Raw genomic sequence first — 57671 nt, 5'->3', positions numbered from 1 at the left:
GAAAATGCGCTTTATCATGGTATTCGGCCTAAAGGAACGAAAGGAACGATTACAATCAGCGCGCGAAGTATGAAGGATGAAGTGAGAATATCCATATCTGATGATGGTGTTGGGATGTTGGAAGAAGAGATTATGCAAATTCTTGAAAGAAAAGATCAATTAAAGAGCTTTGGATTGTGGGGAACTATGGAGCGCTTGCGTATTTTTTATGGAAATAAAAACTGTATTAAAATCGAAAGCGAATTAGGAAAAGGGATGACGATAACGATAATTATACCGAAGGGATAGATACGCAATGGAAAAATTAAAGGTTTTGATTGTCGATGATGAATATTTGATAAGGAACCTGCTTAGGATGCGCATTGACTGGGAAAAGCAAGGCCTAACTATTATAGGTGAAGCTTCCAATGCACACGAAGCTTTGGATATGGTGGATGAACAGAGACCGGACATTATTTTTACGGATATTTATATGCCCTCTATCAACGGAATTGAGTTTAGCAGGGAAGTTTTAGCAAAGTATCCGGATATAAAAATTGTTATCGTTACAGGTCATGACGAATTTGAATATGCACATCAGAGCATCAAAATGGGAATTTCTGATTTCATTCTAAAACCGATTCGTGCTTCAGATTTGCTCAATGTGATTGATAAGCTGAAAAATAAAATATACGAGGAGCGTACGCGAGATAAGGAATTAGAGAGATTGAAAGAAGATTTAGAGCGGAATTTTCCATATCTCAGAGAAAAATATTTATATCAGTGGTTAAAGGGCGATCTTTCCAAAGAAGAGATTCATGAAAAAGCGGAATATTTTAAACTGCCGATGTTCCTAAGCAAAGAGGCCTTTCAAATCGCTATTCTAGAAATTACCTCAGCATCCGTAAAGCAATCAGAGGAACAGTTGATTCTCTTGGGAATGGAATGCAGATACAAAGTGGAATCGTTCTTCCAGAACGACAATCAAGTGATTATTTTAACAGATACCCGAAACCAAATTGTAGTCATTTCATTTAACCAAGCTACGAATCTTGTCAGCGATTGTGAATCACTTATAACCAATCTGTGCGAATCCTACAAATGCTATGTTAACATCGGGATCGGGCGCAAACGTATACATATAGAAGAAGCGCACCTTGGATATCAGGAAGCATGTCGTGCGGTGCAATACAAGGTCTTTGTTGGAAATAATCAGGTTGTTTGCTTCGAGGATATTGTAGGAAACAGGGAGGCGCATTACCAGTCGAATCCAGATCGCCTTCAGCAGCTGCAGTTCTACATCAGCGTTGGTTCGGGCGAGCAGGCAATTCAAAGTCTAACGCAGATCTTTGATGTTGCTTTCTCCAGTATAGCTCAGTTTCGTCTAGCAGCGATGGATGTGATCAATGAATGCCAACGTGCTGCGATAGAGCAACAGGTCGAGGATGAAGAAGTGTCCAATAAAGAAACATGGGTCTCTATTCTCACTGCAGACAATTTACCGGAATTAATGAACCTATTGGAGAGTTATGTCCTTCACGTATCAAGAATTATTTATTCAAAAAACCAAACAAAAGAAGGGGACCTCATCAGTCAGGTGAAAGAGTATCTCGAGAAAAATTTGGATGATCCCAAATTAGGATTAGCTAGTACAGCTGGGACTTTCTTCGTCAGTCCAGGTCATTTGGGACGGCTTATGAAGAAAGAAACGGGGCAGACCTTTGTGGAGTATCTTACGAACATACGTATGAAAAAGGCGGAAAGCCTGCTGAAGAATACGGATTTAAAAGGATACGAGGTTGGTGAACAGGTTGGAATCAAGGATGCGCACTATTTTAGCATCTTGTTTAAGAGGTTTACGGGGATGTCGATGAATCAGTACAGAAACGGTAAATGATTAAGAGGATATGTTCGAATAATGAAAGGTATATGTTGGTATTTTGAATGGAGTTATCATGGTAGCTTCCCTAAACTAATACTAGAAAGAACAAATTTCATTTGGGGGGTTTATTGATGAAAGCGTTATTAAGAAAGACGATGAGCATAACATTGGCTATAGGAATCGTAGGTAGTGTAACTGCATGTTCATCCGAATCATCTGGAGGAACTCAGTCGAAAAGTGGAAGTGTTAAGTTGACATTATGGGACCAATCCGTAGGTAATACTGATCCATCTGCAAAATTATTGCCGGAAATCGTTGAGAAGTGGAACAAGGAGCACCCAGAAATTCAAGTTGTACGATCAGGAACGACTGGCGAGCAGTATAAAACCAAAATTAAGACTTCACTTGCCGCAGGTGAAGCACCTGACATTTTTTATGGAATGGGTGGAGGCAGCTTCATGCAGCCTTATATCGAATCCGGCAATGTGCTTGAAATTAGCAGCTATTTAACGGACGAAATTAAATCGAAGATGGCTCCAGGTATGTCTGAAGCTATCGAGGTTGATGGGAAAATCTATACACTGCCTGTCTATACCCATATCGCTAATCTTTTTGTAAATACTGAGTTGTTCGATAAAGCAGGAGCCAAAATTCCGACAACCTATTCAGAGCTGCTCGATGCGGGAGAGAAACTAAAGGCAGCGGGGATCACCCCAGCTCTTATTGGAGAGAAGGACCGCTGGCCCGGTATGTATTGGTACGATATGATTGCGATGCGCCAGGCAGGAAATGATGCGGTTATTGAGGCATTTAAGGATCCTTCCAAATGGAATTCACCAGATTTCGTTGCTGCAGCTACTAAAATGCAGGAACTTGGAAAAACAGGCTTCTTCAATAGCAGTATGTTCAGCATGAGCTATGATGAAATGCTTGGAGCGTTTAATGCAGGACAAGGGGCTATGATGTTTCAAGCCAACTGGGTAAATGCAGGTATCGAAGATCCTTCCTCGGCCGTCAAAGGCAAGGTCAAGGTGATTCCTTTCCCGGTATTTGAAGACGGTAAGGGAAAGAGTACTGAAATTTTCGGAGGAGCGGTGGATGGCTTTTATGTCAGCAATACCACAAAGCAACCCAAAGAAGCCGTTGAGTTTCTTATGTATCTAAGCGAGCAGCTCGGTACACAGGGCTTCCTTGCCGGAGCAGGGCTTCCTAGCTGGAACATTGACGCTCTTGATACTTCTGGTCTGTCCACACTTGATAAATCAGCAGCAGATATTATGAAAACAGCAACTTCTTTTATTGCATGGTGGGACAATATTCTCCCGGCTGATTCTGCGGAAGCTCACAAGAACTTAATCGCGCAACTCTTGGCAGGAGACATCACTCCTGATGAATTCTGTAAACAGATGGCACAGCTTAAACCAACGGAATTAAGCCTCTGATCTGTGAAAAAAATGAAGCGAGATGTGGTCAGAGACTGTCTCTGGCCACATTTTTGAGAGGAGAACCCTGATGAACTCTGTATTTTCGAACAAGAGGGCCATTGCTATATTTGTCCTGCCTACCCTCCTCATATTTTGTTCCATTGTATTAGTTCCGATCTTTATCTCCAGTTACTATAGTTTATTAGATTGGAATGGCATCGGTAAAGGTACGTTTATCGGACTAGACAATTATGTGGAAATGTTCACAGACTCACGAGCATTAAATTCCATAAAAAATTCTATGCTGTTCGCGGCAGCATCAATTTTCATTCAGTTGCCTATATCGCTTTTACTTGCCCTTATATTGGCCTCTTCGGTCAAGGGTGAAGGATTCTATCGTGCAATATACTTCATTCCAGTGCTTATCTCAACCGTTGTAATCGCGCAACTGTGGTCCAAAATTTATAATGCGGATTACGGACTTTTGAATTGGTTACTGGAAAGCGTGGGTCTTTCAAATCTGGCACAAGATTGGCTTGGTAAAAAAGATACCGCTCTTGTGGCGTCCTTTATTCCAACGCTTTGGCAGTATGTCGGCTATCATATGTTACTGATGTATGCTGGGGCAAAGTCCGTTTCACAAGATATTCTCGAAGCAGCGAAAATTGACGGAGCTTCCCGTATAAGAACTGCATTCTCCATTACCATTCCACTAATGAGGCCTATTCTGAAAGTATGTCTTGTCTTTTCAGTCATTGGTGCCTTTAAAGTATTCGATCTAATTTATGTATTGACGGGCGGAGGTCCTTTATTCTCCACTGAAGTACCGAGCACGTTGATGTATACAACTATTTTTGACACTTACAGATATGGATATGGTAGTGCGGTATCTGTTTTCATAATTCTGGAATGTTTAGTGTTTACAGTAGTTATTAATAAATTTTTTAAGACTGAATAGAGGTGAGAAAAGTGAGTACTGCAAAAGTGGTGTTGCGAAAAAGGTCGAATTATTTTGGGAAAATACTACTGCAAGTGTTTCTAATCCTTGTGGCAATCGTACAAATTTACCCCCTTATCTGGCTGGCATTTTTCTCGCTGAAAGATAATAGTGAAATATTCAGTGGTGATGTCGTAGGCCTTCCTAAGGAATTTCTCTGGAGCAACTATGTTAAAGCCTTATCAGACGGTAATGTATTAACTTATTTTTTTAACAGCGTGTTGGTAACGTCTGTATCCATTATTCTGGTACTGATTCTTGCTTCTATGACTGGTTATGCCGTCGCGAGGATGAACTGGAAATTCAGTGAATTAACGATGACCCTGATCCTCCTAGGGATGATGGTGCCGATTCATGCGGCCCTGCTGCCGCTGTTTATGGTCCTGAAGAACTTACATTTGCTGAATACTTATTGGTCCTTGATTATTCCTTATGTTGCTTTTGGTATCCCTTTGGCCGTGTTCATCGTCAGTAGCTTCTTTAAGGGACTTCCCCGTGAATTGGAAGAATCAGCGGTCATTGATGGATGCGGCATTTACAGAACGTTCTTTTCCATTATGTTGCCGCTTATAAGTCCTGCTATTGCAACGGTTGCGATATTTACATTCCTATCTTGTTGGAACGAGCTCATGTTTGCGACTACGTTCATCAATGACTCACTCTATCAGACTTTAACAGTGGGTATGATGTCCATGGTGGGTACCTATATCACACAGTGGGGGATTATTGGAGCGGGGCTCATGATTGCTACGATTCCAACGATTGTAATCTACTTGTTGCTCAACAAACAGGTACAGAAGAGTATGATCGCAGGCGCAATCAAGGGATAAGGGTTAAAAAAATAGAAGGGGGATCTTTTAATGAATGCTACTATTACTGTCAACACTGATCAGTCGTGCGGTACGATCAGTCGTCATATTTATGGGCATTTCGCCGAGCATCTTGGACGTTGTATCTACGAAGGGATCTGGGTAGGCGAGGATTCGCCGATTCCTAATACCCGTGGTATTCGGAATGATGTTCTAGAGGCGCTGCGAGGTCTTAGCATACCGGTGCTCAGATGGCCGGGCGGGTGCTATGCTGATGAGTATCACTGGAAGGATGGCGTTGGTCCACGTGAGGCGCGCAAGCATATGGTTAATACGAACTGGGGAGGTGTTGTGGAGAACAATCACTTCGGTACCCATGAATTCTTCGACCTTTGTGAACTGCTGGACACGGAGCCTTATATCTGCGGAAATGTTGGCAGTGGCACCGTTCAGGAGATGCAGGAGTGGGTGGAGTATATGACCTTTGACGGCGAATCACCTATGGCCAAATGGCGGAAGGCTAATGGCCGGGAGAAGCCTTGGAAGCTCAAATATTTTGGCGTCGGAAATGAGAATTGGGGTTGTGGCGGCAACATGCGGGCGGAGTACTACGCCGACGAATACCGCCGTTTCCAAACGTATGTCCGTAATTACGGACATAATCAAGTCTATAAGATCGCTGGCGGTGCTAACGTTGATGATTACCACTGGACGGAGACGTTAATACGTGAAGCCGGTGGACTTATGGATGGTCTCAGTCTGCACAACTACACGGTGCCTGGAGGATTTGAGATCAAGCGGCCGGCGACTGGCTTTGATGAAGCGGAATGGTTCGAGACCATGCAGCTCGCGCTCCAAATGGACGAGCTCATTACCCGACACACGGCGATCATGGATCAACACGATCCGAAGAAACGTGTGGGCTTAATTGTCGACGAGTGGGGTACCTGGTTCCAAGTAGAACCGGGTACAAATCCTGGCTTCTTGTACCAGCAGAACACGCTGCGTGATGCGCTTGTTGCGGGACTGCATTTCCACGTCTTCCACCGTCATTGCGACCGTGTCCACATGGCGAACATTGCCCAGACAGTCAACGTACTACAGGCGATGATTCTAACGGAAGGTGATAAGATGTTGCTGACGCCGACCTATCACGTGTTCGAAATGTTCAAGGTGCACCAGGATGCAGAGGCGCTCGCGATTCACTTAGAGATTGGCGAATACCGTGTGGGCGATGAATCTCTTCCGCAAGTCAGTGCATCGGCTTCGAAGCGGCCTAATGGAACGATCGACATCAGCCTTTGTAACATCGACCCCCATCACCAAGTAGATATATCTCTAGGGTTACGTGGGTTGGGAGGAATGTTGAATGTTAGCGGCCGGGTACTGACGCATACAGATATGAATGCTCACAACACATTTGGGCAACCGGAGAGGGTGAAGCCACAGTCATTTAACGGCGTTACGAGTGTAAGTGACGACGGTTTACTGGCAACGCTGCCGCCGATGTCCGTGGTCGTGTTAACACTCAATTAAGAATTGTGCGCTTAGATGCGGCGTTGACATGGCATTATACCGCAGCAATAATGGATGTACATGAGCATTTATAGGATGTGAATCGGAAGGAGTAATATAATGGCTAAATTATCATTAGTTCATAAGGTCCCAACTCAGGAAAAGGTAGTCGCTTTTACGTTCGACGATGGGCCGCATCCATTATATACGAAAGAGTTGTTGGATATCTTCCATAAACATAATGGTAAAGCGACTTTTTTTATGATCGGTCAAGAGCTCAATATGTACGAGGCTATCGCAGCACAGGTTCATATGGCCGGACATGAGATTGCCAATCATACCTACTCCCATCCTGATTTGACAACACTGACTTTAGACGAAGCAAGAGCTGAATTGCAGCGGGCGGATGATACGATTCGTAAAGTGACGGGAACGCATGTATCGAACTTTAGACCACCTTTTTTTGGTGTTAACGATGATATTCTTAGGCTTGCTGCAGAATTCGGATACCATTCGATTGGCGCTGTAAACGGTGAGGCGAAGGATTGGGAACAGCCCGGTGTCGATTTTATTCTGGATCATACGAGACCAACCATCGAAAATGGAAGCATTTTTTTGTTTCATGATGGGTATGGCGAACGAGCTCAAACCATTGAAGCTGTCCGGATATTGGTGGAAGAGCTTGATGCCGAGGGTTATCGATTCGTGACTTTAAGTGAGTTGTTTGGAATCGCTGATCTCCAGCTATAAAGATTAGTCGAAGGTAAGCATAATTTCCAGACGCTGTTGTCTCCGGATTTTCTGGATGGTCTCGTTTTTAGTGATCAATGATTCCTTCATAACCTATTAACAGGGCCCCTTCCCCGATTTTATCCAGGAAGGGGCCCTGCTTTGTTGTGTAATGGCTGTACTCTCTGCTTGCTTGGGAGTGGATTTTCACCAAATCTGAATCTTGTGTATGAGCCGGGTCTCACGCTTCCAAAGCATCTAAAAAAACCTCACCCATTCGAATTGGGTGAAGTTTTTTAAATTATACGTGGATTTACTAGATTGATGTATTATCTCTTTGTATTTGGATGTTGTGTGGATTCCCGAACGATCAGATTAGACGGAAGGAGAATTTCAACAAAAGGCTCATCAGGATGGTCAATACGCCAGAAGAGCTGTTCAACAGCTTTACGTCCAAAGTAAGACAAATCTACATTCATCGTTGTAGTCAACGGTGTTGTTATTCGTGACAATTGTCCATTATCGAAGCTGACAATGGATACATCTTGGGGAATTCGATACCCAAGCTTGTACACAACGGAATTGATCAAGAATCCAAATCCGTCATTGACACAGAACCATGCCGTAGGCTGCTTATCGAGCGCTTGTACAGCGTTGAATACATCATCCATTTCTTCTATTACACGATCGATTACCCATATCGGGTTGTATTCAATTCCAGCCTGGTATAGAGCCAGGCGATAACCTTCTAAGCGCTCGTAATAGCTTGGTGAGAATTGTATATTGCCGATGAAGCCAATACGGGTATGTCCCAATTCAATTAAATGCTGTACTGCAGTAAAAGCGGCATAGCGATTATTGGTTAGAATACTATCGGCCTTAAGATCAGGGTGATGGTGATCAATTAACACGGTGGGAATACCTGTATTGGTCACTGCCTGAATATAAGGGTTCGTAATATGGGATAGGATCAAGACCCCTTCTACAGATTGATCCAATAATATAGGAGGCAGGATTAAATTCTCAGAAGAATGCTTATCAATAGATTGAATAACCATACGCTTATTCCGCTTCGCTGCTTCCTTCTCAATGCTCAAATAAATTTCTCCAAAAAAGTTTCGTTTGGAAAATGCAAATTCCGATGCCAAAATGGCAAAGGTTCCTACTTCTTCTTCAGTGCTTTTACGCCCTCTCGAATAGATGTAACCCATCTCATTCGCTGCATCGATAATTAATTGCCTCGTTTCTTCACTGACACCGTCTTTACCGGACAGAGCCTGAGAAACAGAGTTCTTCGATATATTTAATCGATCGGCGATATCTTGCATAGTTACCTTCACCTTCATGCGAAGATACGTCCTTTCTAATAAAAAGTGTAATGAATATTCTTCCATACTGTCTCTCATAATACTAAAGATTATGCTGCAAAACTACATTACAATTCTAAATTATTATAACATTACAAAATTATTTTGTAAAGTTAATGCATATAGAATGTAATTGTGTCTGTTATATAAAAATTCGAAGAACAGGTTGACAATTTCGCTTAAAACTATAATAATAGCAATTGTAACGCTTACAAAACTTGAAATTAAGTAATTTTGTAACGTTACAAAAATTGATTTATAGATTACTAAATGCTGTACGAAAGTGCATCTATACTTTAGGGAGGTTTTATTTTATGAAGAAAAAGCTTGCAGTATTAATTTCACTTACGCTTGTGTTCACGATTCTTGCTGGTTGTGGATCGAAGAGCAGTAATTCAGGCACATCAGCAGATGGAGTAACAACCATTGAGTTCTGGGCTGCGCCTAACCCGACTCAACAAGCATATTGGCAGAAAATCGCCAAGGAGTATGAGATTGTTAACCCTAAGGTGAAAATTAACGTAAGTGCGATCAAGGAGTCCCCTACTTCTGAGGCAAGTATCCAAGCCGCAATCGCGGGTGGAAGCGCTCCGACGATGACTGAGAATATTAGCCGTGGTTTTGCAGCACAACTTGCGAACAGCAAAGCATTAGTTCCATTGGATACAATTGCTGGTTTCAATGATATTGTGACAAAACGTAATATGACCAAAACGATTGAGCCTTGGGAATTTGCCGATGGCCATCAATATGTTCTTCCAATCTACTCCAATGCAATGTTGTTCGGATGGAGAACGGATATTTTGAAAGAAGCTGGTGTGAACGAAGTTCCAAGAACATACAGTGAAGTGATTGAGGCAACGAAAAAATTAAAAGCAAAATACCCGGATAAATATCTTTGGGCGAAACCTGACTTAGCAGACCCTACCTCTTGGAAAAGATGGTTCGACTTCTTTATGCTGTACAATGCCGCTTCAGATGGCAACAAATTCATTGAAGGCAGCCAGTTTGTTGGCGATGAAAAAGCTGGTGTAGACGTTCTTACTTTCGTGGACAATCTTCGTAAGGAGAAAGGGCTGCTGTCTCAGAATGTAACAGAACCTTTTGAAAATGGAGTGGGCGTATTTACGGATGTAGGACCTTGGACATTCAGCACATGGGCTGAGAAATATCCAGAGCTTCAGTACAAGGAGAACTTTGAAGTAACATTGCCTCCTGTACCTGACGGTATGGATCCAGCGAATGCAAAAACATTTGCGGATGCTAAAGGAATTGTTATCTATGCATCGGCAAGTCCAGAGCAACAAGCTGCTGCAATAGAATTCATCAAGTGGGTATATTCGGATGACCAAAACGATGTTGCCTTTTTCCAAGAAACAAACTTGCCTCCAGCACGTGATGATGTAGGTACAAATGAAGTGTTTAAACCAGTATTTGAAAAAACGCCTGTATTGCAAGAGTATGCAAAAGCAATCCCGAATGCTGTTCCATCCATGGACAATCCGAAATTCAACGAATTGCAAACCTTTATTGGTCAAGAGGCCTTTAACAAAATCGTTCGTGGTGAGATTGATCCGAAAACGGGTTGGGACAATATGAAGAAGGCGATTGAAGGGGAACTTCAATAATGATTGAAAAAAATAATAATCGGTTAGGCTGGCTTTTTGCCAGCCCTTACCTTATTTTTTCGACTGTGTTTTTCTTGGGCCCGCTTATCTGGTCTCTATATTTGTCTTTTACTAACTGGGACTTGATTTCACCAACTTATGATTTTGTAGGATTCAAGAACTTTACCAAAGCATTAGGCACACCAGGGGTAAGATCGGCATTTTGGGTAACGTACAAATTTATGATCGTATTTGTACCGATTGTCACAGCCATGTCGCTTTTTGTAGCGGTAATTGTAAAAGGCTTACCTAAATTAAAAACCGTATTTCTTATTGGATTTTTCTTGCCTTACCTATCCTCAGGGGTTGTTGCATCCCTTATTGTTAAAGGTTTTTTGTCACATACAAGTCCTGTTCAGACGTTTCTAAGGGATCGGTTAGGTCTTGATATTGACTGGCTCGGCGGATCTTTCTCGGCATTGTTCGTCGTTGCGATGATTATGGCTTGGAAATTTACAGGTTACTATGCGTTAATTCTTACTTCAGGTTTAGAAAGCATTGATCAGGAAGTATATGAAGCAGCGGCAATTGATGGCGTGAAGGATAGCCAAAGGTTCTGGAAAATTACGTTGCCTTTGCTTTACCCTGCGATTTATACAACCTTAATTTTATCCTTTGGTGCAACATTCGGTATCTTTACTGAGGTCTACCAATTAACAGGCGGCGGACCGAACTATGCAACGAATACATGGCAAATGGAAATATACAGTCAAGCATTTAAGAACCTGCAGGCAGGTTACGCATCAGCTATCGCGATTATGGCTGCGGTTGCGACATTTATATCTATCTTCGTAATCCGAAAAATTCTGGAAATGTGGGGTAAGCGCAATGGTTGGGTCTAATTCAAACATCAAGCTCCGGCTGTCGATCCGCTATCTGATTGCGATCGTACTGCTCGTGATTATGGTATTCCCCTATTTATATATGGTATTGAACTCACTTGCAGATTGGTCACAGGTAGACCGGAAGCTGATACCGACGAAATTTACGCTGCGCTCGTATCAATGGCTCTTTACAGGTGGTGAGACCGGGATTACAAGACCATGGATTCACGCCTTCTTTAACAGTGTGTTCGTTTCCCTGGTATCTACAGCCTTAATGATGATGTTCGCGATTATGGTCGCTTATGCGTTGGCGAAGCTGAAATTCCGCGGGAGAGACTCTATTAACAACTTTGTGTTGTTTCATATGTTCTTTCCGGCAATCATTCTGATCATCCCTAACTTTTTGATTATTCAAAAAGTAGGACTGTTCGATACGTATTGGGCGCTCATTATTCCCAAGGCGATGAGTTTATGGGGGATCTTCATGTACACCAACTTCTTTAAGGCGGTACCCGACGCTTTCATTGAAGCTGCCAAGCTGGATGGGGCATCCGATTTCAAAATCCTGTATAAGATTATGATGCCGATGTCGAAGTCCATTACGACCGTTGTATTCCTATTCCTGCTAATGGAACGCTGGACAGAGCTCCTATGGGATATGATCGTCGTCCGAAGTGACGGGATGTTAACATTGAACGTTTTATTATCTCAGATGTTCGGTCCGTATCAATCGTATCCGGGTCCGATGTATGCCGGTGCAGTGATGCTCACCTTGCCAATCATTATTTTGTTCATTATTTTCGGCAAGAAGTTCCAGGAAGGCATGCAATTTAACTTGAAATAGGTCTGCACAGGAGGGGTTATCGGTTGGAACAGCCGTGGTGGAAAGGGACGGTATTCTATGAAGTGTATATGCCAAGCTTCTGTGATAGTAACGGGGATGGGATTGGTGATTTCGGCGGTCTTACTTCCAAGCTGGATTATTTGCGGGAACTTGGCATCGGAGGGATTTGGCTAACGCCGTTCTATAAGTCTCCAAAAGTAGATAACGGGTATGACATTGCAGATTATTGTCAGATTGATCCAGACTTTGGAACGATGGAAGATTTCGAACGGTTTATTCAGGAAGCGAAGGCTCGCGGGATCAGAGTGATTGCCGATCTTGTCCTGAATCATACGTCTTCAGAGCATGCATGGTTCAAGGAATCCCGATCTTCAAGGACGAACCCGAAGCGGGATTGGTACATTTGGAAGGACGCTGTGAACGGCGGCGTACCTAATAACTGGGAATCGTTTTTTGGTGGAACCGCGTGGGAATGGGATGCTGCAACAGAACAGTATTACTATCATGGGTTTGCGAAAGAACAGGTCGATTTGAACTGGGCGAATCCCGAAGTTAAAGAAGCGATGAAGGATGTTATGGCTTATTGGCTGGGCAAAGGCGTAAGTGGCTTCCGGTTAGATGTTATCAACTTCTTATCGGTGTCCGATCAATTCCCAGATAACCCGATGGATGAAGTAACGGGTGAGCAGAAGCATGTACATGACCAGAATCAAGATGGAATTATGGATGCCATCGAGGAGATTAGCAGGTTTGTTCATGCGCATAGCGGAATGTTCATGGTAGGTGAAGTCGGCTCTGAAGATATGGACATGCTGAAGCGTTACAGCGGAACGGGTAAGTTTGATGTGGTCTTTAATTTCAATCTGGGAAGCCAGAAGGAATTTAGTCCAGAGAATTTGTTCGCCGAGCTTAAGACGATGGAGAAGGTGCACCGTACAGATCAGATTCCAACGTTATTCTTCGGTAGTCATGATATGGACCGCGTAATTTCGCGTTTTGGTGAAGGGGACGCGGAGATTGAGCAAGAACGGGCCCGCCTTATGGCAACGTTGGCCTTGACCGCAAAAGGGGTACCTTTCTTATATTTCGGTGAAGAGATTGGGATGCGGAATTTCGTAGCCCATAAGCTGGAAGATATGCGGGACATCCAAGGATTGAAGGCATATGAAATCGCACTACAGCGGGGGATAACCCGGGCGGAAGCCCTAAAAATTGCGAATGCAAAGGGAAGAGATGCGTCCCGCTCTCCAATGCAATGGAACGCAAGTCCACATGGCGGGTTTACGTCAGGAACACCATGGATTGGCATGGGCCCGAATTATCAGCAATTAAACGTGGAGTCCGAATGCAATCAACCGAATTCATTATTACATTATTATAAAAAGCTTCTCCACTTGCGCAATACACAGGATGTATTTCAATTCGGGGATTATGACGTGCTGGAACGCAGAGGCAATCTTATTTTATATGTAAGAACATTGAAAGAACCCAATACCAGAGCGCTCGTAGCCTTGAATTACGATAATCAGAGCATACAGATTGATCCTAGTGAGCTGCTGGATGGGCAAGCAACTAATATATTGTCAAGCCGCCGAGACATAGTGAGCGGTACAGACTTGGTAACTCTGTTGCCGAATGAAGCCGCAATATGGATGCGTGCGCCGCTATTATTTGACTAGAGAGGAATTTTATTATTATGAAACTGCTCAAGAATGCTGTGAAGACATGTGAACAACTGCTCATGGAATACGCGATGAAAGAAGTATCCGTAACCAATACACAGAAATTAACATTCACAGGTGTAGATCATAAAGATGTCTACAATATTACAGCTCCATTCCAAGATGAGGGTGAGTGGGTGATTGCGGGTCGGGTTGAATCCCGTGACAGCGAGCATTCCGATGTCGTTTTTTTTGTCGAACGTGATGGACAATGGGTACCCCGTGAAGGAGCGCCTACCCTTGAACTTCAAGATCCTTTTTTCACGAAAATTAATGGCGAATTGATAGTTGGAGGCGTTCAAATTTATCCGCATCCTGTAAAGGCTGATGCCTTAATGTGGCGTACAGTATTCTACCGCGGAAAGAACATCGCGAGCTTAGAACCATTCTTTAAAGGACCGGATGGCATGAAAGATCTGCGCCTAGTGGATCTGAAAGATAGCATCGGAGTACTGACCCGCCCTCAAGGAGATAAAGGAGGACGCGGTAAAATCGGCTTTACCCGCATTGCATCGTTAGAAGCGTTATCCATTCCATTGATCGAAGAAATACCGTTATTGGATGGACAGTTTGTTGATGAAGAGTGGGGCGGTGCGAATGAAGCACACTTGCTAAAGAACGGACTGCTCGGTGTTCTTGGGCATATCGCATCTTTTGATGATTCGGGCGATCGTCACTATTACCCGATGGTATTCGCTATCGATCCGGCAACAGGTGAGTACTCGGATATTCAATTAATCGCTGTACGCAATCAGTTCTTGCCAGGCGTTGCCAAACGTCCTGATTTGGAGGATGTCGTGTTCAGCGGAGGGCTCGTACGTCATGAGGACGGTACAGCTAATATATATGCAGGAATCAGCGATGCGGAAGCACAACGAGCAACAATCCCTGATCCTTTTGCTCAATTTGAAAAATTATAAGTATGAAATCCATTTGGTTAAGGGAGTTTTTACAACATGAAAATCTATCGTTATGAACAAAATCCACTTATTACACCGGCGGACGTTAAGCCGTATCACGATGACTTTGAAGTGATTGGTGCATTTAATGCCGGTATTGCTAGCTATAATGGTGAAATATTAATGTTTCTCCGTGTAGCAGAACGCCCAATTAGCAAGGATCCAAAAATTGTGAAAGCTCCGATTTATAATCCGGAGACCAATGAATTGGATATTTTGGATCTGAATACAGATGATGAGCGCTTCGACTTCTCTGATCCGCGTGTGATTAAGAATAAATCCGCTAGTGCTACATTTCAGTACTTGACTTCATTATCTTATATCCGAATCGCTCGAAGTAAGGATGGACATCATTTTACGGTGGATGAGAAGCCATTTGTGTACCCTTCCAATTCACTGGAGACCTTCGGGGTAGAAGATCCTCGGGTAACCCAAATTGGGGATACCTACTATATTTATTTCTCGGCAGTCTCCCCTGTGGGCGTTGGAGAATCGCTGGTATCAACTAAAGATTTCGTGAATGTAACTCATCACGGCATGATCTTTGGGCCGGATAATAAAGACGTATTGATTTTCCCAGAGAAAATTAACGGCAAATATTATGCATTGCACCGTCCAACGACGAAAAGCACGGGAAATCCTGAAATATGGATTGCAGAATCAGACAATTTATTATATTGGGGCAATCATAAGCATCTAATCGGTTTGCGTGACGGTATGTGGGATAGTGGCCGGATTGGCGGCGGTGCGGTTCCATTCAAGACCGATAAAGGTTGGCTGGAGTTGTATCACGGGGCAACACTGGAACATCGTTATTGCATGGGAGCAGTTTTGTTAGATCTAAATGACCCCTCGAAGGTGATTGCGCGCTCCAATGCTCCTATCATGGAGCCGGAAGCGGATTATGAGAAGAACGGATTCTTCGGCGATGTTGTATTCTCTTGCGGTGCACTTGTGGAAGGCGATGTTGTTAAAATGTATTACGGAGTCGCTGATACATCAATGGCTTGCGCAGAACTTAGTGTACAAGAAATTTTAGATAGCTTGATATACGTATAACAATAAAACGTCAAAACCGAAGTGGTTTTGGCGTTTTAATTTGGGAGAGAGGATGAAGAGAATGAACATTAAATTAACTGAAAACTGGAAACTTCGTGATTTTCATGTGGGGGAAGCCCGGGATCTTGAAGTTGCATCGCCAGAGTTTATTGATTATTTCTGGATGACCACCTCAGTGCCCGGTGACATCCATACGACGCTTCGTGAGAAAGGCATTATTGATGATCCTTTCTTTGGCCACCAAGATCAGAAATGCCGTTGGATTGAAGAAAAGGTATGGTGGTATCGTACGGTCTTTTCATACGATTCTGATCTTAAACCTGGTGAGAAGATGGAGCTATTATTCGAAGGGTTAGATACCTATGCAACGGTATATCTCAACGGTGTGGAGCTTGGATCAACAGATAATATGTTCATTAGCCATTCATTTGATGTAACCCGTGAATTAAATAAAGGGAAAAATACGCTTGCCGTAAAATTTGATCCTATTCATGTACACGCAGGCGATAAAGTCCAATATTATTGGTCGGGCTATAGTAAGAAGCGGATTTGGACACGTAAAGCGCAGAGTCATTTTGGCTGGGACTGGGGTCCGCGTCTGGTCTGTGCAGGCATATGGAAAGAGGTAAAGTTGATCAAACGGCGTCATGCACATTTAGATCATGTGTTTGCCCGTACAACTTCGATAGAGGGTCAAGTAGGTGTTATTGATGTGGATTTATGTGCACATGCCTTTGATCGCGGATGTTCGTATACGGCGCGTGTGGAACTATTAGACGGGACGGAGCATGTTGCGGAAGCGAATGTCGCTTTGGACAGAGCTTCAGGGATTACAGTTGACGGGGCGATTACAGCGCGTACGCTTCATCATTCAGTTACCTTGCAGGTGATGGATCCAAAGTTATGGTGGACCCATGATCTAGGAACGCCTTTCTTATATCATCTACGCGTTACGTTATTTGCTGATGGGGAGCTAATAGATACCTATGAGCAGCCATTTGGGATTCGAAAGATCGAATTGATGCAGCTGGATGAAGAAGGGCGCCATGCTTTCACTTTTGTATTGAACGGCGTAAAAGTTTTTGCTAAAGGTGCAAATTGGATCCCTATTGATAGCTTTATTGCGAACGTGCCAGATAGCCGCTATATACATCTGCTTCAGATGGCCAAGGATGCCAATATGAATATGATTCGCGCTTGGGGTGGAGGCATTTATGATCGGGATATTTTCTTTGATGAATGTGATCGGTTAGGAATTTTAATCTGGCAGGACTTCATGTTCGCTTGTGCGTTGTATCCAGATTACAATCGTAATTTCATGAATAATGTTCACCGCGAAATTGAGCAGGTCGTAAAACGTCTTCGCAGTCGTACGAGCCTTGCTCTATGGTGTGGGAATAACGAGAATGATTGGTTGTATGAGGCACTGTCCTCTAACGGCGAGATCACACATCCCTTTTATGGAGAAAAAATTTATCATGAGCTCATGCCCGCAGTACTAGAGCAACTCGATCCCACACGAACGTTTTGGCCTAGCTCGCCTTTTGGCGGCAATGATCACAATTCACGTGATGTGGGCGATACCCATAACTGGCAAGTCTGGCATGGGAATAATGAGCCGCGTCAGTTTGGTGAACCGCAGACACAGGATTATAGTGTTGAAGGGATATCGTTCAAACGATTCAAGTCAGACTTCACGAAATTCGCCAGTGAATTCGGTTTACATGCGGCTTCCAATCGTTATACTTTAGCGAAAAACATGCCGGACGATCAGTTCTTCTGGGATAGCGATGAAATGAAGTACCGTAATAAAGATGTCCATTATCCAAAGGGCATTATGCTCATGGAAGGTTATACTGGAATTCCGAAGGATATCTATGAATATATTCAATTCTCGATGCTAACCCAGGCAGAGGGTTTAAGGTATGGCATTGAGCATTACCGCCGTAATAAGCCGGATACGAGCGGGGCTTTATTCTGGCAGTTCAATGATTGCTGGCCGGGAACGAGCTGGTCTGTCATCGACTACTATGGTTTACCAAAGGCGAGCTACCACTATGCGCGTAAATTCTTTGCACCGGTACTCTTATGTGTGGATCATGATCCGAATGGACCGCTGCAGCTATGGGCTCTCAATGATCGCCGCGAAGCTTATCAGGATGAGGCTGAATTAACGATTTATCGGATGGATGGTACAATTGTATATCAGCGTGCATTCGATGTTACCGTTGAGGCGAATAGTAAAGTTAATTTTGCCAAGTTAACTGAAGCTGAGGTACTGCAACAGCATAGCCCGCGCGAGGTTGTGGCTGTACTTCGTTCGAAGAAGATGGCGACAGAAGATTATGTACTCTATTTAAGAGACTATAAGGACATGAATTTTCAACCTGCACATATTCAGATCTCTGTGGATGAAGCGAAAGGACATATCCGCTTGATCACAGATCTTGTGGCACGGATGGTGATGATCGAACTAGATGCACCCTGGGTGATTATGGACGATAATTTCTTTGATCTGATTCCGGGTGAGGAGAAGACGGTTCGTGTGCATCATGTGGATGCCGGGGCACTGCCTTGGGAAACCTTACGTGTAACGGCAATGAATGATGTGGGTTTACAAAAACTAGGAATTAAGGAGATGAGCTAAGATGAAGGCGGCTGTATTTCAAGGAACTAAGCGCATTGAATTTAAGGACTGGGAAGCTCCGGCTGTTGGCTCCAAAGAAGTTAAACTTCGTGTGAAATGCTGCGGGATCTGTGGTACAGATCAGCATATTTATCATGGATACCCAGGGTCTGCGGAGGTGACAGCTCCGATTGTGTTAGGACATGAGCTTGCGGGCGAAATAGTGGCTGTGGGTGATGAGGTTACGACCTTACAAGTGGGGGACCGTGTATCGGTTGATCCGAACATCTATTGTGGAAACTGTTATTTTTGCCGGAATGGAAAAGTGCATTTATGCGATAACTTGCAGGCTGTTGGGGTGACTCGAGACGGCGGCATGGGCGAATATTGTGTTGTTCCTGTAGCGAACTGTTACTTGCTACCTGATGAAATGAGCTGGATCGAAGGGGCAATGATTGAACCTTTAGGTTGTGTGCTTCATGGCTATAAGAAGCTGGATATCCGTAAGGCACACCAAGTCCTGATTATCGGCGGTGGTTTTATTGGTCAATTGTTCTTGCAGCTCGTCAAAGCTGCGGGTGTTAAAGGGATCATTGTCAGTGAGCCGGAAGTGTTCAAACATGACCGATTAGTCGAATTAGGTGCGGATGAAGCCGTATCTCCTACAGCAGAAGGCGTGATGGAAGCTCTCCATCATCAATTTGATATTGTGATCGAATGTGTAGGCCGGGCGGATTCCATGGAGCTGGCGGTTAAGGCATCACGTAAGGGTGGACAAGTCTTAATGTTTGGAGTTGCTTCCCCGGACACGTTGATTCAAGTCTCACCATTCGAAATTTTTACAAAAGAGTTGAACATCATGGGCTCTTTCATTAATCCATATACACATGAGGAATCGATTGCGTTAATTGAGAAGGGGATCGTTCAGATTGAGTCGTTGATTAGCCATCAGTTTTCGCTGAAAGATATACCGGAAATCATGGGCGAATATCCGAAACTGCGTGTTTCTAAAGGGATTATTGTGCACGAGAGGTAGTATTTAATCATAGTAAGCGTACAACAACGATGACTGTTGGCTATTTGCCATAGGTCATCGTTTTTTTGTGGGCAAAAACTGGCTGCGACGAGGTCTCTCTTTATAAAATATTGAAATTAATATTCAGTTGAGAATCCCTTCACTATCAGTTTACGATTCAGAGTTAGAGTTAAAGGAGGCCATGAGAAAAAGGAGCTTTTTCATGAACACAGATCCTAAAGTACTTATTGTTACGTCGGCATTTGGGGACGGGCATATGAAAGTGGCTGAGGCCATCGAACATTCATTTAGACGTCGGGGGATTAATCGGATTACAACTCTGGATCTATTCGCTGCAGTCCACCCTACCTTGAATGAGCTATCCCGAAGGTTCTATTTAAACAACACGGGGTATACGCAAGAATTTTATGGATTCTTGTACACAATGACGAGCAAGATGAGGCCAGAGCAGTTCATGGGTAGACTCATCCATTCTATGGGCAAACGAAAAGTACAAAGGATCATCGACGAGATACAGCCGGATATTATTATTCATACCTTTCCTTATTTGGCTGCTGCTGAACTAGCTTCAACAACAGGAAGTCGAACACCTCTGTTCACGGTTATGACGGATTATGTAGTTCATGGCAGGTGGCTTCACCCACGAACGACGAAATATTTTATCGCTTCAGAAAGCATGAAGGCGACTCTGATGTCAGCAGGGATCGCTGAAGAGAAGCTTGTGGTCAGTGGGATTCCCATTCGCGAGGCTTTTGAACAGTCTCAGGATCGTGAAGCGCTTTTGCGCAAACATGGGTTAAAAGGAAATCGTCAATATCTATTACTAGCGGCAGGAGCTTACGGCGTATTAAGTGACATTGGCGGTTTAATAAAACGAGTACTGCTTCAATCAAGCTTCGATGTCATCGTATTGTGCGGGAATAATCATAAGCTTCGAGAAGCTACGGGGGAGCTTTTTCAAGAGAACCCTCGAGTTCACATTTTGGGATATACCGAAGAAATGCAGGAGCTGATGTGCATAGCTTCCTGTCTATTGACCAAAGCTGGCGGGATTACCTTGACTGAGGCGATGGCTCAAACACTTCCAGTTATCGTCTATCGACCTCTCCCCGGTCAGGAGGCAGGCAATGCAGAATGGTTATCTGGGCAGCATTTGATAGAGATTGCACGAAATGAGGAGCAGTTAGTAGAGCAGCTCCAGCGATTGGAGCATATGGCGTACAGAGATGAAAGGGAACAGCATATGAAGGTCTTTTCGCGGAAATCAGCCTCGGATGCTATCGTTACCGAAGCTTTAGAGGCTATTAAATTGCGTCAGCCCTCTGTTCCCGCAGCAAAATCCATGCTTGTTGAAGGGCAGGCGAAGACGATTCATGGATATTATTAGGAAGAAAGAAAGACAACAGCAGACGTTTACCCGCCTCGCAATGATTCTCTTTTTTATAGAGTGGATAAGAGGGGCTGTCCTAATCACGTTCTTACCCACTTATATATTGACGAGCTGGGGGCTTACAACGTCAGTAGTTGGCATTGCGGTCTCCGTACACTATTTAACGGACAGCTTGATCAAAAGCTTCATCGGCTATCTCTTGGATAGATATCCTGGGCGTACCGTGCTTCATGGAGGGTTCTTTCTTGGGTTCGTTGGACTGTTATTGATGGTGACAACGCATAGTCCGTGGATGCTTATTGTAGCCTCTGCTTGCTTGGGTGCTGGATTCTCACCGATCTGGATCCTATGTATGAGCCAGGTATCAGAGGAAAAACGAGCACAACAGATGGGAACCTTGTACGTATACTGGATGGCTGGTCTAGGTCTGGGTCCCGTAATGATGAATTTGTTAATTGGTGGTGGGCTGTCACTGTCCCTTGCTGTCATTGGATTATTTTTTGTAGCGGGCTGGATCATGGTAGGTCTTGTAAAGATGAACAAGGTCTCGGTGCAGAGTGTGAATATATCCGTAGGTGAGCAGTTTGTATCTCTATGGAACAAAGTAAAAAAGGGAGGATTTCTGGTCCCTGGCATGCTGCTGCAGACTACAGCGGGCGGGATACTAGTCCCTTTTCTAACAAGCTTTGCTATTTCGCATCTGGGTCTTTCCCATTCTCAGCTGTCTATCGTGTTATTTATGGGAGGAGCAGGCGTAGTTCTATTTCTTGTGCCCATGGGAAAATGGTTTGATCAAGTCGGAGGGAAGTGGTTCCTTGTCATTGGGTTCGGCGTATTTGCGGTTGCCTTGTTCGGCTTAACTTCTATTAATTCCTTCTCCGCCGCCATTGGGCTCTCGCTTCTGCTAGGGTGTGCTTATGCTGCTTTACTTCCCTCTTGGAATGCTTTAATGGCCAGTTACATTCCCGAAGATTCTGTAGGGATCAGCTGGGGACTATTGTTTTCCATAGAGGGTTTAGGGGTGGTTATTGGTCCGCTAATTGGAGGCTGGCTGGGAAGCTCAGGAAATCAATTGCTGCCTTTTCAAGTCAGTGCCTGTTTGTTTGGATTGATTAGTGTTGTCTACTTGCTATCCCCCGCCCGGTTATTTATTCATAGAAACAGAGGGATGGAGAAGCTTCCAAATGTATCGTAGTTAAGATTGATTTAATAGACTCTTCACAATTCCTGCAACTCCCCTGACTTCCGGCGCCGCCGACTCATGAATACCAAAGACAATGCAATGATCGTGAGAATAATCCCAAGTACTTGAAATCCCTCAAAGCTGAACTTGCCTCTCATTACGATGCCTATCAACAAGGAAGAGAGAATGGTTCCCAAATATCTTGAAGTATTAAATAAACCGGATGCTACGCCGATCATTTCCTTGGGTGAACTTTGGAACAAAACTGCTTGCATACCTATATTATTCAACCCATTGCTAATCCCGAATGCAGCCAGTGCCAGGCACACGCTAATAACCGGTGAAGATTGATTCAATGTCACGAGCCATACCGATCCCGCAGTCATCAATACAGCAGACACTAGTAGTGCCGGTCCTGGTCCGGATTTATCGATCCATCGTCCTGCTATTGGAGAAGTAACTAGAGAGCATAGGCCTAAGGTTAGCATAAGTATCCCTGTTTGATACTCGCTGACATGGCGAACCATTTGCAAGTAGGACGGAACTCCGAAAAAGAGTGAGTAAAAGAGTACATTAACGAGCATGAATTCCACATTAACCCATGTCATTGCAGGATATTTAGCAAATGTGCGTAAAGGGATAAAAGGCGAAGTCGCTTTTAACTCATGTCGTACGAACACCCCTAGCAGAGCGAGTCCTATCAGTGAAACAATGACATTTCCTAAAGCAATGTGCCCGGATGATTTTGCTGAGAGCAATCCAATGAGCAGGGCAACCAGACCCATTGTGAAGAGCAGAATCCCTGATCCATCTATCCAATCGAACCATTTGCGAAGAGACATGCCCGGTGCAACGGTTAATGACGAGTTTTCCTTAGGGATATTTCTCCAAGATAATAGAAAGCTCACTACCACAAATGGAATATTGACGAAAAAGATAGCGGGCCAGCCCCACCAGTGTATGATAACCCCGCCAATAAAGGGTCCAATGGCTGCCGCACCAGATAGGAAGATGGACAAAACAGACAGCGCTGTCGCTTGTTTTTCCGTTACATGAATTCGCACTATAGCCATCCCAACGGCAACCATCATGCTTGTTCCAATGGCTTGCACAATGCGGAACACGAGGAGCCACGCGAAGCTTGGTGCGAATGGAGCTAATAATGAGGCAATGAAGGCTACTACAAGCCCGGTAAGAAATATTTTCCTCCTACCAAATAAATCGCTGGCCTTTCCCATGACGGGTTGAGCGATGCTACTAGCAATGTAGAAAGAAAAAATAATCCAGGAAACACCTGTATAGTCAAGTTGGAATACATTTTGCAATCTTGGAATAGCAACAGAAACCATTGAAGAGTTTAATGGGTTCAATAGTATCCCTAGACCCACTGAAATCATTAACCACCAATTCCGAGCACTCATTTTGTGTCCCCCTAAAGCGTATTAATGTCATCCTACTTGATTTTAATTATTCATTCCAACGCATTTTATGTTATATTCTCATTGACTTAAAGGAATGAATGGGGTGCGAAATGGAACTTCTACAGCTGCAATATTTTCTCGCGGTAGCTCGGTTGGAACATGTGACTGAAGCTGCGCGAAATCTGCACGTTACTCAATCATCACTTAGCAAAACAATACAGCGCTTGGAGGAGGATCTAGGAGTCCCTTTATTCGATCGAGTAGGAAGGAACCTGCGTCTGAATGAGTTCGGAAGCAGATTTCTTCGCCGTGCAGAAAGAGCTTTGTTTGAATTGGAGCAGGGGAAGCAGGAGCTTAGCGATTTATCTCACCCGGAACATAACACGCTTGAATTAGCAGTGACCACCGCCAGTACATTACCCAATATCCTTCGCGAGTTTCGAAAAAAGCGACCTGATATTCAATTTCATGTGCAGATGCTGACTACGAAGGAAATGGTTACACTTTTGGATAGAGGAGAGGTGGATTTCTGCTTGTCCTCACCCCCTTTAGAAGGGGACGACATCGAATGCCAAGTCGTATTTATCGACCCAATCCTTGTAGCGGTTCCTAAGGGGCATCGGTTGGCAGATCGAAGCAGCGTATCTTTGATAGAGCTGAGAGATGAATGGTTCGTCGGGGTTAAGAGTGGTTATGGAACTCGGGATTTAATAGACTCTGTGTGCCAATCGGTTGGATTTACGCCTAAATATGTATATGAGGGGGATGAACCTGCAAGGTTGATCACTCTTGTGGAAGCTGAGATTGGACTTGCCTTCATACCAAGTACAGCAAGAAATTCACGGGAAGACATCAAATATCTCCAAATAGAGAATCACGAATTGGTACGGGAAATTGCTCTAATATGGCACAAGAGTCGGTACATTTCTCGGGCTGCTTTGGAATTTCGTGAGGTAGTTGTAGAATATTTCGGATCGTTATCCAAAGAGGTTTAAGACAATTGGGGATGGTTATCTAGAGGTATTTAACTGGATGCAAAAGAACAATTGCATCCAACTCAAGGACGCATAGTCTATAGAAATATTTTATAATGAAGATGTAGAAAAATCAGGTAGTGTTTAGTTATCTGATGTTGGTTCTTCCATAAACCATGAGATATGGGTGCATCTCTTACAAATAAGTATAGCAGCGTTTTTATTCGCCCAGTCAAATCCTAGAAAGGATGCTCCGCTTGTGTTAAGCAGTTTATAATCCAGATGAAAGGTATCGTTTTGACAACAAGGACAGGTTATTCGCGCGCCTGCAGCACTGTATCTCATTTTAAAAACCTCCTGTGAATTTGTATAGTTCTTTAACGCACCTGAGGTTATTAAGGTTTCATATACTCGAACTTACTAGTCAATTTGGGGTGGAATTATGAATAGCTGGGAAACAGCTTTATCAAAAGTATGTGAGCTTTATTTTTCATCGGAAGTGAATTCGAAATTAGAATGGATCTTGGTGGGCTCGGTGGGTTCGGTTTTACAGGGCTGTGAAATGACTCCGGGAGACGTTGATATTTATACAAAAAATAAAGAAGGGATTGCACAATTTGCAGAACTTCTGAAGAAATATTCCTTGCTGGATAAATGTGAATGCCCTCATGGGGAGAACTGGTTATCCTCTTTAGAAGAACCTGCATACACTCAGACCTTTTCTTCGGGCTTCTCATGGACAAAGGGGAGTTGGATCATCGATGGGTTTAAAGTGGAAGTCGTTCATATCTCCAATTCAGCGGGAATTCCTGATTCTATGGATGGCGATGGGATATGGGAAGGTGGACAATTCATTTGGAATCATTTTAGGAATGTGACAATCGGACGGTACACTATTCCTACGGTTCCTCTAGAAATACAGCTAGAATCAAATTTAAGAAGACAACGATCAGACAGGACACAAGCGATTATTACTGCATTGCAAAAGTATGGATACGATCAAGAACTAATGGAAAAAGCTCTATCAAAGAAACACCTACCATATTTTTATTCCCAAATGAATTGAGCAAAGGAGATTATTTTTAAAAAGGGAATTAACTGGTATAATATGGTTTATAATCGAGAAAGGTGTTGATTTCTATGTCTGACTTTTTTGATCCAGGACCTAATCCGAATGTGACGGACCCTGGCGGTCATAAAGCAAACCATGATGTCAATGCGCAAAAATATCATACACAAGGTGTTCCCGGATTTTGGAGCGAGGTAATCAATCTGTTCATCGTGGTGGCAATAATTGCAGTTATTTTCTTACTCATATGGATCTTCTAATGGTCTTGTAATGAAAAAATGACAGCCCTCATTTAACTCGAGGGCTGTCATTATCGTTATTGAGCTGAGTATCCTCCATCGATGACTATTTCCGAACCTGTAATGTATGAAGATTCATCTGTTGCCAGAAATAACGCCGCTTGGGCAATATCGATGGCTTGACCCAAACGCTGCAAAGGTGTTGCCTGAATCAATTGGTCTAGCAAATCCTTTGAAGTACTTAAAGCTTGAGTCATTGGCGTTTCAATAATTCCAGGGAATAGAGTGTTTACCCGTACGCCTTGACGGCCGAAGGTTGTAGCAGCCGCTTTAGATAATGCACGAACTGCACCTTTGGATGCCGAGTAGTGATTAAAGCCTTGACCGATCAGAGCTGTATAAGAAGAAATATTGATGATCGAACCTTTCTTTTGAGCTGCCATATAAGGCGTGACATGTTTAATCCCAGCGAACGGGCCATAACCATTGATGGAATTGATTTTCTGCCAATCCTCAATATCGATTTGATCAAATGGCTTTTCAGTAGAGATGCCTGCGTTATTGACAAGAATATCAATCTTACCAAAACGATCATGTACTTCCTTTGCCAGCACTTTCCAATCCTCATCTGAGGCAACATTCAATTTCATTCCATAAACATTCTGTTTCTGGTTTACTTTCTCTAGCGCTGCCTCATTGATATCTGCGGCAATAACGATAGCGCCTTCTTGAGCAAACAGATCTGCCATGCTTTCACCAATACCGGAAGCCCCACCTGTAATAATAGCCACTTTATTATCTAATCTTTTCATTTTATATTCTCCTAACGAATTAAAAGATAACTGTTGGAATAACAACTGCCATTACTACTATGCCCAAAAAGATGTGGGTATATCTCCAGCCTTTGCTAGCGATTAAGTTGCCTGCCATAGGTTGAAGGATAGCTCCGAATATAACACCTGAAGCTACCGTAATTCACACGTTCCCCAATTCATTTCCTTGAGATCTTTATTCAAATGAACAGGAAATCAATTTAGTGGGAAGGTAAAGGGAGGGGGCAGTCTTGCTGCCCCCTCCCTTTAATTTGGTGCACACCTGTCTTATGCAGACAGGTGTGCACCAGTTCTACTTCTTAATGTGAAAGTGCCTTGCCCTTTTCCAAATAGCTGGTGTCGCCGACTTTTCCTACCGTAAACTTGCCGTTCTCCCATTCCACGATCGTTACGCTGGAATTCGGCAAACCGCCTTTGCTCATATCCCAGGCTTTAGGGTCAAGCCCCATGACCAAATCCAAAATGGTGATGCCGTGGGAAACGACTATGATATTCTTTTTCGACCCTTGGTTATCGGCAATGATCTGGTCTACTGCCGCTTTCGTCCGGGCAAAAACCTGAGCCATGTTTTCTCCGTTCACTGAGATGTAATCGAGTTTCTGGAATGAAGCAACGTTTGAATTCTTCATAATATCTGCTTGATAAGCGCCTTCCAAGTCACCGAAGTTCATTTCTCTCAACCGCTTATCCGTTTTCAGAATCATGTTTCGGCCTTCCAAAATGGTATCGGCCGTATCTACCGCACGTCCGCTCGAGCTGCTGTATGCTGCGCTGAATGAAATGTCATGCAAGCCTCGTGCCAGATCCTCGGCTACCTTGATGCCTTCTTCCGTGAGCGGAGCATCCGAGAAGCCTTGCATCCGTTTTTGCACGTTAAACAGCGTTTCGCCGTGACGAACGAAGTAGAATGTGAGCTTGTTTTGGCCATTTTCCGCATAGCTCTGATCGCCGACTTTTTGCACCGTGTATTTACCGTCTTTCCACTGAATCTTCGTTACGCTCGAATTCGGCAAGCCGCCCTTGCTCATATCCCAGGCTTTCGGGTCGAGACCCATGACCAAATCGAGAATGGTGATGCCATGCGAAACGACAAGCACATTCCCGCCTTTTGTTTTGTTTGCTTCAACAATTTGATCCAGCGATGCTTTAGCCCGCTCGAACACGCCTTGCATATTCTCGCCGTTCACCGAGTTGTAATCGAGTTTCTGGAACGAAGCAACATTTGTATGCTTCATAACATCTGCTTGATAAGCGCCTTCCAAGTCACCGAAATTGATTTCTCTCAACCGCTTGTCTTTGATCAGCTTGAGATTGCGGCCTTCAAGAACGATATCGGCCGTGTCGCTTGCCCGTTCGCTCGTACTGCTGTACGCGGCTACGAACGGAATGTTCTTCAAGCCTCTGCCTAGATTCTCGGCTACTTCAATTCCTTTCTCTGTTAGAGGAGAGTCGGAGAACCCTTGCATACGTTCTTGTACATTAAATATCGTTTCTCCATGCCGTACCAGATAGAAAGTAATCCCTTGATCTTGATCTTCCTTTTTAGCGGTATTATCTGCATTTGCACCAACATTGCCTACACTAAATGAACTTAAAACAAAGAAAGCCATCATGACAGTAAATAACTTAGATAAACTCTTGTTCATATACATATCCCCTTTACTATCTATTTTGAAAGCGTTAACATTGTAATTATATCGAGGGTCTTAAATTCAAAATATCCATTTTTTAAGCAAAATTAAGGCTTATTTTTTCGTGTTTCGTTTGAATGGGAGATGTACTTATATATCCAAATTAAAAAAAGCTATTATATAAAAATTTATTTGCGGAGTATAATGCTAGGATGAAGAGAGGTGAACGGTGGCTTTGGATTACATTTATGAAAGCATTCAAATGAACAATGATTTGCCAATTAATATATTTCTTCATAATGCACAATTTGTGGAGGACCACTGGCATGACAGCATTGAGTTACTGTTCGTTCTCAAAGGGAAAGTCGATGTCTATATTGAAAAGAAAAGATTTACCCTACAAGAAGAGGATGTCTTGATCATCAACAGCAATGAAATTCATTCCATTCAATCCCATGAGAATAATTTGGTGCTTGCCTTGCAGATTCCCATTTCATTCATTAAAACTGAATTTGCAGATATCGATCAAGTTAGGTTCCTATGCAAATCCTTTCTATATGGAGAGGAAGAGCAAGAAAAATTTAATGAAATTCGCTCTTTATTAGCCGAAATGATGTGGGTATATAACAAAGAAAATTATAGCTATGAGCTCAAAATAAAGTCGTTACTATTCCAGCTAATTTACGTACTGCTTTGGAAATTCAGAGAGAGTCGCGAAGATAATAGTAGTCGAATTGGTTCGAAGTACACAGAGCGTATGTTAAGTATCGTGAACTACATCCAAGGCAACTATATGAAATCACTTAGCTTGTTCGATATTGCAGAGCAGGAACACTTATCGGTTCCATATTTGTCTAGTTTTTTTCAGAAAAGTATGGGGAAGTCCTTTAGTCAGTATGTCAATCAGCTTCGATTGAAACATGCTGTCAGAGATATCACATACACGGATCATTCCATTACTCAAATTGCTATGGACCATGGATTTCCGAGTTTAAAATCATTTCACAAGGTGTTTAAGGAAGTTTATAAAATAACACCGATTCAATACCGTAAGGATTTGCAAAGGTATGAGGAGCTTGAGAACCTGCCTTCAAATGATTATGCAACTTACTTGGATTTTGATCGTGAGAATGCGTATGAGGCTTTGTTCAAGTATTTGCCTTCACCTGATCAGCAAACAGCCGATAAGACGCTTGATAAAGGTGTAGTCACAAAAGAAATTAAGGTGCATCTCTCCGGTAAGAGTACGTTGATTAAACCTTATTGGCGAAAAATATGTACGATAAGCAAGGCGAAGGAAATTTTAATGAGTGAAGTGCAATCGCATTTAAAGTTGATTCAGGAAAAGGTCCAGTTTAGTCATATTAGGTTTCATGGGATATTTGATGATGAGATGATGGTTTATCGCGAGGATGCACAAGGCAATCCGATTTTTAATTTCTTCTATGTCGGACAATTAATAGATTTCATACGAAGCATTGGACTTCGCCCTTACATTGAGTTTGGCTTCATGCCTAAAGATTTAGCGAGTAGTGAGTCTTCTTTCTTCTATAAGAAGAGTAATCTGAGTAAACCCAAGGACATAGGGAAGTGGAGAAAGCTCGTGGAGCAATTACTTTTGTTCTGCAAAAACCGTTATGGAGAAGAAGAGATGAAGCATTGGTATTTTGCTTGCTGGAATGAACCTGATTTGCAAGTTTTTTGGCCAGATGCGTTCGAAGATTATGGCGAAATGTATATTCAGACTTATCAAGCGGTTAAAGCTAGCTGTCCTAAATTCCAAATGGGGGGCCCAGATCTTTTTTCAGAAACGGTATATCAAGAGTCTTGGTTAGATCATTATTTAGATTTCTGTATCACAAATCATTGTATTCCCGATGTTATTTCGTTCCACAGTTATCCAGTACGAGAGCAGCGAGTAGTAGATAAACCAATATCTTGGATACATTTAAGTAACGATAATTATTTGAATGAAACGATTCATTTGTTAAAAGATAAACTGAAAGCAAAGCTCTCGCAAGTGCCTGATGTTCAAGTAACGGAATGGAATTCAACACCATTTCACCGCGATTTGACGAACGATACCTGTTATAAAGCAGCCTATATTGTGAAGAATGTACTAGAGAATCTAGATGAACTGCAGAGCTTAGCTTACTGGTCCTTGACGGACTTACTGGAGGAGCTGCCACCAGCAGAGGAACCCTTTCATGGTGGATTGGGCTTAGTTACGAGCAATGGAATTCTAAAGCCAGGTTATTATGCTTATGAGTTGTTAGGCAAGCTTGGTGATCGCCTAATGGAGCTTGGCGCTGGATATTGTCTCACAAAATCGTCGCAAGGCTATCAATTGATGGTGTACCATTATTGTCATTTTGATCGATTGTATGGGACGTCTGATTCACTAGGAATTGACGCTTTGAATCGATATCACGTCTTCAAAGACACGAATAATTTAGAGATGAGTTTTGTGATCCAAGGAATACCAAGTGGTGTATACAAGCTTCGTCAAACTACGATAAATCGGGATCACGGCAGCGCCTATGATACATGGCTTGAGATGGGTGCTCCAAGTTCACTTGATGCAGATGAAGTGGCCTATTTGAATCGTAAGGCTGTACCCAATCAAGTGAGGAAGACGATTGATATCCAAAGTTCGCTCGATATTAAATGTAAATTAAACCCTCATGAAGTTCGATTATATGAACTATGGCCTGTGTATGATGCATAGTGCTTTTAAATGAAATCTAATAGGCTGACCCTAGCATCCATTTCATGGATTTGGGTCAGCCTTTTTTTATGATTTTATTGAAAACGCTTAATTTACTAGTTATAAAAATCATGAAATTTGGTCTATTTTTGATTAAGAAACGGAAAGTTGAATGGATGAAAATTGTCTATAATCACAAATGTAAGGGGTTACAATACGGTTAGTCGAAGCTTCCTTACCATGATATTTACAGGGGGTACATGTATGAATAAACAAGTTTCATGGAAAGAAAGAATTAGTTATGGTCTAGGAGATACGGCTTCTAATCTTATTTTCCAGACGGTTACCTTATATTTAATGTTTTACTACACGGATGTATATGGGTTGAATGTCGCAGCTGTAGGAACCTTATTCCTTTTAGCGAGAATTATTGATGCGTTCGACGGACCGATATTTGGAGTCTTAATTGACCGCACGACTTCGAAATATGGGAAATCCAGACCCTGGTTTCTTTGGTTATCGATTCCGTTCGCGGCAATTGCAATTCTTGCGTTCCTGTCGCCGGATTTCGGGGATACAGGAAAATTGGCTTACGCGTATATTACCTATATTCTACTGAATGTTTTATACGCAGGTATTAACTTGCCACTCACCTCGATTTTGCCAAGCATGTCAAGTGATTCACAGGAAAGAACGGTAGTGTCATCGGTTCGTATGATTCTGGCGCAAGTAGGAGCTATATTTGTCAGTATTGCGACTCTGCCTCTTGTTGATGCGTTAGGAAAAGGCGATCAAAAACAGGGTTTTATGTTAACGATGATGATCTATGCTGGTGTAGCGGTCGTATTTTTCCTGATTACATTTAAAAATGTAAAGGAACGTGTTCAAATTGACGGCAATCGTCCAGTCCCTTTTAAAGAAGGAATAAAAGCAATTAAAGGGAACACACCTTGGTGGATCCTTTTGGCTACTGGGCTGTTCGTATTTATCGGAGTTACAGCAAAGGGTCCTGCTACGATTTATTACTTTAAATATAACCTAGGTAGAGAAGACTTAATTCCGCTTGTTAATGGCCTTAACGTTCTAATGTTGCTTGCGATTGTACTAGTTCCTTTCTTGAGTAAGAAATTAGGTAAACGTAATGCGGTCTTTATAGGTATGAGCATTGGTATCGTAGGGCAAGTCATTATCTATCTAGGTGCACAGATGATGTCTGTTCCTGTTGCATTAACGGGTGTCATAATCAGTAATTTTGGTGGGGGATTTGCATTTGGTCTACTGTTCGCGATGATTGCTGACACGATTGATTATGGAGAATGGAAATCAGGAGTAAGGGCACCAGGCTTACTATCTGCCGCAAGCAGTTTTGGTGCTAAGTTCGGAATGGGGCTCGGGGGTGCGATTGCAGCTTGGGTTCTAGCCTTAGGGAAATATGCACCGAATCAAGTGCAAGCGCCATCGGCTTTGCTAGCAATTGAATTCAATTTTGTATGGTTACCCTTAATTGCGAATGTCGTTGTTATTCTATTATTCCTGTTCTATAAGCTAGATAAAGATGAGCCCCAAATGATTAGTGACTTGACAGCTCGTAGAGGAAACACGGGAATTGGAGCCTAAATAAGAATTATTTAATTAAACCTAAGAATTTAACTAGGGAGATGAAGGACATCATGGAAAAATATCTATATGAAAATCTGTTGGCGGAACTAGAGAGACGGACAGAGGTTAAGAACGTCAAAGGTCTAGATATGATAATTAAAAAGCTTCCAGATTCAGATGCTGAGGGAGAAATGGACGCTCGTGTTTTGCAGACAACAATCGAAAGTGCTGAAAAGATGGCTGCGATGGGCAAGCCACCTGAGGGAGAGTTCGATTTAATGGCAATGGTTCAGGGGATGCGTGCAATGATGGGCTCGCCGAATACAGATGTAACAACAACGGATATTCGTACAGAATCGAGAGATATAGAAGGTTCAGAGGACTCTATCCCAGTTCGGATCTATTCTCCAGCTGAAAGCTCGAATGTCCCGGCGGTAGTCTTCTTCCACGGTGGTGGTTTCCTGGGAGGTACTTTGGATGTAGTGGAGAATCCTTGTAAAGCAATTGCTGAGAAAGCAAATGCAGTTGTTGTTTCAGTGGATTACCGTCTTGCACCTGAGCATCCGTTCCCTGTAGGATTAAACGATTGCTTTGATGCTGTTACCTGGGTATATGAGCATGCGGCAGAACTGAATGTAAATCCGAATCAAATCGCAGTATGTGGCGATAGCGCAGGTGGGAACTTATCAACAGTATGCGCGATGAAGGATAGAGATCTAGGAACAGGTATGATTAAATTCCAGGCTTTGCTTTATCCGACGGTGAACATGGCTGGGGCAGCAACGGATGATTTCGAATGGAATATCGAAGAGTACACGATTAACAATCATCATGAGCTGATCAAGGGACTATTAATGGGTATGGGTGATATGACGGCTATGCTGGACAATATTTATTTACAAGGTAAGATTCCCGCAACAAGCGCCTATACTTCTCCCTTATTAGTAGAAGATTTAAGCGGTATGCCTGACACGTTAATTATTACTGCACAGTATGATTATTTGACACTTGAGTGTGAAGCCTACGCTAGAAAACTACAACGTGCAGGCGTTAATACACAGTATATCCGATATAATGGAATGGACCACGCGTTCATGGATAAAATCGGCGTTTACCCACAAGCAGAGGATTGTATGAACGAAATTGCTAGAGGAATTAAGCGCATTTTCGGATAATAACGTGCATAATAATATAAAAGATCGCTCTCCTTATCTTGTCTAATCAGCAAGATGAAAGAGGGCGATTTTTATTAAAATCTCACCACTTCCTTTTTATTAACACACAGCTTTTTTAGTACTGGGAAATTTGAATGTTCAGCAAGCCTTAGTATTAGTTTTTTTCGTGAAGAAAATAAGATTCCAGACACATCTCAAGAGCTGTGTCTCTTTGACGTACTTGTATAAATACGCGCTATCCCAAATCTCATTCCTCAGACGGAGAAAGTATCCATCTGGAGCCAGTTATCTAAATTTAGATACTAAAATAAAATAAATTTAACAATGGAATCACTCTTTTAAATCGTACGGGAGAGGATGGTTATAAGGTGGAGAAAATTATAGAAGTACGGGGGATTAGCAAGGTCTACGAGAAAAGAAAGACGAAAGAGAAAATACATGCCGTTCGTGATGTTTCTTTTCATGTAAATCGTGGAGAGGTTCTCGGTTTACTAGGCCCCAACGGTGCTGGGAAAACATCAACAATAAAGATGCTCTGTGGTTTGTTAGAATCGGATGGGGGTTCTATATCCATTAATGGCTTAGATATTTGTAAGAAGAGACTCAAAGCGCTAGAGCATATCAGTGCTGTATTAGAAGGGAACCGGAATTTATATTGGCGTCTTACGGTTCGGGAAAATTTAGAATATTTTGCAGGTAACCGGGGGTACTCTCGGAAGCAAATTGCCGATCAGACAGATAAATTATTAGAGCAATTCAACCTTAAAGAAAAGGAGAATGAGCTGGTTAATGGATTATCTCGGGGGATGCAACAAAAGCTGGCAATCGCTGTGGCGCTATTAGCTAATACGGATGTCATCTTGCTGGATGAGCCAACGCTCGGTTTGGATGTTGAGGTTAGTTATGAATTACGAAATATTCTAAAAACGATAGTGAGGGAAGAGAAACGTACGATCATTATTAGCTCACATGATATGCCTGTCGTTCAGGAGCTGTGTGACCGTGCCATTATCATTAACAAAGGTGAGGTTGTGATTGACGACAGGGTGGAGAATTTACTTAAGTTATTTGAAACAAGGGCATATTCCATTAAATTAGGTGAGCAATTAAGCCCTGAACAGGAGAATAAACTGTTGAGTATATTCCCTTTAAGTACTTATAAAGCAAGCTCTCATGAAACGATCGTGGAAGTGAATTTAGAGCATGGTCAGGATATCTACGAGTTGTTCGATCTTCTGAAAGAGGAAGGAACGATGGTGGAAAGTATTGATCGAATAACCATTGATTTTGAACAAGTGTTTATTCAGATTGTGAAGGGAGGTAAGACTCATGAAATGGCTCCATTTGTTCAATGCTAATTTTCGTAAGGAATATATTGAGATGAAACGTTATCTACCGAACACAATCGCGTTAGTAGTCACTTTTTATATTATATTTCTGGCTGCATTTTTTGGAATTATGTTCATAGGAGATCCAGCCAGCTTTGATACGAATGTCCAATATTCAATTGTAAGTGTAGTCTTTTGGAGCTTAACGATGATGACGATGAACTTTATTGGTTATTCGGTAATCACAGAAGCGACGCGTGGAACGTTAGAGCAGTTATATATGTCTCCCATGGGTGTGTGGAAAATTATGCTCACGCGGATCGTCAGTCAATTGGGCTTACAGTCCGTCATTATGATTCTCTTGCTGTTTGGTGCGATGCTAACCTCGGGACAATGGTTGAGTCTTAATCCCATGACAACGATCCCAATCATTATAGTTACTATGATAAGCATGGTAGGCGTTAGTTTTATGATTGCTGGTTTGGCTATTATTGTGAAACAAATTCAAGCATTTCTACAGATTTTCCAATTTGTCTTGATGGGACTTGTATTTGTTCCGATCACTGTAGCTCCGTTTTTAGCTTTTGCCCCATTCGTTAAAGGCGTGAATATGGTAAGAACGGTGATGCTGGAGAATCTAACGTTAACGGATCTATCTTTATCTGACTATGGCGTATTAATATTAAATTCGCTGGTTTATTTGATTCTAGGGCTCGTTGTGTTTGATCGCTGTGAGAAAATAGCCATGAAGAAGGGGCTTCTGGGTCAATACTAGCGCACACAATCGTTTATTTATTAGGTATAGCTAATACTTATAACCTGCCATAACTCATTGGTGTAACGGTATAGGCAATCGGATATGCTATATTAATTTTAATAATTTGTTCACGAGGAGATTAATATATGAGCACTCAAACCGAACCTAAAAAGCGAATCGTTACTCCATTTCGATATGATATTGTTGGCAGCTTCCTGCGCCCTCAGGCGTTGAAAGAGGCTAGATTAAAATTCAAGAACAGCGAAATTACAGCAGAGCAGTTGAAGGAAGTAGAGAACGACGAGATTGTGAAGCTCGTGCAAAAACAAAAAGAGGTAGGTCTTCAAGCGGTAACCGACGGCGAATTCCGCCGCTCTTGGTGGCATCTCGACTTCTTCTGGGGCTTTGACGGTGTAGAGCGGACCATTATTGATCAAGGCTACCAATTTAATGGCGCGGAGTCGAGACCAGAAACTGCACGACTGACCGGAAAAATAAGCTACAGCAGCCACCCTTTTGTAGCGCATTATGAATTCTTAAAAGGTGCTGCTGGTGAGGATGTTGTTGCGCGTCAATCGATTCCTGCAGCAGCGCAATTCCTGTTTGAGCTGGATCGGGTAGAAAATAAGGAAAGCACGAATGAATTATACCCGAATCGTGAAGAGCTAATTTCGGATATTGCCAAAGCATACAAAGCGTCAATTCTTGCCTTTTATGCAGCGGGCTGCCGCAGCATTCAAATCGACGATTGCACGTGGGGAGCGCTGTGCGATGAACAGTTTATAGCATTTATGAATCAGGTTGGTGTGAATGTAGCTGAATATGCGAACGAGCTTGCGAAGTTGAATGAAGAAGTGGTATCCGGACTGCCGGAAGATCTCATTGTAACGACACATGTATGCCGAGGCAATTATGTTTCTACTTATGCTGGAGTAGGCGGAGGTTATGAACCTATCGCGCAAACACTTCTGAACATCAATAACTACTCAGGTTACTATCTGGAGTTTGATACTGAACGTGCAGGTGACTTCAAACCATTACGCTTCCTAAAAGACAATCAGCAGGTCGTGCTTGGCCTATTCTCTTCCAAATTTGGTGAGCTGGAGAGTAAGGAAGATATTCTAAAGCGTATTGAGGAAGCGAAGCAATATGTCGATCTAAACCGGATTTGCCTGAGCCCGCAATGCGGCTTTGCTTCCACGGAAGAAGGTAACCACCTTACAGAAGAGCAGCAATGGCGCAAGCTTGCTTATATTAAAGAGATTGCTGAAGAGATCTGGAATTAACTCTAATTAAAAAGTAGACAGAGACAATACACCTTTAACCATTCGGATGTTCATCCGTACGGTTAAAGGTGTATTTTGATTTAAAGAGTGTACATGGATTTACTTGGCGTGCTGTCACTATACCAGTGGATTGAGAGTAATCAGGGAAAAGCTCCCTAATAAAAGCCGATAATTGCTTTAAATGAATGGAATCAGGGAATTCCTCCCTAAAAAACAGAGTGAAATCAAGTTTTACCATCAAATCAGTCGAATTTCAGGGAGGAATTCCCTAATTGTTGGCCTAATGATCAAAATTCACTGAATTTTAGGGAGGAATTCCCTAATCTATCAATGCCTTGATATGAAAGGGGGCACCGAAAAGTAAAAAAAAGGGAAGTCTCATTTACGAGACTCCCTGTTTGTATTCATCCTATTTTGTATAGTTATCGAAGTAACCTTGAATATAAATCATCGGTGTTCCTTTATCGCCACTACCAGAAGTCAAATCAGATAATGAACCAATTAGGTCCGTTAATCTACGAGGAGTAGTCCCTTGTGCTTCCATCGCACCAACCAGGTCATCATTTTTATTCTGGATGTATTTAGAAATGGCTTGTTTCAGCTCTTCACCACGAAGATGAGAGAAGTTGTTATCGGCCAAATATTTCAATTTCACTTCATTTGGTGTTCCATCAAGTCCTGCAGTGTAAGCAGGGGATACAACTGGATCTGCCAGTTCCCATATTTTACCGACTGGATCTTTGAATGCTCCATCGCCATAAACCATAACTTCTACAGTTTTACCTGTAATTTCTTTGATTTTTGCTTGGATACCATCTACGATAGGTTGGCAGTTGTTTGGAAATAGTTTTACGCTTTCTTCTGTTGCTTTATTGGATCCAAGCAGACCATAAGCTTCGTTAAAGCCACTGCCATCAATGGATTGTGTAAGAATATCATCCAAGCCAAATACTTTTTCAGCACCGTTGTTTGTGAGAATGCGTTTGGTTCTGAAGCGAGTGTGAATATCGCAAGTTAATACATTTTTTGTATAGTTTAAAATGGTTTTTGGGTTGTTGGAGAAGATGACTTCGCAAGCCACACCTTCAACTTCAATCAAACCTTTATAATATTCGATATAGTCAACACCTGTGAATGGGTGCTTAATATAGCCGAAAAACTCACGGAATTGAGCCTCTGTTAACACATCCGTCCATGGATTAACGCCCTTAGCATCTAATTCGTCGATGTCTACAAGATGGTTGCCCACTTCATCAGATGGATAGCTTAGCATTAAGACTACTTTTTTTGCTCCTTTGGCAATTCCACGCAAGCAGTTAGCAAATCGGTTACGGCTAAGGATAGGGAAAATAACACCCACAGTTTCTTCACCGAATTTTGCCTTTATATCAGCAGCAATATTATCAATTGTCGCATAGTTTCCTTGTGCCCGAGCCACAATGGATTCCGTTACGGTTACAATATCACGATCCTCGATCGAGAAACCTTCGACTGTTGCTGCATTCAATACCGTTTGCACTACGATTTCTTCAATGTTATCCCCATTGTTAATGATAGGCCCGCGGAGTCCACGTACCACTGTTCCAACTACTCTTTCCAATATGATCTCTCCTCTTATAAGGGTATACTCTATATATAAGTAATGGTTATAGACCCTATATTACTATACCCTTTTAGAGCGATATAAGTAAAATTAATGTTTATAATATCTAATATAAAAATGATTTATAGATATAGAAGCTTTTAGAGATTTTTAACATTGCCGTTAGAGATAGAAAAACAATTTCTCGGGGAGGGAGAGTCGTATGAACAAAATGGACCGTTTGTTAGCTATAGTGCTTGAATTGCAGCGTAATAAAGTGTTGCGAGCGGAGGATTTGGCGGCTACGTTTGAAACGAGCGTGAGAACTATTTATCGGGATATTCAGGCACTTAGTGAAGCGGGCGTATCCATAATAGGAGCGCCAGGGCAGGGCTACTCCTTGATTGAGGGCTATTTCCTGCCACCCGTTAGTTTCACGCTGGACGAAGCAGTGACATTGCTTATCGGGACTAACTTTATCGAGCAGTGGTTTGATGCCCACTATGGCAATAAGGCTAGAAGTTCTAAAGCAAAAATAGAAGCTATCCTGCCAGAAGCCATCCGCAGTGAAGCATCACAGATCCGCAAAAGTTTTCGTTTATTTGCATCCGCAGCAGATATAGCACCAATACAAGAAAAGGCATGTCTGGAAGCCATTCGTCGAGCGATATTGGAGGAAAGGAAAATAAGATTTCGTTATTCCAAAAGAATCGCCGAAGCTGATGGGAACCGTCAAAGTATTCGTACGGTTGCTCCTTACGGACTTGTGCTTCATCAAGGATCATGGGTACTCGTCGCCTGGTGTGAATTGCGTCAAGACATCCGTCATTTCCGGTTATCCCGAATGAGGGAGCTTATTGAACTGGAAGATAAATTTATACGGCCAGCGGATTTTCAATTGGAGGTATACCAACCTCCTGATGATCGTAACGTTCATGTGGTTATCTTAGTCCATTCTGACATAGCTGATAAGGTAAGGGAATCGAACAATTTCTATATGGAAACTATAGAGGATCATGCGGAAGGCTTACGGGTTACTTTTCGGGTTCGAGAGCCAGCGGAATTGCTGCAATGGGTGCTGGGCTGGGGAGGCGGCATGGTTGTGCTAGAGCCGGAATCTTTTCGCCATCAAGTTAGAAACGAACTAGAAATAATGTTAAAACGCTACTGACATAACGCTGTCAGTAGCGTTTTTGTATACTTGGGTAATCAATGACTACAGGAGCTGATATATAATGATTACAACAAAAGAAGCCTTACAACGTTTTGAAGAAACTGCGACATACTATATTCAAGAAGTAGAGCGATTCAATCTGGAGCAGCTGAAGCAAAAGCCAAGTGAAAACGAGTGGTCCATCGGACAGATGGTTCAACATCTCATTAACTCGGCACTATATATGCAGCTTCGTAATATTGATCAATGTCTGGTGCCAAGCCAAGATCCCTTGGTATCCCATGTGGGGAAAACCGAGGATGGTGCGGCTATATTTGCACAAGGAAGCTTTCCATCCATTCGTATTCAGGTTCCGCCTTCCGCCCAATATACGCCGGAGCAGCCGGAGAGTAAGGAACAATTAATTCAAGGGTTACATTCAGTCATCCAAAGAATGAGAGAGATCGAACCGCGCCTCGAAAAAGCGTCTAAACAAAATACCGTATCTCACCCGCGATTCGGTGGACTATGCGCGGAGGAATGGTTCCTGCTTATTGAGATGCACTATCGTCATCATCTTCTGCAGCTGGAGCGGTTAAACAAAGAATTGTTTCGGAAAGTGATGTAATACCAAAAAAGAGGCCTTTGCTGATCTACAGCAAAGGCCTTTCGTCATAAAAGAAAGGATCTTAATTTCCTGAGCCAAGCGTCGCTTGAACATAATCTTTATATTCACTCGGATTAACTCCAAAATGCTTCTTGAAAAGTCTGGTGAAAAAAATTGATCGTGTATACCGATTTGCGTAGAAATCTCTTTGACATAAGTCTATCTTGCATGATCTAGAGAATCCGGGACAACTTGCGATACGCCCGCGGAGAAATCCCCTCATTCGCCGTGAACACCCTGCTGAAATAATGGATATCGGGATAGCCGACCTGATCGCCCACCCGTTCAATCGGCCAATCCGTTTCTCGCAGCAGCTTACGCGCTTCCCTATGCCGGATCGAGCGGAGGTATTCTCCGGGGGGCATACCTGCGACCTCACGAAAGAGCTTGGCAAAGTGGTCCTCATGCATATTCATGGATGTGGCCATGGATTTATTGGTCCAGCGTTCTGCTAACCGCTCTTCTATCTCGTCTATTAATGCCCTGATCCGCTCGGTGTGAACTGAAGACTTAGCTGCATCTCGGGAGCTTTGCGTTCGAAGCAGCGAAGTCAGAATACCAAGTAGTAGCCCTCGACAGACCCACTCATAGCCGGCAGGCCGCATAGTGAATTCATGAACGAGCTGTTCCATGGCATGAACACATTCGGGTGGCGGGGAGTAGATCGGTTCTTGTGACAATGGCATGAAGGGGACAGTTACGGCTTCAAAGGCGAATTTATCGTGTATGACTTCATCCTCATTAACTACCATATCTTCATCATGTGTAATAATTGATTCCCCAAAGAAATCAAAATGGATTCCAATAAGCTTAGTATCTGAATCTGACAGGATAACATTCTGATGAAATACCCCAGATGAGAGGAAAATTAGCTGCCCAGCGTTCAGTATATATTCTTCCGTATCCATCTTTGTTAATAATTTGCCCTGGCGAACATATAGTAGCTCGAAGTCATATAGCCTTCTTCTTTGGAAGGTGCAAGGCGGAAGTGTCTGCAATTGTGCATAGTGAATTCCGGGTGCCCAATCACGAGAGGGTACCTGCTTTCTCAGTGGGTAAGAGGGATCTTTGTCAGACATGTCACTGCCTCCTGAATGATTAATAGAATAGAACGGAATAATGCAAAAAGTCTCTTCTTCGCCTAAATAAATCGAATTTTAAATCTAGTATAATATAAATAATTAAAGGATACAAAGTGCATCTAAGCCTAGGAAGTGAAAAACGGAAAAGAACAAATAGGAGGAGGATTCAAATGAAGAAGGGAATAAACATCTGGTCGTTTCGCGAAGGAACTGAAATTAAAGAATGCGTACGTCTAGCCAAAGCGGCTGGATTTGAGGGGATCGAGCTGTCATTAAATGAGTCAGGTGAACTTGGCCTGCAAACCACTGAGAAAGAAGCGCGTATCCTTCGTGATTCTATTAATGAAACGGGTCTGGAGATCGCGGGTTTGGCAACAGGTCTATATTGGTCTTATGCGATGACTAGTGAATCTGAAGCGAATCGAACCAAGGCAATCGATGTATGCAAAAAGCAACTGGAGCTGGCGGCTGCGCTAGGTGTAGATACAATTCTTGTCATCCCTGGCGCTGTTGGTGTGGATTTCATCGAGGGCTGTGAGGTTGTTGATTATGAAAAAGCTTATGATAGAGCGCTGGAAGCGATTAGTCATTTAGCCAAGGATGCTGAGCAAGCAGGCGTTTCTATTGGTCTTGAAAATGTGTGGAATAAATTCTTGCTGTCTCCGCTTGAATTACGTACTTTTATTGATACGGTCGGTTCCAGTTATGTAGGTTCCTATCTTGATGTTGGGAATATCGTGCATTCCGGTTATCCAGAGCAGTGGATACGGATTCTAGGCCATAGAATTAAAAAGGTGCATTTCAAGGATTACCGTCGGACGGCTGGTGGGCTTCACGGATTTGTTGATCTACTCGCTGGGGATGTGGATTATCCAGCAGTCATGAAAGCGCTTGAAGACATTGGATACAACAATTATGTTACCGGTGAAATGATACCGTCATACACACATTATACGGAGCAAATTATTTTTAATACTTCTGCAGCTATGGATGCCATTCTCGGACGTACCACTTTCAAAGCTTAAAGTATGGGGGAAGGCGATGCTCAGCCTATAGCAATCATTGAGGCTGAGATACAATCCGCTGGGCTGGAAGGTGCTTGGATAGAGCTTGTTTAATTATTAATCATTTAGCTAGGGAGGCTTCACTATGTTGAAAATAGGTTTGATTGGCTTTGGATTTATGGGCCGGATGCATTTTGATAATTATGTTCGCTTAACGGAAGAGGGGCATTCCATTGCCCTTAAAGCCATCTGTGACTTGCGAATTGAGGAATTGAAAGACGGTAAAGCGGACGGCAATATGAGTACCGCTCGAGAAGTGTATGATTTAACAGCTTACAGTCTCTATGATGATCTGGAGAAAATGATAGCGAATGAGGAACTGGATATGATCGATATCGCAGTTCCTACTTACCTGCATGCTGAAATGGCTTGTTCTTTGCTGGAACGAGGATATCATGTCTTTTGTGAGAAGCCGATGGCTAGAACTTCAGTAGAAGCACAGAAAATGGTAGAAGCAGCGGAGCACAGTGGAAAGAAATTGATGATCGGACAGTGCCTGCGTTTTTGGCCAGGGTATGAATATTTGAAAGAAGTTGTGGAAACTGAGCAATTTGGTAAAGTGACAGAAGGATATTTCTACCGTGGTTCAGGGGCTCCTAAAGATTGGTTTCTGGATGAGAAGCTAAGCGGTGGATGCATTGTGGATATGCATATTCACGATACGGATATGATTAACTATCTGTTCGGCAGACCGGATAAAGTATCGACCTTGGGCCGGAATGTTCTACCGGGAAGTGGGTATGATATTGCTTCTACACACTATTTTTATAAGGATGCAAAGGTGATCAATGCTCAGGTGGACTGGACGCTGGAGGGCGACTTTGGATTCTACATGGGGTACAGGGTTAACTTCGAGCGAGGAAATGTTGTATTTGATGGTAGTGGAGTCAAGGTGAATCCCAATGATGGAGCAGGCTTTACGGTAGAGCTTTCCCCGGATGCGGGTTACTACAGAGAGCTGGTCTATTTCTTGGATGCGATTATTCAAGATAAGCCTATTATCATTTGTACGCCTGAGAGTGCAGCAGATTCTTTGGAAATCATAGAGGCGGAAGTACAGTCAGCAAATGCCGAAGGGGAATGGATTGTACTTAAATAGCAGGATATAGAGGATGCATAGGCGTGACTGGAGGAACGATCATTGCAGATGATTTCTCCAGTCACGTCTTTTTGGCATGCATTCTCAGCTAACCTTTATTGCGCTGGAATTTTGTGTTGTCCCTAGCATAGTGTGATACGGAGCCGTCATATCTTCTAAGACGTACCTGTACATCGGAGAACTCTTCAACGATTCCTGAGGCAACCTCAGAATACATTCCATCAGGGTCAAGCTGTAGGGCAGTGATATAAGTTTGGGATAAAGCGGCTATAAAAAAATCAATGTTTTTATTAAGTGTATGTGGCATGGTATTCCCTCCGGTGATATCTTCAACATGTATGAATATAAATAATCCTAAGGAACTATTTTACCACGATTTGCGGATGAATTTGAGGAGGAATTACTTGATTTCGGTCAAAAATATGCGAAATTTGGTTGTAATTGTATTAAAATCCGAAGATCATCCGAGGGCAGGTAGCGAAGTTGTTTCGCTGTCTGTCTTTTTTTTACTTTCTGGTTTGAAAAGAAACCTGCGGACGGATATGATTTGTGTAGTGAAAGGATGATCGTCAAATGACAGAACAACTACAAAGAGCCAAGGAGTTATACACACGATTTCTGGGTCATTTTTTAGATATGCATAAGGCAGGTTTGCTTAAGGAGTATAAGAGTTTTGAAATTCCTAGAGAACAAGAGATAGAATGGCTCAATGAAATGGCCTTGGCGTACGCCGAGCAGTTGTCGATCCGAGATTGGGATGCAATTACTGCCCTAGACGCTTTATCGAGAAACTATCAAGACAGCTGGATTGTGGAGAAGGTATCTTCTTTTGCCTCGCGGAATATGATGAGTGCGGATAGTCTGGTTAGATTGATCTACGCAGAGAAACTGGTAGGGATTATTGGCTCTCATAAACAAGTGATCCCAAAAGAACTATTATTTGAGGCCTGTAAAGTTGCTGTGCAAATTCTCGAAAATGTAATCTCACAGCCGCTGGTCATTGACCCTGGACATGAGCTTAAGGAGCTTGGCCTTAAAGATAAGAGAGCTTTGAACAGTCGTGCAGAGCAAAGCTTAGGACAGGTGAAGGTGCTAATTAATTAACCGTTGGAGGGGAAATATGAGATTACTCGTAGCGCAACCTAATCACGAACCACATTTGCAGCATTTGCTCAAAGAAATGAGCAGACAGGATTCTTTTGACGCGGTGTTGTATCCAGAAGGTTATGTAGCAGATGAAGCCAGTGTAAAGACCTTAAGTGAAGTTGCCAAAACATATAAAAAGCTGATCATTACAGGATATAGGAACAGCAATAACAAGGATAGAGCGCTAATGATTCATCCTTCTGGGGACATCATTTTGGAACGAGCCAAATCGCCGATGGATGAACAGCTGTATCGCCCGTCAGTTGCGGAAGCGGATGGCCTCAGTATTGGTTATTTGCTGTGTGTTGAGCTTCTGCAAGGATACGTTGGTTTGGAAGGACAGGCTAAGTCGTTAGATTTCATCGCACATCCGATTGGGGTAGGCATGTTCAGCGAAGAACAATTTGAATTATGGATCGAGAAACCACTAGGATTGCTGTGAAATATAACACGATGATTATTGGGACAAGCCATGCTGACGGATCTTACCGAAATTGTGGAATTTCGATTCCCATCTCATATTGGATCGACTCTACCGGACAACCTATTTATATTTCGCGTAATGATACGAGAAGTCGAATGATTAATCTCGATACTAGGCAGGTTAATGTTCTAGATTAGGGAATAGCCGAAGTTGACACACTGTTGTCAAATTGGGTGTGCTACGATTTCATAACAGATTAATTTCTGATGATTTATAGAAGAAAATGAGGGATACACAATGGCTGAACCTTTAAAAGCGATGTACAATGAACAATTTCTGCATGGTTTTGGCGAAAAGATTCGCAGTGTACATAGTGTTTTCGACACTGATGCATTTGTAATTTCGGCTGTGGCGGAACCTTGGGATACGCTCGAATTGAAGGCAAGGATGCGGCGGATTACGGAGACACTGGGAAGTCATTTACAGCTTCCTTATGAGGAAGCGCTGGCGATTCTGTTCGCTATTACTGAGGATTGTGTGGGATTTCCATACTTGATCTTTCCAGATTTTGTAGAGGTATTTGGTCAAGGGGCTGAGCATTGGGAGCTGTCTATGCAGGCGCTGGAAAGGTTCACACCGAAGTCGTCAGCAGAATTTGCGGTTAGACCGTTTCTCTTGCGTGAACCGGAGCGGATGATGGAGCAAATGTTAGTATGGTCGAAGCACCCCGATGAGCATGTGCGCCGGTTAGCAAGTGAGGGGTGTCGTCCTCGTCTTCCATGGGGACAGGCTCTCCCCATGTTTAAGCTAGATCCAGCCCCTGTGCTGCCTGTGCTTGAGCAGCTTAAGGCGGATTCTTCCCTATATGTGCGCAAGAGCGTGGCTAACCATTTGAACGATATTGCGAAGGATCACCCGGAGGTGGTACTTGAGACAGCTCGCCGCTGGATAGGTATAGATCCCCTCACAGACTGGATTGTGCGGCATGGTTGTCGTTCTTTAATCCGTAAAGCTAATCCGGAGATTATGGCTTTATTCGGATATGCGGAGCAAGCAGACGAAGCAACACCACTCATAACGAGTGCTTCTATAACGATTGATCCTACCCAATTGCGAATTGGAGAAAACTCTGAATTACAATACAAACTTCAAGTTTGTGAAGGAACTCCTGCCCGTGTTCGAATAGAATATGGCATCTATTTCGTGAAGGCTACAGGTCGAACCTCTCGTAAATCTTTCTTACTATCGGATAAAACAGTACCTGGGGGTACAATTCTGTCAGGCAAACGGACGCATCGCTGGGCGGATTTAACCACTCGTCGTCATTATCCCGGGGAACATCGGATTGTACTGTTGGTTAACGGGCGGGAAGTTGCAGATACGTTGTTGAAACTTGAGGGGGATCAGTAAATGAAAAAAGAAGTATTGATTTTTATTTCTAATGGATATGCAGATTGGGAAGCTGGCTATATAAGTGCTGAACTAAACAAGCCAGAAAGTGAATACAAAGTTAAGACAGTTTCTTTAAATAGCGACAATGTACAATCTATGGGCGGATTTACTGTTATTCCAGACTATACTATAGATAGTTTACCCGCCCAGTTTGAAATGTTAATTTTAATTGGGGGTACAGGCTGGAAAGATAATTCAGCGATTACTCCAGTGATTGAAAGTTGTATTCAGAATAGAACTCCTATAGCGGCTATATGTGACGCATCAACCTTTTTGGCAGAGCGTGGCTATTTAGATGAGATTCCTCACACTGGAAATTCATTAGATTACTTAAAAGAGTTCGCTCCTAATTATAAAGGACACGCAAATTTTTTAGAAAAACAGACCGTTTCGAGTGAGGATATCATTACTGCTAATGGTACGGCTTCTTTGGAATTTACAAGAGAAGTCTTGAAGAAGTTAAAGGTTATGCCATTAGAACAAATCGATGGATGGTATAACTTTTTCAAAAATGGGTTTTATCAAGAATAATGAAGTCATGAAAAAAGGTGTTCTCAGGTCTTATCGACTTGAGAGCACCTTTTTACTTATTTTTTCACTTCTGTAACACCCGTTACTTTTCCTTGATCCGAGGTATCGAAGGTGGATTGATACTTAGCATCTGCGAAGTAAACATTCCCTTCAACCGTTGCATTTACTAAACTGAAGCCATCTGCTTCGACGTATACATCACCAATAAATGTGCCGCCTTGAATACGGGCGTTTTTACTTTTGATCGTAAGTTTTGGTGCAGTTAGTTTATAGGAGTTAGTAATATTGTGCTCTGCATCTTGTGTGTAGAGAGCGATTTTTCGAGCAGGTTCATCTTTATTCGTGAATTGCCCGTCCAGCACGAGATCCTCGGTGAAGGTTAAGTCTTTCAGCGTAGCAGCAATCCAAGTACCGTCCGCACTGATTGCCTTTTTAAAGGCCTCTTCATTATCCACTACCGACGCTGAGGTTACAGCATCAGTGGTGTTATTAGTGTTGCCAGCGTTATTGGTGTTACCAGGTGTAGTTGTGGCGGTAGGGGTAACATTGGCATTGTTATTGGTTGAGTTTCCGCATCCGACCAACAGCACAATTGCAAATACTGCGGCTACGCTTGCTATCTTTCTCATCTGTATAACCTCCCTGAGTAATTGTACTGATATCCTACGAGCTTAATATAGACTGATTAGTTAGTATTAATGTGGTGTAAGCACAAACGCTTACCGTCCTTGAGAGACGATGAAGACTTTTCTGCTTGAGTACACAATAATATTTACCGATCATTCTACAAATGGTAATATAGGCCTGGACATCTCTGGCGTATAGTATGACCTGGAAAATATGAATTATTCGAAGGAATTCACGAAAAATAACATTCTTCTTTTGATGAAGAAGCATTTTGGATTACAATAAGTTAAGGTGAAAAAAGGAGCTGTACCAATGGCTAAACAGAAATATTATGTAGTATGGGAAGGCAAGCAGCCGGGAGTCTATAGCACTTGGGCGGAATGCCAGGCGCAGACCGATCACTATACCGGAGCCAAATATAAATCGTATGAATCTAAAGCGGCGGCAGATGCGGCATACACAGCGGGCTGGAAAGGTAATTGGGGAACAGGGTCATCAGCATCCGGTGCGGCTAAGTCCAAGGGGACAAGTTCTTTTAAACGAAGCGCTACAGTGGAGACCTCAGCGGAGATCGATTACAACAGCATTTCTGTGGATGTTGGAACTCGTGGCAATCCGGGTCCAGTCGAATATAAGGGTGTGGATACGCAAACCGGAGATATTATCTTCTCTTGTGGGCCGATCAAGAAGGGCACAAATAATCTAGGTGAGTTTTTAGCGATTGTGCATGCCTTGGCGCTCCTGAAGAAAGAGGGAAGTAATAAGACAGTCTACAGCGACTCTGTGAATGCAATGAAGTGGGTAAAGCAGAAGAAAGTAGCGACAACCTTGCCACGTGATGCTTCAACAGAGGAAATATGGGTACTTATTGATCGGGCAGAACGTTGGTTGCAAACCAATACATATGACAATAAAGTGCTTAAGTGGCAGACTAAAGAGTGGGGCGAAATTAAAGCAGATTATGGTCGGAAATAGTTACAGTAAGGTTCTGGGTTTCGGCTAGAGGAGGAGAATTGGGGATGTTCGGCAACGATTGGGATGAGATATTACAAGATGAAATGCAAAAGCCCTATTTTCTGGAGCTAATGGCTAATCTGGAAAGTGAATATAAGGAACATACAGTCTATCCGCCAAAAGAATTACTGTTCACGGCGTTAAAGCATACACCTTATAGTGAGACAAGGGTTGTTATTTTGGGACAGGACCCATACCATGGAGCGGGACAAGCACACGGTTTAAGCTTCTCGGTAAATCCGGGGGTGCGTATACCGCCTTCACTGCGTAATATTTATACGGAGCTATCGGAGGATATCGGTGTACCAATTCCAAACCACGGATCCTTACTGCGATGGGCAGAACAGGGAGTGCTTATGCTCAACTCGGTACTAACGGTACGTGAGGGAGAGCCGAATTCTCATAAAGGTCTAGGCTGGGAGACATTCACAGACACCATAATGAAGAAGTTAAATGAAAGAACTACGCCGATGGTGTTTATTTTATGGGGAAGTCATTCACAGAAAAAAGGTGCCTTCATAGACCAAAGTCGTCATGAGGTTATTCAGTCTCCACATCCGAGTCCGCTCTCGTCGTATCGTGGATTCTTTGGTAGCCGTCCTTTTTCGAAGGTCAATCAGTTTTTGGAGTCGAAGGGAATGAAAGGTATCGATTGGTTCATTTCGGACATATAACTAATGGGATGTTGGGAAGGGGGAGGGAGCAATGAAGCATTGGGTTGGTAAACCGGTTATCATGTACTGCGGGGACGAACCTTACACGATCATGAAAGGCATTCTGCGCAAATGGGATCTTTCCGCTTCTGTAGCGGTCATCGGTCATCAGGAAATTGCTGTGCCATTTCGGGATATTGTGGTCATCAAAGCTTTGGCTCCTAGAGAAAGAGCACTGCCTCCAGTCTTGCATTCTGTGGGTTATGTGATGAGGGAACGGCAGCAATTTGATAATGCAGTATATTTTAAATCGGCTGTAAGTGTTTGGAAAGAAGATCGGCTGATTGCTCTGAATACGACCATCATTTCGCATACCAAAGGTTCAGTTACACTTCAGGATGGACAGAACCTTATGAAAGGCAATCATATTTTTGTAGTTCGTTCTTTGCGAGGTTAATTTCAGTAATCCTATAAAGAAGCACGAAAAGGTACATCTCCAATTGGAGATGTACCTTTTTTTATTTATGGAATCTCATTCAGTTCGTAAGTGCTATAGATTCTCATGCTTGAGAGGCTCAGCCTCTTCCTCTCGATCTGCAACAATAATCTCATACACTCGCAGAAAAATAATTTTGGCAATCATATAGACGGGCAGCGCAATAAGCACACCAATAATACCGTAGAAATCTCCACCTATAAGAACAAGAAGGACCGTGGTCAGTGGATGCACATCTAATGATTTTCCGTAAATGATCGGTGAGAGTACATTATCTTGGATTTGCTGTGCAATGAATATGACGACCAGCGACCATATTGCCATCGTGGGTGATTCAATGAATCCAACAATAACTACTGGTACTCCCGCAAGGAAAGAACCCACATAAGGAATGAAATTGAGCGGTACTGAAATTACTGCGAGCAGCAGTGAATAAGGCAATCCGATGATAAGGAAACCGATATACAACATAATACCGAGTACGACGTTTAGCACCACACGTGTGACGATGAAACTGCTCAGTGCGCTGTCGATATCCCCGAACATTTCTTTGCCTTCTTTACGGTACTTTCTAGGGATTAAGCCCTGTAGTTTTGGTGACAGCTTATAGTCATCTTTTAGCATGTAATACAAAATGATGGGCAAGGTAGCGATTAGAATAACAATGCTGGAAACTACGCCGATCAAATTGGACATCGAATTGGTCACCCAAGTAATAGCCTCGCTAAGATATTCTGATATACGGGCAGCTACGTCGGAGTCCCCTTGGAAAAAGCGTGAGAGTGTGGGATTATCCCTTAAAGCATTGAACTGATCCTGTAATCCCTGAACAAGGTAAGGCGTGTTATCAATAAAGTTCTGAATTTGTTCTTGCAGTGTCGGCCAGACTAGAACCCAGAAGAGAATAAACAATCCAGCAAACAAGAAATAAATGAGCAGGATGGAGAATGCCCGGTTTAATTTTCTTTTCTCAAGAACTCTTACTAACGGTCGTAATAAGTAGTACATGAAACCTGATAGTACCATGGGAACGAGTAATAATCTGATAATGGCAGCCAGTGGTGCGAATAGAAACATTACTTTGGAGCCCAAGTACAAAATAAGTAAAAAAGCGATAATAGCAAGACTTGTCCGAAAATACTTCTGTTGTTGCAATAGGAACATCCCCCAAGTTCAAAATATAATCTATGTAGTTTAATAACCCTAATTCACATGACTTGATTCAAAAGAATGGATTACTCTCCTATAGGTAGTTCTTGGCATATCCGTGGAGGATGACCCTATGACTGAGGCTACGCCAAGTAAGTTGTTCACAACACATAACCATAACATCATCATATAAATCGCTCATCGCTCGGGGGCTTTGTGGATCATCTTAACTTCCGTCTAGAAGGTTTCTTTGTGGAAAGGGTGAATATTTCTGGTACTTTAACCTCGCCTCCGGTTTCCTTCGTAACTTGTCTTGCCTTGACGAGAGATAAAAAAGCAAAAAATTCCCCTAAAGTGGCCAGTGCGGCAGCAATGATTTCATAATCTTCAGCACTTAATTCTGCTGCTTCCTCACTATTACCGTTCCCGTTGTTATTTCCATTACTATTTCCGTTACTCTTAGCATTGCTGTTACTGCCCATTTTTTTGTTATTTCTTCCGTTGGCCATTTCTGATCACCCGCTTTTTCCTATATGTAGTATTAATATGTTTTAAACATCAGTGAGGAGATAGGCAATTGGTATGTAATTTTCTTATGGGCTTGTTTCACCTTGAGCAAAGCATGAAATCATTCCATTTATTACATTTTGCCGGAGTATCATTTTTAATGTTAAAGCGCTTTACAGATGATGAAAACGCTGTTAAAATCATAAACGAGCACAAATGATCAATAACAGTCATATATAATCAAATAATGGTCATGGATTTCCAAAGATAAGCGCATTTAATAAATGGGATAGCACTGTAACTTAAAGGAGCGAACCACGATGTTGTTTGAGGAAGAGAGAAAACAAAGAATCGTGCTTTTTGTGGAAAAGAATTCAAGAGCTTCGGTACAGGAGCTAAGTCAGGAACTGGGCGTGTCTGAGTCTACTGTGCGCCGTGACCTGAAAGAGCTTGAAGAAGCCAAGTTGCTGAAACGAACGCACGGCGGGGCAGTATCCCTGCAGAGTGTTAACTTTGAGGCGACTTATCCAGATAAGGAAGATCGATTATTGGATGAGAAGCAGAGGATAGCACGCAAGGCCGTAGAGATGATTCAGGAAGGCGATGCTATTCTGCTGGATGCTGGAACCACAACGCTACAGATTGCCAAAGAGCTGAGGGCTTTTTCTAATATCAAAGTCATTACGAATTCGATTATGGCGCTTAATGAACTGCGGGATTGTCGCAATATAGAAGTCTCGATTACAGGCGGAATGTTAAGGCCGGATACATTGGCTTTTGTAGGACCGATGACAGAGCGCTCTTTAGAGATGGTAAGAGTTGATAAAACCTTTCTTGCAACCAACGGATTAGACTTACGAGAAGGAATCACTACACCTAATATGCTTGAAGCAGCGACCAAACGTAAGATGATCTCGGTTGCGAAGCAAGTAATTCTTCTGGCTGATCATAGCAAGCTCGGTCAAGTATCCTTCTGTAAGGTTGCCGACGTGACGGAAATGGATCACTGCATTATTGATTCTGGTGCGTCTGAAAAGTTCATCCGTGAGATTACGCAAATGGGCGTAGATTTCTCGCTGGTATGACCTTAGGTGGAGGATGTTCTACGGTTAGAAAATGTCTTAATTTGAGTGGTATGGAATCATTGTAAGATCGTTAGGAGAAATTACATTTGCCGCATGTTTAGCCGGTAATCTATGGCTTAGAAAACCAAAATAATTGAGGGATAATTATGATCTATACAGTAACGCTTAATCCTTCCATCGATTACATCGTGGAAGTTGAAGATTTGAGACTTGGTGGCTTGAACCGGATGAAACGTGATTTGAAGCTTCCTGGAGGTAAAGGGATCAACGTATCACGCGTGTTAAATCAGCTTGAGGTTCAGAATAAAGCTATAGGCTTCCTTGGTGGATTCACTGGACGATATATTGAGGAATGGTTGCGGAAAGAGTCGATTTCAAGTGATTTCGTATTTGTTTCTGATGATACCCGAATTAATATCAAGCTTAAGCATGGAGAGGAAACGGAGATTAATGGTGCAGGGCCCATCATCCGAGATACGGAGGCAGAGGCATTATTACAGAAGATGGCTGTTCTGAATACAGGCGATGTTGTGATATTGTCCGGAAGTGTTCCTCCTTCACTGGGTGCTGATTTCTATGACAAGTTGATATCTGTATGCAAGCAAAGAGGGGCCGAATTTGTCATTGATACTACAGGTTCAGCGCTGAAAAAGGCACTCCCTCATCAGCCGTTGCTCGTTAAGCCTAATCATCATGAGCTTGCAGAGCTATTCGGCGTTACGATACAGACTAAGGAAGAAATTATTACTTATGGTCGCAAGCTGCTCGAAGCTGGCGCGAAGCATGTGTTAGTTTCAATGGCTGGTGAAGGTGCCTTGTTCATTACGGAACAGGGGGTATACCACGCCAATGCTCCAAAAGGAGCAGTGAAGAATTCTGTAGGCGCAGGCGATTCTATGATCGCTGGATTCGTTGGCACATTTTCTTTGACTGGAGATTTAATGGAAGCTTTCCGTGCAGGTGTTGCCTCAGGTAGCGCAACAGCTTTCTCTGATGACCTGGCAGATAGAGAATTCATTGAGCAGCTGAGACCGCTGATCAACATCTCAGAAGTGTAAGCTAACAGCATTCAAAGTACTAAAGGGAGTTGGAAGATGTGAGAATTACGGATTTGATGATAAAAGATACAATGATTATGGATTTAAAAGCAACCACTAAAGAAGGTGCAATTGATGAATTGATTGCCAGTCTTGCCGCAAGTGGTCGTATCAATGATCCTGTTCTATTTAAAGAGATGATCCTGAAGCGTGAAGAGCAGTCCAGTACTGGGATTGGTGGCGGTATCGCAATGCCACATGCCAAGACTAAAGCGGTGAATGAAGCGACAGTTGTGTTTGCTAAGAGTGCGACGGGCGTCGAATTCGAATCACTTGATGATGAGCCGGCTCGGATCTTCTTTATGATTGCCGCCCCAGAAGGAGCGGGCAACATGCATCTTCGTACATTGGCCTCGCTGTCCAGACTGTTGATCGATAGTGAATTCATTGAACAGCTGATGAATACCCGAACTCCAGATGAGGTATCCGCCTTGTTCGATGCGAAGCAGGCGGAAGGAGAAGCCAAGGAGAAAGAGAGCGAAGCTGCTGAAGCTGTCAAGAAGTCAGATCCTGAAAAGCTAATCGTCGGCAACCCAGATTCCCAAGCATTCGTCGTAGCTGTTACTGCTTGTCCTACAGGAATTGCGCATACCTTTATGGCTGAAGATGCGCTCAAGAAGAAGGCTCTGGAAATGGGAGTTAATATCCGTGTAGAGACAAATGGTTCAGAAGGTGCCAAAAATGTCTTAACACCCGATGAAATTCGGCGTGCAAGTGGTGTAATTGTGGCAGCAGATAAACAAGTGGAAATGGCCCGTTTTGATGGTAAGCCAGTACTGCAAAGACCGGTTAGTGACGGTATTCGCAAATCGGAAGAGCTCATTCGCAAAGCAATGAACGGCGATGCACCGATTTACCATAATGAAGGTCGTAGTGGTAATGAAGGAGAGTCCAAAGAGAAATCCGGCAGTATCGGCAGTAAAATATACAAGGACTTGATGAACGGTATCTCTCACATGCTGCCGTTTGTAGTCGGTGGTGGTATTCTGCTGGCGATCTCCTTCCTGATTGAACAAGTCGGTGGAGAGAATCACCCTCTATTCCAGCTGCTGCAGACGATTGGTGGCGGTGATGGTGCCTTCCATTTCCTAATTCCGGTTCTTGCTGGGTTTATTGCGATTAGTATTGGTGACCGTCCAGCCCTGATGCCAGGTATGGTTGGCGGTTACATGGCCTTGAATTCCAACGCTGGATTCCTCGGCGGTCTGGCTGCAGGTTTCTTGGCTGGTTATGTTGTTATCGGTCTGCGCAAACTGTTTGCAGGTCTGCCAAAAACGCTCGACGGATTAAAGCCGATTCTGTTATATCCGGTATTTGGTCTATTGATAACCGGTGGATTGATGTATTACCTGTTCGATCCGATCTTTAGCTGGATGAACGTAGGACTCATTAATTGGCTTAACGATCTTGGAACCGTTAATGCAGTCATTCTGGGTCTCGTTCTCGGTGGAATGATGGCTATTGATATGGGAGGTCCTTTCAATAAAGCGGCCTACACTTTTGCCATCGGGGTATTCACTACCAGTGGAAATACTAACGGATTCATGATGGCGGCTGTAATGGCAGGCGGTATGGTTCCTCCACTTGCAATAGCGCTTGCTACTACTTTCTTTAAGAACAAATTTACAGAATCAGAACGTAAGTCAGGGTTAACAAACTATGTATTGGGCTTATCGTTCATTACAGAAGGGGCGATTCCATTCGCTGCTGCCGATCCACTGCGTGTCCTGACTTCTTGTATCCTAGGTTCAGCCGTAGCAGGTGGACTCACTCAGTTTTGGAATATCAACGTTCCAGCACCGCATGGTGGGATCTTTGTAGCCGCGCTTTCGAGTCATGCGTTGTTGTTCCTATTGGCCGTTCTGATCGGATCTGTTATTTCCGGATTAATGCTCGGATTATGGAAGAAACCTCTTGAGGCAAAGTAATAAAATAAATAATTTGAACTGCTGGGTGCCAGACGCTTCTTCTGGTGCTCGGCAGTTTTTTGAAATATAAGAATTTTTATGCTTACGCTAAAAACTATCCTTCTATTTTTCGCAGAAGCGATCCATCGTCCCTAAGAGGAAGCCGAAGGCGTTTCTTCAAACTTTGACCACGCATGCCCCTCTACCCTTGCGAGAATAATCTCCTTCATTGAGGTTTATTTTTGTATAATTGAAAATATATATAACAAGAGGGCAAAGGAGCGAGCGAGATGATACTGCACAAGGGGGAGGTCTTGTTCCGTCAAGGGGACAGCTGCGAATTCTTATATAAGGTGAAAAATGGGCTGTTCAAGGTAACAAGGCTTCATGAAAATGGGAACATGGTGTTATTCAACATCTTGTATCCTGGTGAGATGGTTCCCCATCATTCACTCATTTCGCCAAAGGAGGCGCATGGAACAGCGGTTGCGATGATGAAGAGCGAGGTGGAGGCAGTTCCTTCAGCGGAATGGTATCAACAGGTACGGGATGAGCCAGGTCGAGCGATGGAAATCGCCATCCTTCTTCAGGAGAAGGTACGGTTTATGCAGACTCGGCTAGATCACCTTACTGTTGGAACACCCGCAGAACGTATGGAGCTCTTAACCCGTTGGTTCAATGACTACTCTCATGGCGCAGCGCTAACAGAGCTTTTGACACAGGAAGAAATTGGACAATTAATCGGTGTGAGACGCGAAACAGTCAATCGTTTGTTGCGTACCGTGGAGTGATTCCTGCCTATTTTTATAGCGAAGTGTTTAGAGTGGGGGATCTCCGTGGTATAATGTATTCAGAACTTATTAAATTACAGAAAGGATCAGGATACCATGTGTCCCCGAAGGACGATTCCCCAAAGGACGATTTGGAAACGTTATGATCTGTCTTATACTTAGCTTCCCTGTAGAAGGTGCGTGAACCGTTGTTACTCGACGAACCGCCTCTGCGAGGGGAAGGAGTATATATATGCGAAGGAGCAATACCTCCGGTTTTACCCGTCGTAGAGGTTGGTGGGACGTTTAGCCGCCATATACGATAAGGGGAGACCTGTATGAGGAACCACAATTACGGAGTGAATGTACTGCTCCGGTTGACAGTCATTTTGTTTGGAACATTCTTGCTTGCATTTGCTTATTATCACATCAATTTTCAGAACCATTTGTCTGAGGGCGGATTCGTAGGATTATCGCTACTCGGCAAATATGTATTAGGAATTTCACCTTCAATTTCAACTCTGCTTCTAGACGTTCCAGTACTCTTGATTGCATGGATGTTCAAAGGGAAAGCGTTCGTGTGCAACACCTTTGTCTCTGTAGGAGCTTTTACAATCTTTTACGGACTCATGGAACGTTATTCCGGTTTGGTCATCAACTTGCAGAGCAACTTGGCATTAGCAGCTCTTTTGTCTGGCGTACTGACAGGTTTAGGCGCGGGAATTATTCTGCGAAGCGGCGGCGCAAGTGGTGGAGACGATATTTTGTCGCTGCTGATCAGTGAATGGAAGGGAATTAAAGTAGGTACAGTATTCATCATGTTGGACGTAGTCGTTCTGGCATTATCACTCTTTTATATGCCTGTTAGAGAAACGTTGTATACGGTGATGGCGGTAGTTGTAGCTGGTTATGTGATCACCTTTACAACCTCTTTAGGTAAACCAAAGTTAGTGAAGGCGCCAAAGATTCAGTCTACGCTGCGTAAGCCACATGATGGTACGGTAATATGAATAAGACTGTATAAACAGCTTATTTCGGGGATATACTATATTTAAGGTCAGCCAGAATTTCTGGTTGACTTTTTTTGTTTAGGAAATTATACAATACAAAAAAATGTGGATAACTCCGAAGAAAAA

Annotated in this window: 52 protein-coding genes and 1 pseudogene (1 of these 53 only partly in view); 43 read left to right on the top strand and 10 right to left on the bottom strand. The window is 43.0% G+C overall.

Features of this window, described 5'->3' with window-relative positions; translation table 11 throughout:
- The 7 genes from NYE25_RS13005 to NYE25_RS12975 form a co-directional block, all read left to right on the top strand.
- On the top strand, positions 1–288 hold the end of the coding sequence (locus tag NYE25_RS13005; RefSeq protein ID WP_341146066.1) for a sensor histidine kinase. It extends 1389 nt beyond the left edge of the window; the window shows 288 of its 1677 coding nt (coding positions 1390–1677); its start codon lies off the left edge, out of view; the stop codon is at positions 286–288.
- A gap of 7 nt (positions 289–295) precedes the next feature.
- Positions 296–1876: a response regulator gene (locus NYE25_RS13000; RefSeq protein ID WP_341146065.1), complete on the top strand. Its 1581-nt coding sequence runs from the start codon at positions 296–298 to the stop codon at positions 1874–1876.
- Between the two features lie 116 nt (positions 1877–1992).
- Entirely contained in the window at positions 1993–3303 is a 1311-nt protein-coding gene (locus NYE25_RS12995) for an extracellular solute-binding protein (RefSeq protein WP_042130025.1), read from the top strand.
- 70 nt (positions 3304–3373) lie between these two features.
- Complete coding sequence (locus NYE25_RS12990) at positions 3374–4243, top strand: carbohydrate ABC transporter permease (protein ID WP_042130024.1); 870 nt, start codon at positions 3374–3376, stop codon at positions 4241–4243.
- An 11-nt stretch (positions 4244–4254) separates the two neighbouring features.
- The gene (locus NYE25_RS12985) at positions 4255–5112 is read left to right on the top strand and encodes a carbohydrate ABC transporter permease (protein ID WP_341114379.1); all 858 of its coding nucleotides are present in this window, start codon (positions 4255–4257) and stop codon (positions 5110–5112) included.
- Positions 5113–5142: 30 nt separating this feature from the next.
- Positions 5143–6627: an alpha-N-arabinofuranosidase gene (locus tag NYE25_RS12980; protein ID WP_341146064.1), complete on the top strand. Its 1485-nt coding sequence runs from the start codon at positions 5143–5145 to the stop codon at positions 6625–6627.
- 99 nt (positions 6628–6726) lie between these two features.
- Positions 6727–7356, top strand: a complete 630-nt coding sequence (locus NYE25_RS12975; protein WP_341052449.1) for a polysaccharide deacetylase family protein — start codon at positions 6727–6729, stop codon at positions 7354–7356.
- A 308-nt stretch (positions 7357–7664) separates the two neighbouring features.
- Here the strand turns inward: NYE25_RS12975 and NYE25_RS12970 are convergent, their stop codons facing one another.
- Positions 7665–8681 carry a LacI family DNA-binding transcriptional regulator gene (locus NYE25_RS12970; RefSeq protein ID WP_341146063.1) on the bottom strand — a complete coding sequence of 339 codons (1017 nt, stop codon included), beginning with the start codon at positions 8679–8681 and terminating at the stop codon, positions 7665–7667.
- Positions 8682–9016: 335 nt separating this feature from the next.
- Here NYE25_RS12970 and NYE25_RS12965 point away from each other — a divergent pair, with 335 nt between their 5' ends.
- The 10 genes from NYE25_RS12965 (at position 9017) to NYE25_RS12920 (ending at position 22023) form a co-directional block, all read left to right on the top strand.
- On the top strand, positions 9017–10330 hold the full coding sequence (locus NYE25_RS12965; protein WP_341146062.1) for an ABC transporter substrate-binding protein: 1314 nt from the start codon (positions 9017–9019) through the stop codon (positions 10328–10330).
- Positions 10331–10332: 2 nt separating this feature from the next.
- Entirely contained in the window at positions 10333–11211 is an 879-nt protein-coding gene (locus NYE25_RS12960) for a carbohydrate ABC transporter permease (protein ID WP_188114673.1), read from the top strand.
- A complete protein-coding gene (locus NYE25_RS12955; protein WP_076284699.1) occupies positions 11198–12037 on the top strand; it encodes a carbohydrate ABC transporter permease in 840 nt (279 codons plus the stop codon). Before NYE25_RS12960 ends, NYE25_RS12955 begins: the two co-directional genes overlap by 14 nt.
- 23 nt (positions 12038–12060) lie before the next feature.
- Positions 12061–13716: an alpha-glucosidase gene (locus tag NYE25_RS12950; protein ID WP_341146061.1), complete on the top strand. Its 1656-nt coding sequence runs from the start codon at positions 12061–12063 to the stop codon at positions 13714–13716.
- A 17-nt stretch (positions 13717–13733) separates the two neighbouring features.
- Positions 13734–14678 (top strand): MTP-1 family protein, encoded by a 945-nt coding sequence (locus NYE25_RS12945; protein WP_445667131.1) that lies wholly within the window; start codon positions 13734–13736, stop codon positions 14676–14678.
- 36 nt (positions 14679–14714) lie between these two features.
- Positions 14715–15776: a BtaManbiosPhlase gene (locus tag NYE25_RS12940; protein WP_341146060.1), complete on the top strand. Its 1062-nt coding sequence runs from the start codon at positions 14715–14717 to the stop codon at positions 15774–15776.
- Positions 15777–15843: 67 nt separating this feature from the next.
- Positions 15844–18423, top strand: coding sequence for a beta-mannosidase (locus tag NYE25_RS12935; protein ID WP_341147722.1), 2580 nt, complete (start codon positions 15844–15846; stop codon positions 18421–18423).
- A 1-nt stretch (position 18424) separates the two neighbouring features.
- Entirely contained in the window at positions 18425–19438 is a 1014-nt protein-coding gene (locus NYE25_RS12930) for a zinc-dependent alcohol dehydrogenase family protein (protein WP_341146059.1), read from the top strand.
- Between the two features lie 202 nt (positions 19439–19640).
- The gene (locus NYE25_RS12925; protein WP_341146058.1) at positions 19641–20825 is read left to right on the top strand and encodes an MGDG synthase family glycosyltransferase; all 1185 of its coding nucleotides are present in this window, start codon (positions 19641–19643) and stop codon (positions 20823–20825) included.
- A complete protein-coding gene (locus tag NYE25_RS12920) occupies positions 20812–22023 on the top strand; it encodes an MFS transporter (protein ID WP_076284695.1) in 1212 nt (403 codons plus the stop codon). Before NYE25_RS12925 ends, NYE25_RS12920 begins: the two co-directional genes overlap by 14 nt.
- Before the next feature lie 23 nt (positions 22024–22046).
- On the opposite strand, the gene NYE25_RS12915 is transcribed toward NYE25_RS12920, so the two are convergent.
- Positions 22047–23432 (bottom strand): MFS transporter, encoded by a 1386-nt coding sequence (locus NYE25_RS12915; RefSeq protein ID WP_341146057.1) that lies wholly within the window; start codon positions 23430–23432, stop codon positions 22047–22049.
- 110 nt (positions 23433–23542) lie between these two features.
- Here NYE25_RS12915 and NYE25_RS12910 point away from each other — a divergent pair, with 110 nt between their 5' ends.
- From NYE25_RS12910 to NYE25_RS12900, 3 genes are all read left to right on the top strand, one after another.
- Complete coding sequence (locus NYE25_RS12910; RefSeq protein WP_341146056.1) at positions 23543–24427, top strand: LysR family transcriptional regulator; 885 nt, start codon at positions 23543–23545, stop codon at positions 24425–24427.
- A 421-nt stretch (positions 24428–24848) separates the two neighbouring features.
- Positions 24849–25472: a hypothetical protein gene (locus NYE25_RS12905; RefSeq protein ID WP_341146055.1), complete on the top strand. Its 624-nt coding sequence runs from the start codon at positions 24849–24851 to the stop codon at positions 25470–25472.
- 74 nt (positions 25473–25546) lie between these two features.
- Entirely contained in the window at positions 25547–25735 is a 189-nt protein-coding gene (locus NYE25_RS12900; protein WP_042129995.1) for a hypothetical protein, read from the top strand.
- 56 nt (positions 25736–25791) lie between these two features.
- On the opposite strand, the gene NYE25_RS12895 is transcribed toward NYE25_RS12900, so the two are convergent.
- Entirely contained in the window at positions 25792–26526 is a 735-nt protein-coding gene (locus NYE25_RS12895; RefSeq protein ID WP_341146054.1) for an SDR family NAD(P)-dependent oxidoreductase, read from the bottom strand.
- Between the two features lie 320 nt (positions 26527–26846).
- On the bottom strand, positions 26847–28199 hold the full coding sequence (locus tag NYE25_RS12890; protein ID WP_341146053.1) for a histidine phosphatase family protein: 1353 nt from the start codon (positions 28197–28199) through the stop codon (positions 26847–26849).
- 208 nt (positions 28200–28407) lie between these two features.
- Between NYE25_RS12890 and NYE25_RS12885 the strand changes: the two genes are divergently transcribed.
- The 6 genes from NYE25_RS12885 to NYE25_RS12860 all read left to right on the top strand — a co-directional run bounded on the left by NYE25_RS12885 (position 28408) and on the right by NYE25_RS12860 (position 37030).
- Entirely contained in the window at positions 28408–30906 is a 2499-nt protein-coding gene (locus NYE25_RS12885) for a GH39 family glycosyl hydrolase (protein ID WP_341146052.1), read from the top strand.
- A gap of 243 nt (positions 30907–31149) precedes the next feature.
- The gene (locus tag NYE25_RS12880; RefSeq protein ID WP_341146051.1) at positions 31150–32502 is read left to right on the top strand and encodes an MFS transporter; all 1353 of its coding nucleotides are present in this window, start codon (positions 31150–31152) and stop codon (positions 32500–32502) included.
- 53 nt (positions 32503–32555) lie between these two features.
- Positions 32556–33659 carry an alpha/beta hydrolase gene (locus tag NYE25_RS12875; protein WP_341146050.1) on the top strand — a complete coding sequence of 368 codons (1104 nt, stop codon included), beginning with the start codon at positions 32556–32558 and terminating at the stop codon, positions 33657–33659.
- A 368-nt stretch (positions 33660–34027) separates the two neighbouring features.
- Positions 34028–35017: an ABC transporter ATP-binding protein gene (locus NYE25_RS12870; RefSeq protein ID WP_341052478.1), complete on the top strand. Its 990-nt coding sequence runs from the start codon at positions 34028–34030 to the stop codon at positions 35015–35017.
- Entirely contained in the window at positions 34989–35762 is a 774-nt protein-coding gene (locus NYE25_RS12865; RefSeq protein WP_341052480.1) for an ABC transporter permease, read from the top strand. The genes NYE25_RS12870 and NYE25_RS12865 overlap by 29 nt, the downstream gene beginning before the upstream one ends.
- Before the next feature lie 128 nt (positions 35763–35890).
- Positions 35891–37030, top strand: coding sequence for a 5-methyltetrahydropteroyltriglutamate--homocysteine S-methyltransferase (locus NYE25_RS12860; protein ID WP_341146049.1), 1140 nt, complete (start codon positions 35891–35893; stop codon positions 37028–37030).
- A 409-nt stretch (positions 37031–37439) separates the two neighbouring features.
- Here the strand turns inward: NYE25_RS12860 and NYE25_RS12855 are convergent, their stop codons facing one another.
- On the bottom strand, positions 37440–38630 hold the full coding sequence (locus tag NYE25_RS12855) for a coenzyme F420-0:L-glutamate ligase (protein WP_341146048.1): 1191 nt from the start codon (positions 38628–38630) through the stop codon (positions 37440–37442).
- Positions 38631–38835: 205 nt separating this feature from the next.
- On the opposite strand from NYE25_RS12855, the gene NYE25_RS12850 reads away from it, so the two are divergent.
- Both NYE25_RS12850 and NYE25_RS12845 read left to right on the top strand, forming a co-directional pair.
- Positions 38836–39783, top strand: a complete 948-nt coding sequence (locus NYE25_RS12850; RefSeq protein ID WP_341146047.1) for a helix-turn-helix transcriptional regulator — start codon at positions 38836–38838, stop codon at positions 39781–39783.
- Positions 39784–39847: 64 nt separating this feature from the next.
- Positions 39848–40393, top strand: coding sequence for a DinB family protein (locus NYE25_RS12845; protein ID WP_445667130.1), 546 nt, complete (start codon positions 39848–39850; stop codon positions 40391–40393).
- Positions 40394–40605: 212 nt separating this feature from the next.
- On the opposite strand, the gene NYE25_RS12840 is transcribed toward NYE25_RS12845, so the two are convergent.
- Positions 40606–41511, bottom strand: a complete 906-nt coding sequence (locus NYE25_RS12840) for an AraC family transcriptional regulator (RefSeq protein ID WP_341052485.1) — start codon at positions 41509–41511, stop codon at positions 40606–40608.
- Positions 41512–41684: 173 nt separating this feature from the next.
- On the opposite strand from NYE25_RS12840, the gene NYE25_RS12835 reads away from it, so the two are divergent.
- Positions 41685–42539, top strand: a complete 855-nt coding sequence (locus tag NYE25_RS12835; protein WP_042190633.1) for a sugar phosphate isomerase/epimerase family protein — start codon at positions 41685–41687, stop codon at positions 42537–42539.
- Positions 42540–42663: 124 nt separating this feature from the next.
- The gene (locus NYE25_RS12830) at positions 42664–43677 is read left to right on the top strand and encodes a Gfo/Idh/MocA family protein (RefSeq protein ID WP_341146046.1); all 1014 of its coding nucleotides are present in this window, start codon (positions 42664–42666) and stop codon (positions 43675–43677) included.
- An 88-nt stretch (positions 43678–43765) separates the two neighbouring features.
- Here the strand turns inward: NYE25_RS12830 and NYE25_RS12825 are convergent, their stop codons facing one another.
- Positions 43766–43984 (bottom strand): hypothetical protein, encoded by a 219-nt coding sequence (locus NYE25_RS12825; protein ID WP_042190628.1) that lies wholly within the window; start codon positions 43982–43984, stop codon positions 43766–43768.
- A 266-nt stretch (positions 43985–44250) separates the two neighbouring features.
- Here NYE25_RS12825 and NYE25_RS12820 point away from each other — a divergent pair, with 266 nt between their 5' ends.
- The 4 genes from NYE25_RS12820 (at position 44251) to NYE25_RS12805 (ending at position 47230) form a co-directional block, all read left to right on the top strand.
- A complete protein-coding gene (locus tag NYE25_RS12820) occupies positions 44251–44781 on the top strand; it encodes a hypothetical protein (protein WP_339266401.1) in 531 nt (176 codons plus the stop codon).
- Positions 44782–44797: 16 nt separating this feature from the next.
- Entirely contained in the window at positions 44798–45265 is a 468-nt protein-coding gene (locus tag NYE25_RS12815) for a hypothetical protein (RefSeq protein WP_341146045.1), read from the top strand.
- Between the two features lie 279 nt (positions 45266–45544).
- A complete protein-coding gene (locus NYE25_RS12810; protein WP_341146044.1) occupies positions 45545–46657 on the top strand; it encodes a hypothetical protein in 1113 nt (370 codons plus the stop codon).
- Positions 46658–47230, top strand: coding sequence for a type 1 glutamine amidotransferase family protein (locus tag NYE25_RS12805; RefSeq protein WP_341146043.1), 573 nt, complete (start codon positions 46658–46660; stop codon positions 47228–47230).
- A gap of 56 nt (positions 47231–47286) precedes the next feature.
- On the opposite strand, the gene NYE25_RS12800 is transcribed toward NYE25_RS12805, so the two are convergent.
- Positions 47287–47859, bottom strand: a complete 573-nt coding sequence (locus NYE25_RS12800; protein WP_042190616.1) for a hypothetical protein — start codon at positions 47857–47859, stop codon at positions 47287–47289.
- Positions 47860–48169: 310 nt separating this feature from the next.
- Between NYE25_RS12800 and rnhA the strand changes: the two genes are divergently transcribed.
- From rnhA to NYE25_RS12785, 3 genes are read left to right on the top strand one after another with little or no spacing between them, the layout of a single operon-like run.
- Entirely contained in the window at positions 48170–48832 is a 663-nt protein-coding gene (rnhA, locus tag NYE25_RS12795; RefSeq protein ID WP_076284676.1) for a ribonuclease H, read from the top strand.
- A 44-nt stretch (positions 48833–48876) separates the two neighbouring features.
- On the top strand, positions 48877–49545 hold the full coding sequence (gene ung / locus NYE25_RS12790; RefSeq protein WP_076284675.1) for a uracil-DNA glycosylase: 669 nt from the start codon (positions 48877–48879) through the stop codon (positions 49543–49545).
- Between the two features lie 31 nt (positions 49546–49576).
- Entirely contained in the window at positions 49577–49981 is a 405-nt protein-coding gene (locus NYE25_RS12785; protein ID WP_042190609.1) for a hypothetical protein, read from the top strand.
- Between the two features lie 93 nt (positions 49982–50074).
- On the opposite strand, the gene NYE25_RS12780 is transcribed toward NYE25_RS12785, so the two are convergent.
- Positions 50075–51184, bottom strand: coding sequence for an AI-2E family transporter (locus NYE25_RS12780; protein WP_076300786.1), 1110 nt, complete (start codon positions 51182–51184; stop codon positions 50075–50077).
- A gap of 206 nt (positions 51185–51390) precedes the next feature.
- Entirely contained in the window at positions 51391–51678 is a 288-nt protein-coding gene (locus tag NYE25_RS12775; RefSeq protein WP_149646708.1) for a hypothetical protein, read from the bottom strand.
- 309 nt (positions 51679–51987) lie between these two features.
- Here NYE25_RS12775 and NYE25_RS12770 point away from each other — a divergent pair.
- The 6 genes and pseudogenes from NYE25_RS12770 to NYE25_RS12745 form a co-directional block, all read left to right on the top strand.
- Positions 51988–52170: pseudogene (locus NYE25_RS12770) on the top strand (DeoR family transcriptional regulator); the annotation flags it as partial.
- 54 nt (positions 52171–52224) lie between these two features.
- Positions 52225–52761: a DeoR/GlpR family DNA-binding transcription regulator gene (locus NYE25_RS12765; RefSeq protein ID WP_316502925.1), complete on the top strand. Its 537-nt coding sequence runs from the start codon at positions 52225–52227 to the stop codon at positions 52759–52761.
- Between the two features lie 146 nt (positions 52762–52907).
- On the top strand, positions 52908–53819 hold the full coding sequence (gene pfkB, locus NYE25_RS12760; protein WP_149646710.1) for a 1-phosphofructokinase: 912 nt from the start codon (positions 52908–52910) through the stop codon (positions 53817–53819).
- Between the two features lie 38 nt (positions 53820–53857).
- On the top strand, positions 53858–55786 hold the full coding sequence (locus tag NYE25_RS12755) for a PTS fructose transporter subunit IIABC (protein WP_341146042.1): 1929 nt from the start codon (positions 53858–53860) through the stop codon (positions 55784–55786).
- 269 nt (positions 55787–56055) lie between these two features.
- Positions 56056–56556 carry a Crp/Fnr family transcriptional regulator gene (locus tag NYE25_RS12750; protein WP_042190595.1) on the top strand — a complete coding sequence of 167 codons (501 nt, stop codon included), beginning with the start codon at positions 56056–56058 and terminating at the stop codon, positions 56554–56556.
- 317 nt (positions 56557–56873) lie between these two features.
- A complete protein-coding gene (locus NYE25_RS12745) occupies positions 56874–57545 on the top strand; it encodes a YitT family protein (protein WP_341146041.1) in 672 nt (223 codons plus the stop codon).
- Positions 57546–57671: the final 126 nt, after the last annotated feature.

Origin of the sequence: Paenibacillus sp. FSL E2-8871, assembly GCF_038000345.1 — a bacterium.
Classification (GTDB): domain Bacteria; phylum Bacillota; class Bacilli; order Paenibacillales; family Paenibacillaceae; genus Paenibacillus_AQ.
The sequence above is the reverse complement of the archived record's forward strand: the minus strand, read 5'-3'. Positions and strand labels throughout refer to the sequence as shown.

Excerpts from the sequence above, each read along its gene's own strand:
- NYE25_RS13000 (WP_341146065.1), top strand. The coding sequence starts at position 296 with ATGGAAAAATTAAAGGTTTTGATTGTCGATGATGAATATTTGATAAGG.
- NYE25_RS12995 (WP_042130025.1), top strand. The coding sequence starts at position 1,993 with ATGAAAGCGTTATTAAGAAAGACGATGAGCATAACATTGGCTATAGGA.
- NYE25_RS12990 (WP_042130024.1), top strand. The coding sequence starts at position 3,374 with ATGAACTCTGTATTTTCGAACAAGAGGGCCATTGCTATATTTGTCCTG.
- NYE25_RS12980 (WP_341146064.1), top strand. The coding sequence starts at position 5,143 with ATGAATGCTACTATTACTGTCAACACTGATCAGTCGTGCGGTACGATC.
- NYE25_RS12975 (WP_341052449.1), top strand. The coding sequence starts at position 6,727 with ATGGCTAAATTATCATTAGTTCATAAGGTCCCAACTCAGGAAAAGGTA.
- NYE25_RS12970 (WP_341146063.1), bottom strand. The coding sequence starts at position 8,681 with ATGAAGGTGAAGGTAACTATGCAAGATATCGCCGATCGATTAAATATA.
- NYE25_RS12965 (WP_341146062.1), top strand. The coding sequence starts at position 9,017 with ATGAAGAAAAAGCTTGCAGTATTAATTTCACTTACGCTTGTGTTCACG.
- NYE25_RS12955 (WP_076284699.1), top strand. The coding sequence starts at position 11,198 with ATGGTTGGGTCTAATTCAAACATCAAGCTCCGGCTGTCGATCCGCTAT.
- NYE25_RS12945 (WP_445667131.1), top strand. The coding sequence starts at position 13,734 with ATGAAACTGCTCAAGAATGCTGTGAAGACATGTGAACAACTGCTCATG.
- NYE25_RS12940 (WP_341146060.1), top strand. The coding sequence starts at position 14,715 with ATGAAAATCTATCGTTATGAACAAAATCCACTTATTACACCGGCGGAC.
- NYE25_RS12930 (WP_341146059.1), top strand. The coding sequence starts at position 18,425 with ATGAAGGCGGCTGTATTTCAAGGAACTAAGCGCATTGAATTTAAGGAC.
- NYE25_RS12925 (WP_341146058.1), top strand. The coding sequence starts at position 19,641 with ATGAACACAGATCCTAAAGTACTTATTGTTACGTCGGCATTTGGGGAC.
- NYE25_RS12920 (WP_076284695.1), top strand. The coding sequence starts at position 20,812 with ATGGATATTATTAGGAAGAAAGAAAGACAACAGCAGACGTTTACCCGC.
- NYE25_RS12915 (WP_341146057.1), bottom strand. The coding sequence starts at position 23,432 with ATGAGTGCTCGGAATTGGTGGTTAATGATTTCAGTGGGTCTAGGGATA.
- NYE25_RS12910 (WP_341146056.1), top strand. The coding sequence starts at position 23,543 with ATGGAACTTCTACAGCTGCAATATTTTCTCGCGGTAGCTCGGTTGGAA.
- NYE25_RS12905 (WP_341146055.1), top strand. The coding sequence starts at position 24,849 with ATGAATAGCTGGGAAACAGCTTTATCAAAAGTATGTGAGCTTTATTTT.
- NYE25_RS12900 (WP_042129995.1), top strand. The coding sequence starts at position 25,547 with ATGTCTGACTTTTTTGATCCAGGACCTAATCCGAATGTGACGGACCCT.
- NYE25_RS12895 (WP_341146054.1), bottom strand. The coding sequence starts at position 26,526 with ATGAAAAGATTAGATAATAAAGTGGCTATTATTACAGGTGGGGCTTCC.
- NYE25_RS12890 (WP_341146053.1), bottom strand. The coding sequence starts at position 28,199 with ATGTATATGAACAAGAGTTTATCTAAGTTATTTACTGTCATGATGGCT.
- NYE25_RS12880 (WP_341146051.1), top strand. The coding sequence starts at position 31,150 with ATGAATAAACAAGTTTCATGGAAAGAAAGAATTAGTTATGGTCTAGGA.
- NYE25_RS12875 (WP_341146050.1), top strand. The coding sequence starts at position 32,556 with ATGGAAAAATATCTATATGAAAATCTGTTGGCGGAACTAGAGAGACGG.
- NYE25_RS12865 (WP_341052480.1), top strand. The coding sequence starts at position 34,989 with ATGAAATGGCTCCATTTGTTCAATGCTAATTTTCGTAAGGAATATATT.
- NYE25_RS12860 (WP_341146049.1), top strand. The coding sequence starts at position 35,891 with ATGAGCACTCAAACCGAACCTAAAAAGCGAATCGTTACTCCATTTCGA.
- NYE25_RS12850 (WP_341146047.1), top strand. The coding sequence starts at position 38,836 with ATGAACAAAATGGACCGTTTGTTAGCTATAGTGCTTGAATTGCAGCGT.
- NYE25_RS12845 (WP_445667130.1), top strand. The coding sequence starts at position 39,848 with ATGATTACAACAAAAGAAGCCTTACAACGTTTTGAAGAAACTGCGACA.
- NYE25_RS12840 (WP_341052485.1), bottom strand. The coding sequence starts at position 41,511 with ATGTCTGACAAAGATCCCTCTTACCCACTGAGAAAGCAGGTACCCTCT.
- NYE25_RS12835 (WP_042190633.1), top strand. The coding sequence starts at position 41,685 with ATGAAGAAGGGAATAAACATCTGGTCGTTTCGCGAAGGAACTGAAATT.
- NYE25_RS12830 (WP_341146046.1), top strand. The coding sequence starts at position 42,664 with ATGTTGAAAATAGGTTTGATTGGCTTTGGATTTATGGGCCGGATGCAT.
- NYE25_RS12825 (WP_042190628.1), bottom strand. The coding sequence starts at position 43,984 with ATGCCACATACACTTAATAAAAACATTGATTTTTTTATAGCCGCTTTA.
- NYE25_RS12820 (WP_339266401.1), top strand. The coding sequence starts at position 44,251 with ATGACAGAACAACTACAAAGAGCCAAGGAGTTATACACACGATTTCTG.
- NYE25_RS12815 (WP_341146045.1), top strand. The coding sequence starts at position 44,798 with ATGAGATTACTCGTAGCGCAACCTAATCACGAACCACATTTGCAGCAT.
- NYE25_RS12810 (WP_341146044.1), top strand. The coding sequence starts at position 45,545 with ATGGCTGAACCTTTAAAAGCGATGTACAATGAACAATTTCTGCATGGT.
- NYE25_RS12805 (WP_341146043.1), top strand. The coding sequence starts at position 46,658 with ATGAAAAAAGAAGTATTGATTTTTATTTCTAATGGATATGCAGATTGG.
- NYE25_RS12800 (WP_042190616.1), bottom strand. The coding sequence starts at position 47,859 with ATGAGAAAGATAGCAAGCGTAGCCGCAGTATTTGCAATTGTGCTGTTG.
- rnhA (WP_076284676.1), top strand. The coding sequence starts at position 48,170 with ATGGCTAAACAGAAATATTATGTAGTATGGGAAGGCAAGCAGCCGGGA.
- ung (WP_076284675.1), top strand. The coding sequence starts at position 48,877 with ATGTTCGGCAACGATTGGGATGAGATATTACAAGATGAAATGCAAAAG.
- NYE25_RS12785 (WP_042190609.1), top strand. The coding sequence starts at position 49,577 with ATGAAGCATTGGGTTGGTAAACCGGTTATCATGTACTGCGGGGACGAA.
- NYE25_RS12780 (WP_076300786.1), bottom strand. The coding sequence starts at position 51,184 with ATGTTCCTATTGCAACAACAGAAGTATTTTCGGACAAGTCTTGCTATT.
- NYE25_RS12775 (WP_149646708.1), bottom strand. The coding sequence starts at position 51,678 with ATGGCCAACGGAAGAAATAACAAAAAAATGGGCAGTAACAGCAATGCT.
- pfkB (WP_149646710.1), top strand. The coding sequence starts at position 52,908 with ATGATCTATACAGTAACGCTTAATCCTTCCATCGATTACATCGTGGAA.
- NYE25_RS12750 (WP_042190595.1), top strand. The coding sequence starts at position 56,056 with ATGATACTGCACAAGGGGGAGGTCTTGTTCCGTCAAGGGGACAGCTGC.
- NYE25_RS12745 (WP_341146041.1), top strand. The coding sequence starts at position 56,874 with ATGAGGAACCACAATTACGGAGTGAATGTACTGCTCCGGTTGACAGTC.